53 protein-coding genes (2 of these 53 only partly in view) are annotated in these 56,695 nt (G+C 71.9%); 38 read left to right on the forward strand and 15 right to left on the reverse strand.

Going from position 1 to position 56,695, the window contains the following annotated elements; translation table 11 throughout:
- The 9 genes from HHX35_RS10580 to HHX35_RS10620 form a co-directional block, all read left to right on the forward strand.
- Positions 1-746: the 3' portion of a type II secretion system F family protein gene (locus tag HHX35_RS10580; RefSeq protein WP_182898668.1), read on the forward strand. The gene continues 190 nt to the left of window position 1, outside the view; 746 of the gene's 936 nt are visible here — the last part of the coding sequence; its start codon lies beyond the left edge, outside the window; its stop codon occupies positions 744-746.
- A complete protein-coding gene (locus tag HHX35_RS10585) occupies positions 743-1,777 on the forward strand; it encodes a type II secretion system protein (protein WP_182898669.1) in 1,035 nt (344 codons plus the stop codon). Before HHX35_RS10580 ends, HHX35_RS10585 begins: the two co-directional genes overlap by 4 nt.
- Positions 1,777-2,022, forward strand: coding sequence for a hypothetical protein (locus HHX35_RS10590; protein ID WP_139573446.1), 246 nt, complete (start codon positions 1,777-1,779; stop codon positions 2,020-2,022). Before HHX35_RS10585 ends, HHX35_RS10590 begins: the two co-directional genes overlap by 1 nt.
- Before the next feature lie 11 nt (positions 2,023-2,033).
- Positions 2,034-2,594, forward strand: coding sequence for a TadE/TadG family type IV pilus assembly protein (locus HHX35_RS10595; RefSeq protein ID WP_310739000.1), 561 nt, complete (start codon positions 2,034-2,036; stop codon positions 2,592-2,594).
- Positions 2,595-2,614: 20 nt separating this feature from the next.
- On the forward strand, positions 2,615-2,980 hold the full coding sequence (locus tag HHX35_RS10600; protein ID WP_161627931.1) for a TadE/TadG family type IV pilus assembly protein: 366 nt from the start codon (positions 2,615-2,617) through the stop codon (positions 2,978-2,980).
- A 98-nt stretch (positions 2,981-3,078) separates the two neighbouring features.
- The gene (locus HHX35_RS10605; RefSeq protein ID WP_259404953.1) at positions 3,079-3,531 is read left to right on the forward strand and encodes a pilus assembly protein TadG-related protein; all 453 of its coding nucleotides are present in this window, start codon (positions 3,079-3,081) and stop codon (positions 3,529-3,531) included.
- On the forward strand, positions 3,528-6,968 hold the full coding sequence (locus HHX35_RS10610; protein ID WP_310739001.1) for a bacterial transcriptional activator domain-containing protein: 3,441 nt from the start codon (positions 3,528-3,530) through the stop codon (positions 6,966-6,968). Before HHX35_RS10605 ends, HHX35_RS10610 begins: the two co-directional genes overlap by 4 nt.
- A gap of 127 nt (positions 6,969-7,095) precedes the next feature.
- Positions 7,096-7,755 carry a hypothetical protein gene (locus HHX35_RS10615; RefSeq protein ID WP_182898670.1) on the forward strand — a complete coding sequence of 220 codons (660 nt, stop codon included), beginning with the start codon at positions 7,096-7,098 and terminating at the stop codon, positions 7,753-7,755.
- Complete coding sequence (locus HHX35_RS10620) at positions 7,752-8,714, forward strand: hypothetical protein (RefSeq protein WP_182898671.1); 963 nt, start codon at positions 7,752-7,754, stop codon at positions 8,712-8,714. Before HHX35_RS10615 ends, HHX35_RS10620 begins: the two co-directional genes overlap by 4 nt.
- Before the next feature lie 77 nt (positions 8,715-8,791).
- Here the strand turns inward: HHX35_RS10620 and HHX35_RS10625 are convergent, their stop codons facing one another.
- From HHX35_RS10625 to HHX35_RS10645, 5 genes are all read right to left on the reverse strand, one after another.
- Positions 8,792-9,286: a methylated-DNA--[protein]-cysteine S-methyltransferase gene (locus HHX35_RS10625; protein WP_182898672.1), complete on the reverse strand. Its 495-nt coding sequence runs from the start codon at positions 9,284-9,286 to the stop codon at positions 8,792-8,794.
- On the reverse strand, positions 9,283-10,806 hold the full coding sequence (locus HHX35_RS10630; protein ID WP_182898673.1) for an Ada metal-binding domain-containing protein: 1,524 nt from the start codon (positions 10,804-10,806) through the stop codon (positions 9,283-9,285). Before HHX35_RS10630 ends, HHX35_RS10625 begins: the two co-directional genes overlap by 4 nt.
- A gap of 156 nt (positions 10,807-10,962) precedes the next feature.
- Positions 10,963-11,847: an NYN domain-containing protein gene (locus HHX35_RS10635; RefSeq protein ID WP_310739002.1), complete on the reverse strand. Its 885-nt coding sequence runs from the start codon at positions 11,845-11,847 to the stop codon at positions 10,963-10,965.
- A 197-nt stretch (positions 11,848-12,044) separates the two neighbouring features.
- A complete protein-coding gene (locus HHX35_RS10640; protein WP_182898675.1) occupies positions 12,045-12,269 on the reverse strand; it encodes an acyl-CoA carboxylase epsilon subunit in 225 nt (74 codons plus the stop codon).
- Positions 12,266-13,855: an acyl-CoA carboxylase subunit beta gene (locus tag HHX35_RS10645; RefSeq protein WP_182898676.1), complete on the reverse strand. Its 1,590-nt coding sequence runs from the start codon at positions 13,853-13,855 to the stop codon at positions 12,266-12,268. The genes HHX35_RS10640 and HHX35_RS10645 overlap by 4 nt, the downstream gene beginning before the upstream one ends.
- A gap of 223 nt (positions 13,856-14,078) precedes the next feature.
- Between HHX35_RS10645 and HHX35_RS10650 the strand changes: the two genes are divergently transcribed.
- From HHX35_RS10650 to HHX35_RS10665, 4 genes are all read left to right on the forward strand, one after another.
- Entirely contained in the window at positions 14,079-14,840 is a 762-nt protein-coding gene (locus HHX35_RS10650) for an ABC transporter ATP-binding protein (RefSeq protein WP_182898677.1), read from the forward strand.
- Entirely contained in the window at positions 14,819-16,402 is a 1,584-nt protein-coding gene (locus HHX35_RS10655; protein ID WP_310739003.1) for a hypothetical protein, read from the forward strand. The genes HHX35_RS10650 and HHX35_RS10655 overlap by 22 nt, the downstream gene beginning before the upstream one ends.
- Positions 16,403-16,533: 131 nt before the next feature.
- Complete coding sequence (locus HHX35_RS10660) at positions 16,534-17,007, forward strand: hypothetical protein (protein ID WP_182898678.1); 474 nt, start codon at positions 16,534-16,536, stop codon at positions 17,005-17,007.
- Positions 17,008-17,085: 78 nt separating this feature from the next.
- On the forward strand, positions 17,086-19,722 hold the full coding sequence (locus HHX35_RS10665) for a phosphoenolpyruvate carboxylase (protein ID WP_182898679.1): 2,637 nt from the start codon (positions 17,086-17,088) through the stop codon (positions 19,720-19,722).
- 66 nt (positions 19,723-19,788) lie between these two features.
- On the opposite strand, the gene fdhD is transcribed toward HHX35_RS10665, so the two are convergent.
- The 3 genes from fdhD to HHX35_RS10680 form a co-directional block, all read right to left on the reverse strand.
- Positions 19,789-20,679 carry a formate dehydrogenase accessory sulfurtransferase FdhD gene (gene fdhD, locus HHX35_RS10670; RefSeq protein WP_182898680.1) on the reverse strand — a complete coding sequence of 297 codons (891 nt, stop codon included), beginning with the start codon at positions 20,677-20,679 and terminating at the stop codon, positions 19,789-19,791.
- 110 nt (positions 20,680-20,789) lie between these two features.
- Entirely contained in the window at positions 20,790-21,881 is a 1,092-nt protein-coding gene (locus tag HHX35_RS10675) for a glycosyltransferase family 9 protein (RefSeq protein WP_182898681.1), read from the reverse strand.
- On the reverse strand, positions 21,874-23,085 hold the full coding sequence (locus HHX35_RS10680) for a glycosyltransferase family 4 protein (protein WP_182898682.1): 1,212 nt from the start codon (positions 23,083-23,085) through the stop codon (positions 21,874-21,876). Before HHX35_RS10680 ends, HHX35_RS10675 begins: the two co-directional genes overlap by 8 nt.
- 108 nt (positions 23,086-23,193) lie before the next feature.
- On the opposite strand from HHX35_RS10680, the gene HHX35_RS10685 reads away from it, so the two are divergent.
- The 9 genes from HHX35_RS10685 to HHX35_RS10725 all read left to right on the forward strand — a co-directional run bounded on the left by HHX35_RS10685 (position 23,194) and on the right by HHX35_RS10725 (position 31,080).
- Positions 23,194-24,342: a glycosyltransferase family 9 protein gene (locus tag HHX35_RS10685; RefSeq protein WP_182898683.1), complete on the forward strand. Its 1,149-nt coding sequence runs from the start codon at positions 23,194-23,196 to the stop codon at positions 24,340-24,342.
- A gap of 146 nt (positions 24,343-24,488) precedes the next feature.
- Positions 24,489-25,334 carry a biotin--[acetyl-CoA-carboxylase] ligase gene (locus tag HHX35_RS10690; RefSeq protein WP_182898684.1) on the forward strand — a complete coding sequence of 282 codons (846 nt, stop codon included), beginning with the start codon at positions 24,489-24,491 and terminating at the stop codon, positions 25,332-25,334.
- Positions 25,335-25,378: 44 nt separating this feature from the next.
- Complete coding sequence (locus HHX35_RS10695) at positions 25,379-25,891, forward strand: PH domain-containing protein (RefSeq protein WP_182898685.1); 513 nt, start codon at positions 25,379-25,381, stop codon at positions 25,889-25,891.
- A 38-nt stretch (positions 25,892-25,929) separates the two neighbouring features.
- The gene (locus HHX35_RS10700) at positions 25,930-26,931 is read left to right on the forward strand and encodes an adenylate cyclase regulatory domain-containing protein (RefSeq protein WP_310739004.1); all 1,002 of its coding nucleotides are present in this window, start codon (positions 25,930-25,932) and stop codon (positions 26,929-26,931) included.
- Positions 26,932-26,941: 10 nt separating this feature from the next.
- Positions 26,942-28,027, forward strand: a complete 1,086-nt coding sequence (locus HHX35_RS10705) for an S-(hydroxymethyl)mycothiol dehydrogenase (RefSeq protein WP_182898686.1) — start codon at positions 26,942-26,944, stop codon at positions 28,025-28,027.
- A gap of 133 nt (positions 28,028-28,160) precedes the next feature.
- Positions 28,161-28,340 (forward strand): bacterioferritin-associated ferredoxin, encoded by a 180-nt coding sequence (locus tag HHX35_RS10710; protein ID WP_079316362.1) that lies wholly within the window; start codon positions 28,161-28,163, stop codon positions 28,338-28,340.
- A gap of 13 nt (positions 28,341-28,353) precedes the next feature.
- The gene (gene bfr, locus HHX35_RS10715; protein ID WP_139573427.1) at positions 28,354-28,836 is read left to right on the forward strand and encodes a bacterioferritin; all 483 of its coding nucleotides are present in this window, start codon (positions 28,354-28,356) and stop codon (positions 28,834-28,836) included.
- Positions 28,837-29,107: 271 nt separating this feature from the next.
- Entirely contained in the window at positions 29,108-29,776 is a 669-nt protein-coding gene (locus HHX35_RS10720) for a response regulator transcription factor (RefSeq protein ID WP_030451323.1), read from the forward strand.
- A 35-nt stretch (positions 29,777-29,811) separates the two neighbouring features.
- Positions 29,812-31,080, forward strand: a complete 1,269-nt coding sequence (locus HHX35_RS10725) for a HAMP domain-containing histidine kinase (protein ID WP_182898687.1) — start codon at positions 29,812-29,814, stop codon at positions 31,078-31,080.
- A 16-nt stretch (positions 31,081-31,096) separates the two neighbouring features.
- On the opposite strand, the gene HHX35_RS10730 is transcribed toward HHX35_RS10725, so the two are convergent.
- Positions 31,097-31,627 (reverse strand): GtrA family protein, encoded by a 531-nt coding sequence (locus HHX35_RS10730; RefSeq protein ID WP_182898688.1) that lies wholly within the window; start codon positions 31,625-31,627, stop codon positions 31,097-31,099.
- Positions 31,628-31,869: 242 nt separating this feature from the next.
- Between HHX35_RS10730 and HHX35_RS10735 the strand changes: the two genes are divergently transcribed.
- Genes HHX35_RS10735 through purE form a run of 3 tightly spaced genes read left to right on the forward strand, consistent with a single transcriptional unit; the run spans position 31,870 to position 34,542 of the window.
- The gene (locus tag HHX35_RS10735) at positions 31,870-32,844 is read left to right on the forward strand and encodes a hypothetical protein (protein ID WP_182898689.1); all 975 of its coding nucleotides are present in this window, start codon (positions 31,870-31,872) and stop codon (positions 32,842-32,844) included.
- 35 nt (positions 32,845-32,879) lie between these two features.
- Positions 32,880-34,046 (forward strand): 5-(carboxyamino)imidazole ribonucleotide synthase, encoded by a 1,167-nt coding sequence (locus HHX35_RS10740; RefSeq protein WP_182898690.1) that lies wholly within the window; start codon positions 32,880-32,882, stop codon positions 34,044-34,046.
- Entirely contained in the window at positions 34,039-34,542 is a 504-nt protein-coding gene (gene purE / locus HHX35_RS10745) for a 5-(carboxyamino)imidazole ribonucleotide mutase (RefSeq protein ID WP_139573422.1), read from the forward strand. Before HHX35_RS10740 ends, purE begins: the two co-directional genes overlap by 8 nt.
- A gap of 29 nt (positions 34,543-34,571) precedes the next feature.
- On the opposite strand, the gene HHX35_RS10750 is transcribed toward purE, so the two are convergent.
- Positions 34,572-35,990, reverse strand: a complete 1,419-nt coding sequence (locus HHX35_RS10750; protein ID WP_220505253.1) for an MDR family MFS transporter — start codon at positions 35,988-35,990, stop codon at positions 34,572-34,574.
- Positions 35,991-36,095: 105 nt separating this feature from the next.
- On the opposite strand from HHX35_RS10750, the gene HHX35_RS10755 reads away from it, so the two are divergent.
- A complete protein-coding gene (locus tag HHX35_RS10755) occupies positions 36,096-36,695 on the forward strand; it encodes a TetR/AcrR family transcriptional regulator (RefSeq protein ID WP_182898691.1) in 600 nt (199 codons plus the stop codon).
- A gap of 108 nt (positions 36,696-36,803) precedes the next feature.
- Here the strand turns inward: HHX35_RS10755 and HHX35_RS10760 are convergent, their stop codons facing one another.
- On the reverse strand, positions 36,804-38,117 hold the full coding sequence (locus tag HHX35_RS10760) for a UDP-glucose/GDP-mannose dehydrogenase family protein (protein ID WP_182898692.1): 1,314 nt from the start codon (positions 38,115-38,117) through the stop codon (positions 36,804-36,806).
- 224 nt (positions 38,118-38,341) lie between these two features.
- Here HHX35_RS10760 and HHX35_RS10765 point away from each other — a divergent pair, with 224 nt between their 5' ends.
- On the forward strand, positions 38,342-39,505 hold the full coding sequence (locus HHX35_RS10765; RefSeq protein ID WP_182898693.1) for an acyl-CoA dehydrogenase family protein: 1,164 nt from the start codon (positions 38,342-38,344) through the stop codon (positions 39,503-39,505).
- A 760-nt stretch (positions 39,506-40,265) separates the two neighbouring features.
- Positions 40,266-41,924 carry a glycoside hydrolase family 44 protein gene (locus HHX35_RS10770; RefSeq protein WP_220505255.1) on the forward strand — a complete coding sequence of 553 codons (1,659 nt, stop codon included), beginning with the start codon at positions 40,266-40,268 and terminating at the stop codon, positions 41,922-41,924.
- Between the two features lie 298 nt (positions 41,925-42,222).
- Here HHX35_RS10770 and HHX35_RS10775 read toward each other — a convergent pair whose 3' ends face one another.
- Complete coding sequence (locus HHX35_RS10775) at positions 42,223-42,861, reverse strand: HD domain-containing protein (protein WP_182898694.1); 639 nt, start codon at positions 42,859-42,861, stop codon at positions 42,223-42,225.
- A 349-nt stretch (positions 42,862-43,210) separates the two neighbouring features.
- Between HHX35_RS10775 and HHX35_RS10780 the strand changes: the two genes are divergently transcribed.
- Positions 43,211-44,203, forward strand: a complete 993-nt coding sequence (locus tag HHX35_RS10780; RefSeq protein WP_310739005.1) for a GlxA family transcriptional regulator — start codon at positions 43,211-43,213, stop codon at positions 44,201-44,203.
- A 212-nt stretch (positions 44,204-44,415) separates the two neighbouring features.
- Positions 44,416-45,489: an FUSC family protein gene (locus tag HHX35_RS10785; RefSeq protein WP_310739006.1), complete on the forward strand. Its 1,074-nt coding sequence runs from the start codon at positions 44,416-44,418 to the stop codon at positions 45,487-45,489.
- Between the two features lie 40 nt (positions 45,490-45,529).
- On the opposite strand, the gene HHX35_RS10790 is transcribed toward HHX35_RS10785, so the two are convergent.
- Complete coding sequence (locus HHX35_RS10790) at positions 45,530-46,942, reverse strand: penicillin-binding protein (RefSeq protein ID WP_182898696.1); 1,413 nt, start codon at positions 46,940-46,942, stop codon at positions 45,530-45,532.
- A gap of 386 nt (positions 46,943-47,328) precedes the next feature.
- Between HHX35_RS10790 and HHX35_RS10795 the strand changes: the two genes are divergently transcribed.
- From HHX35_RS10795 to HHX35_RS10815, 5 genes are all read left to right on the forward strand, one after another.
- Complete coding sequence (locus tag HHX35_RS10795; RefSeq protein WP_182898697.1) at positions 47,329-47,871, forward strand: MauE/DoxX family redox-associated membrane protein; 543 nt, start codon at positions 47,329-47,331, stop codon at positions 47,869-47,871.
- A gap of 15 nt (positions 47,872-47,886) precedes the next feature.
- Positions 47,887-48,429, forward strand: coding sequence for a hypothetical protein (locus tag HHX35_RS10800; RefSeq protein ID WP_182898698.1), 543 nt, complete (start codon positions 47,887-47,889; stop codon positions 48,427-48,429).
- The gene (locus tag HHX35_RS10805) at positions 48,426-50,360 is read left to right on the forward strand and encodes an ABC transporter ATP-binding protein (protein WP_310739007.1); all 1,935 of its coding nucleotides are present in this window, start codon (positions 48,426-48,428) and stop codon (positions 50,358-50,360) included. Before HHX35_RS10800 ends, HHX35_RS10805 begins: the two co-directional genes overlap by 4 nt.
- Positions 50,357-50,794: a S26 family signal peptidase gene (locus HHX35_RS10810; protein WP_182898699.1), complete on the forward strand. Its 438-nt coding sequence runs from the start codon at positions 50,357-50,359 to the stop codon at positions 50,792-50,794. Before HHX35_RS10805 ends, HHX35_RS10810 begins: the two co-directional genes overlap by 4 nt.
- Positions 50,795-50,902: 108 nt before the next feature.
- A complete protein-coding gene (locus HHX35_RS10815; RefSeq protein WP_161627928.1) occupies positions 50,903-51,076 on the forward strand; it encodes a hypothetical protein in 174 nt (57 codons plus the stop codon).
- A 72-nt stretch (positions 51,077-51,148) separates the two neighbouring features.
- On the opposite strand, the gene HHX35_RS10820 is transcribed toward HHX35_RS10815, so the two are convergent.
- Complete coding sequence (locus HHX35_RS10820; RefSeq protein ID WP_182898700.1) at positions 51,149-53,020, reverse strand: BTAD domain-containing putative transcriptional regulator; 1,872 nt, start codon at positions 53,018-53,020, stop codon at positions 51,149-51,151.
- Between the two features lie 162 nt (positions 53,021-53,182).
- On the opposite strand from HHX35_RS10820, the gene HHX35_RS10825 reads away from it, so the two are divergent.
- The 3 genes from HHX35_RS10825 (at position 53,183) to HHX35_RS10835 (ending at position 55,600) form a co-directional block, all read left to right on the forward strand.
- Positions 53,183-53,836, forward strand: a complete 654-nt coding sequence (locus HHX35_RS10825) for a TetR/AcrR family transcriptional regulator (RefSeq protein ID WP_182898701.1) — start codon at positions 53,183-53,185, stop codon at positions 53,834-53,836.
- 163 nt (positions 53,837-53,999) lie between these two features.
- The gene (locus HHX35_RS10830) at positions 54,000-54,377 is read left to right on the forward strand and encodes a hypothetical protein (RefSeq protein WP_182898702.1); all 378 of its coding nucleotides are present in this window, start codon (positions 54,000-54,002) and stop codon (positions 54,375-54,377) included.
- Positions 54,378-54,415: 38 nt separating this feature from the next.
- Positions 54,416-55,600 (forward strand): serine hydrolase domain-containing protein, encoded by a 1,185-nt coding sequence (locus HHX35_RS10835; RefSeq protein ID WP_182898703.1) that lies wholly within the window; start codon positions 54,416-54,418, stop codon positions 55,598-55,600.
- Positions 55,601-55,876: 276 nt separating this feature from the next.
- Here the strand turns inward: HHX35_RS10835 and HHX35_RS10840 are convergent, their stop codons facing one another.
- On the reverse strand, positions 55,877-56,695 hold the 3' portion of the coding sequence (locus HHX35_RS10840; protein WP_310739008.1) for an LCP family protein. It continues 561 nt past the right edge of the window; only the last 819 of its 1,380 coding nucleotides appear in the window; its start codon lies beyond the right edge, outside the window; the stop codon is at positions 55,877-55,879.

Raw genomic sequence — 56,695 nt, forward strand, 5'->3', positions numbered from 1 at the left:
TCGCGGCCGTGACGGGTGTCGTGGTGCTGGTGGTGACCGGCTGGCCGGTCATCGCGGCGGGAGCCGTGCTGCTGGTCCTGGCCTGGCGGGGCTTCACCGGCGGCGCGGCGGAGGAGCGGGCCGCCATGCGGCGCCTTGAGGGCCTGGCGGCGTGGACGGAGTCGCTGCGCGACACGATCGCGGGGGCGGCCGGGCTCGAACAGGCCATCCCCTCCTCGATCCGGGCCGCGGCCCCCATGCTGCAACCACACCTGCGGGCCCTGGTCGACCGGCTGCACACGCGGATGCCGCTCGCCGACGCGCTGCGGATGTTCGCCGACGAGCTGGACGACACCTCGGCCGACCTCGTCGTGGCGGCGCTGATCCTCAACTCGCGGCTGCGCGGGCCGGGCCTGCGCGACGTGCTGTCGGCCCTGGCGGTCTCGGCGCGTGAGGAGCTGGACATGCGCCGGCGCGTGGAGGCCGAGCGCAGGTCCACGCGCAAGAGCGTGCAGATCGTGGTCGGCACCGCCCTCGCCTTCGCCGCCGCGCTGGTCGTCTTCAACCGCTCCTACGTCGAGGAGTACGACTCCGTGCTCGGCCAGGCCGTGCTCGTCGTGGTGGCGGGCCTGTTCGGCGCGGGGTTCGCCTGGATGCGGCGGCTCGCCCGCTTCGACAAGCCGGCCAGGATCCTCGCCCCCTACCACCGCCCGCGGTCCGCGGTGGCCGCGCAGGCGCAGCCGCCGGCGGCGGAGGTGATCAGGTGATCGCGACGGTGCTCTGCGGAGCCGTGCTCGGCCTCGGGCTCTTCCTGCTGGTGCGGGCGCTGTTCCCGCCCCGGCCCGGCCTTACCGCCCGGCTCGCCGCGCTCGACCAGGCCCGCGACGGCAAGGGCGTGCCGCTGGCGCCGCTGATCGCGCCCGAGGAGGACGTCAGCGAGTTTCGCCGCATGCTCGGCCTGCGGCTCGCCCGGTTCTACGCGGCGCGCGGGTGGGAGGCACGGTCGACGAAGGCCGACCTCGCGCTGCTCGGCAAGTCGTTCGAGGGGTTCCTCGCGACCAAGCTGCTGCTCGGGGTTTCGGGCCTGCTGGCGTTCCCGCTCCTCGTCGGCTGGCTCTCGCTGATGGGATGGGGCGTCTCGGTGCAGGTGCCGCTCTGGTCGGCTCTCGTCGTCTGCGTGATCTTCTTCCTGCTGCCCGACGCGCAGATCCGGCGGGACGCCGCCGTACGCCGCCGGGACTTCCGGCACGCCGTGGGCGCCTTCCTCGACCTCGTGTCGATGAACCTCGCAGGCGGCAGGGGCGTGCCCGAGGCGCTGATGATGGCGGTCGCCGTGGGCAGTCCCGTCACCACGCCCGGGGCGCTGAACGGTGCTGTCAACGGCGCTGCGAACGGCCCTGCGAACGGCGCCGCCTCCGCTGTCATCGCCGGGGCCGCGGACGGCGCGGGTCCCGCCCCCGGCTCCAACTGGGCGATGGAGCGCATCCGCGAGGCGCTGGCCAACGCCCGGATCGTCGGCATCACCCCCTGGCAGGCCCTCGGCCGGCTCGGCGACGAGATCAACGTGGACGAGCTGCGGGACCTGTCGGCCGCGCTCGGGCTCGTGGCCGACGACGGCGCCAAGGTCCGCGCCTCCCTCACGGCCCGCGCCGCCACCCTCCGCCGCCGCGAACTCGCGGAGGTCGAGGGCAAGGCGGGTGAGCGGTCCCAGTCGATGCTCGTCGCGCAGCTCCTGCTGTGCGCGGGGTTCGTGATCTTCCTCTCTTTTCCCGCAGCCATGAAGATGTTGGGGGCCTGATGCTCTGGTTCCACTATCTGATCGCCGTGCTCCACGTACGGCTGGACCGCGCCAGGAACGCTCCGTCCAGGGGAGCCTCCGCGGTCGAATGGGTGATCATCACCGCCATCATCGCCGGAGTCGCGCTCGGCCTGGCCACGCTGATCAAGCAATTGGTCGAGCAGAAGCAGTCCGACATCCAGAACAGCTTCAGCGGCGGCGGCTCCGGCGGCGGCGCGGGCGGCGGCGGGGGTAACGGGGAGTGACGGTGCAGGGCGTGACCGGCCCCCGCGCCCCGACCGCCGCGCGCAGCGAGCGGGGTGGGCGGGTCGAGCGCAGCGGGCGGGGTGAGCGGGTCGAGCGCAGCGAGCGAGGTGGGACGGGCGAGCGCAGCGGGCGGGCTCGGCGAATCCGGCGACGTGGGCGGGGCGGGCGTGGCGAGCGGGGTGCCACGGTGATCGAGCTCGCCATGCTCATGCCGATCGTGCTCGCCGTCGTGCTGCTGATCGTCCAGGTCACGCTCTGGTTCCACGGACGCCAGGTCGCCGACGCCGCCGCGCGGGAGGGCGCGCGGATCGCCCGTGCGGGCGGCTCCGACGGCTGGCAGGAGGCGGCCGAGGGCAAGGCGCGGCAGATCGTGCAGGCGATCGGACCGCAGTTGCTGAAGAACGCCCAGGCGCAGGCGTGGGAGCAGGGCGACCAGCGCGGCGTGGAGGTGACCGGCAGCGCCGTCCAGGTGGTGCCGCTGCTGCCCGCGATGACCTTCACGATCACGTCACGCTTCGGTGGGCCCATCGAGTGCTTCCGCCCCGACGACGGCTCGGACGGCTGCGAATGACCCGGTCGGAGCAGGGCTCGATGACGGCCGAGACGGTCATGCTGGCCCCGCTGTTCCTGCTCTTCCTGCTGTTCCTCGTCGGCGCGGGCCGGATCGTGGAAGCCCAGGGAGAGGTCAACGGGGCCGCACGGGACGCCGCCCGGGCGGCCTCCGTGCAGCGCACCGAGGCGGAGGCCGAGTCGGCCGCGAAGGAGGCCGCCGAGGCATCGCTCTCCGGCGACTGCTCGCCACAGGTGGACATGTCCGGCAGCGATTGGAAGATGGACGGCTTCGTCCGGATGACCGTGACCTGCGAGCTGAACCTCGACTTCCTCGGGTTCGGCGCCGCCAAGCAGATGTCGGGCACCTCGGTCGTGCCGCTCGAACGGTATCGGAGGGTCAAGTGACCCCGCAGCGTCCGCGTCGCGGGTGTGGTTCGCGTGTCCGTGATCGCCGGGCCGCTCCGCGTCCCGCCCGAGTCACGTCAACGGTGCCGTGCGCCCTCATGAGGGTGCCGTCGCCCGTCGGAGGCGGGCGGGTGCGGGAGCGGGGCTCCATGTCGGTGTTCGTGGTCCTCTTCTCGGGGGTGGTGTTCCTGCTGGCCGGGCTGCTGGTGGACGGCGGGGCCGCCATGAACGCCCGCCTCAAGGCCGCCGACATCGCCGAGCAGGCCGCCCGCGCCGCCGCCGACCAGATCGACGTCGAGACATTGCGGGCCACCGGCCAGGTGCGGCTGCTCGCCGACGAGGGCGCGGTGTGCGGCGAGGCCGAGAAGATCACGGCGGACCAGGGGGCCGAGGGCGTACGCATGACCGAGTGCACCGTGGGCGGCGGCCAGGCGGACGTCACGGTGGCGGTGTCGGTGCACTGGGACGCCTTCTTCCTGGCCGCGCTGGGCTTCGCCGGCTCCGACATGGAGGCCGAGGCCACGGCCGCTCCTGATCCGGGGGAGGCGTGACAGGGACACGGCCGCCGGGCGGCCGGCGGGAGGAGTTCGACCGCGAGGCCCAGCGGGGGGCCGGGCGGGGGGCCGCGCGCGGGGTCCCGGGAGGCGGCATCCCCGGCCCGGTTTCGCGGGCGGATCGCGAGGCATCGGCAGCCGGTACGCCCGGGCGGGGCCCGCGACCGCGCCCCGAGGGCATGCCGTCCGTGCTGGGGCCGCAGCGGGCGCCCGAGCACTGGCACGACGACCGGCCCGTACGGCTGCGGGCCCGGCGTACGGCCGGGGACGTCCTCGCCGGCCTCGGGGCTCTGGTCGCGCTGGTGGGCCTGGTGGGCGGCGTGCCGTACGCGCTGCTCCGGCTGGCCGGTCCGCCGATCAGCGGTGACCTGCTGAACGCGGACCTGTTCACGAGCCAGGTCGGCCCCGAGACGATCATCGCGATCCTGATCCTCCTGGTGTGGCTGGCCTGGCTGCAGCTGTTCCTGTGCGTGGTCGTCGAGGTCTACGCGGCGCTGCGGCGGGTCGGCATGCCGGCCCGGGTGCCGCTGTCGGGCGGCACCCAGGCGCTCGCGAACCGCCTGGTCTCCGCCGTGCTGCTGCTGTTCACCGCGACCGCCGTGGCGATGCCCATCGCCCGCGCGGGCGCCGCCGCCCCGATCCGGCCCCAGGTCGCGGCGCTGTCGGCGCCGGTGCCGCAGGCCGAGGCGGAGCGACCGGCCCTGCACGCCAGGGAGGTCAAGAAGGTCTACGTGGTGCAGCCCCCGCACGGGCGCCACCACGAGAGCCTGTGGGAGATCGCGGAGAAGTGCCTGGGGGACGGTCGCCGCTATCCGGAGATCTACCGGCTCAACCAGCACAAGGAGCAGCCCGACGGCAGCCGGCTGCACATGGCCGACCTCATCCGTCCCGGCTGGGTGCTCGACATGCCGGACGACGCCAGGAACGTCCACATCGTGCCGGTGGACGAGGACCGGCCGGAGACCCTGAAGGAGCACCGCCACGCACCCGCCGAACTCGACGGCGACACCCGGTACGCCGGGGGAGGGGCGACCGGCGGCGACGTCCACGCCGACCGGCACGCGACTCCGGACCGGAACCCGACGGAGGACCGGCACGTGACGGAGGACCGGCACGCGACTCCGGACCGAAACCCGACGGAGGACCGGCACGCGACGCCCGACCCGCGTCCCACCGCCGGTTCGCACACCGGAGGCACATCGGGAGGTGAAGGGGACACCACTCGCCCGGACCAGGGATCCGGCGACGGCGCTCGGCCGGGCGAAGCCGGGCGGTCCGGAGACGCGCGCCACGAGCGGGGCAGGGCGACACCCGAGCCGGGCAAGCCGGGGATCGTGCTGCCGCCGCCCGCGATGCCGCAGGACACCCCGTCGGAGCCGAAGGGCCGGACCGGCGACGCGAAGGACACGCCCGCCACCACCCGCGCGACGCCCACCCCGCGTCCGATCATCACGACCACCGTCCAGCCCGCGATCGCGCCCGCGGAAGCGGGCCACCGCACCGTCGACGAGCGGCAGGGCGGGCCGGTCCTCGCCGACTATCTGGCGGCCTCGTCGCTGGCGGCGGCCGGGCTGCTGGCCCTGCTCGGCCGCAGGCGGCGGGAACAACTGTGGCGCCGGGCCTTCGGATGGCGCATCGCCCGGCCGCGCGGAGACGCCGCCGAGGCCGAGGTCGCCATCCGCCTCGGCGCCGACGCCCCCGGCAGCCGCATGCTCGACATCGGCCTGCGCCTGCTCGGCCGCCTGCTGGCCGACGCCGGCCGGCGCCCTCCGACGATCTACGCCGTCCACCTGTCCAACCGGGGCCTCGACCTGTGGATCCACCCGGCCGAACAGGACGCGCCCGAGCCGTGGGAGTCCTGCGACGACGGGCAGGTGTGGCGCCTTCCGGCCCACGAGGGACGCCGCATCGACGAGCACGTGCTGGCCGGGGTGCCCGCGCCCTACCCCGGGCTGGTCTCGCTCGGCACCGGACAGGGCGGCCGGGTCCTGGCCGACCTGGAGGCCGCCCACGGCGTGATCGCGATCACCGGGGCGCACACCGTCGCCGCGCTGTCGGCGCTCGCCGTCGAGCTGGCCACCAACCGGTGGTCCGACCGGATGCGCATCACGCTCGTCGGCTTCGGCGAGGAGCTGACCCTGCTCGCGCCCGAGCGGATCAGGACGGCGAGCAGCCTGGCCGAGGTGCTGCCGGAGTTCGAGGAGCGTGCCCGCCACGACGGCGACGTGCTGACCGGCCGCATCCACAGCCGCGTGGCCGACCCCGCGTACACCCCGCACTACCTCCTGTCGGCCATTCGCCCCGACGAGGACGAGGCGCGTCGCCTGGCGCTGCTCGGCAAGGGAACGCGTACGGCGAGCGGCTTCGTGATCGCGGGGGAGGTGCCGCACGCCACCTGGACGTGGGAGGTCACCGACGACGGCCGGGCCCGCGTGGACGCCCTGGGCCTGGACATCGAGGCGCACCTGCTGCCGCGCCGGCACTACGACGCCGTGATCGGCCTTTTCCGCACGGCCCGGCAGCAGGAGGGCGAGCCGCTCACGCCGGTGGTGGAGCGGCTGAGCGAGGAGCCGCCCTCCATCGAGGTGCGCATCCTCGGCCAGATCGAGATCAGCCCGGTGAACCCGCTCGAAGAGGGCCGGGCGGCACTCGCCCACGAACTCGTCGTCTACCTGGCCACCCATCCTGACGGAGTGCACCCGGCCGTGCTGGCCGGCGTGCTGTGGCCGCGTGGCGTGCAGCTCGCGGTGCGCGACGCCACGATCGCCAGGGTCGCCGAGTGGCTCGGGCGCGACTCCGAGGGACGCCCTCACCTGTTCCTCGACCGGTCCGGGCGTCTGCGGCTCGGGCCGGAGATCCGTACGGACTGGCGGCTGTTCCAGGACCTCGTGCGGCAGGCCGGCGAGTGGGCCGACGCCGCCGCTCCGACTGAAGGCAAGCCCGGTGACATGGAGGCCGATCTGCTGGAGCGCGCGCTCACGCTGGTGCGCGGCCCGCTGCTGAACGGCAGGCCGCCCGACCGGTACGCCTGGCTGGCGGCCGACCCCCTGGAGTACGACGTGACGGCCTGGGTGGCGGACGCCGCCCACGCGCTGTGCGAGATACGGCTGGCCCGCCACGACCCGCACGGCGCGGTGGCGGCGGCCCGGTCCGGGCTGCTGCTCGCGGCCGACGACGAGGGGCTGTGGCGCGACCTCCTCCGGGCGGCGCACGCCACCGGGGAGCCCGTCCGGCTGCGGGCCGTCGTCGACGGCCTGCTGCGCCGCGCCACCTCCCATCCGTACGGCGGCGGGATGGCCCCGGAGACGGAGGCGCTCATCGACGAATTGCTGCCCGACTGGCGCCGGACCGTCTCCCCGGACCTCAGAAACCCGAACCCCGGAAATCCGAACCTCGGAAACCCGGCGGACCTCAGAACCTCACGTCTCGCCTGATCGGAGCCCCAATGCCAGGGAGGTCCTCCTCCGAATCATGCCGATCCGCGCATAGCGCTGGCTCGTCCCCGACGGCCGTTTCTAGGGTGACAGCGGCGGGGGATCGCGTACTGCGGAGGACCCGGTGATGCGTCCAGGACTCGCCACGGCGTCGCTCGCCTCGGCCTGCGCGCTGCTCCTGTCGGCATGTACCGCGCCGGACGCGGACCGCGGCTTCAGCCCCGGCGGCGGCGTGGCACCGGTCGCGGCGACGGCCTCAGGGACGCCGGGCCCGCAGCCGGGCACCGAGACGGTCACGGCGGCGCCCGGACTGACGATCGAGATCGAGTGGCCGCTCGAGCCCGACCCGAAGCGGTCGGCCGTGATCAAGGCGTTCGCCGACGACTTCACGGCGCAGTGGCGGGCCGTCGGGACCTCCGGCGGGGACCGCTCGTACGTGAAGGGGATCGATGCCGAGTCGTCCGCCTACATGGACGCCGTCACCTGGGTGCAGGGGTTCCTCAAGGACAGACAGTCGGCCCGGGGCGTGGCCAGGCTCTACGCCCTGCGGGTGCCCTCCGTCATGGGACGCGGGGCGGAGGCCGACGGCTGCGTCGACCTGACCGGCGTGCGGCTGACCGACCAGGACGGCACCCCGCTGGCCCGTCAGCCCGCCTGGCTCAAACGCCCGCGGGCGGTCTTCCTGCAGACCGCCGGCATGGGGCACGGCGACGACGGCGTCTGGCGGATCCGGCTCTACCGCCACGCGGACTATCCGGACGAGCGCGCGAAGGAGTGCCTGAGATGAGGGCCATTGCTGTGACGTCCCTGCTGGCGGGGGCCCTGCTCGCGGTGTGCGCGCCACCCGCCGCCGCCGATCCGGACGTCGGGGCGCACGGCGAGGCGTTCCAGGAGGGCAACACGGCCGGCGTCAGGCTGACCAACTCCAAGATCGGCCTGTCCGGCAACGGGCTCGGCGGCAAGAGCGACGGCTACCGGATGCCCCGCCCCTGCTGGTATGAGCCGAACAGTTCGGCGGACGACATGCGCAACCTCCAGGCGCAGCAGAAGAAGCAGGCGGTGGAGGCGGGGTTGAACTACGACGTCGATCTCGGCAAGTTCGGCAGCAAGATCGGCGACAAGGGTCAGTGGTGGGGCGTCGCCTACGACGCCGGCAACCCGGACGGGCCCTCGTGCGCCGCCGGGCTCGAGCCGCTCGTCTGGGTGCCCGAGGGAACCACCCCCGCCGGAGGCATCACGCTTGAGCAGCTCATGCAGATCGCCCGGGCCGCGCTGACCGTGCCGGAGCCGAAGATCAAACTGAGCCCGGACGCCAAGAGCTACGTCAACCTGGGGACCTGGGTGTGGCTGGACGGAGCCGAGGCCGCCCCCCGGTCCGTCACCGCCACGCTGCCCGGGGTCATGTCCGCCACCGTCACGGCGACGCCGGACCACCTCGAAATCAAGTCCGGCACCAGCGGCGACCGCGCCGAGGTGTACGACAAGGGATGCGGCGCCACCGGCAAGCCGTACGTGAAGGGCGCAGACAAGGACGGAGAGGGCAAGCCGGAGTGCGGCGTCGTCTACCTGCACTCCTCGATCGACCAGCCGAAGAAGGTCTACACGCTCACCGTGACGAGCGTCTGGAACGTCGCCGGCAACGGCAACCAGGGCGGCCAGGTCGTCCCGTTCGCGTACGACCCGATCCAGGTCGCCGCGACCAGGGACGTGCCCGTCGGCGAGGTCCAGAGCATCGTCAAGGATTGACCCGTCCCCGTCCCCGCCGTCCGGGGGTGGGGCGGGCGTCCGATGACCCGCCCCCGGACCTCGGCCCCGCAGGCGGGTCAGGCGCGGGACTCGTGGGCGACCAGCCACTCCTTGACCGGCGTGCCGTAGTAGTAACTGCCGTAACCGCCGGTCGAGGGCACCACGCGGTGGCACGGCACGAACGGCGCGATCAGGTTCTGCGCGCAGGCCGACCCCGCGGCCCGTGCGGCCGTCCTGGGCAGCCCCGCCTTCTCCGCGAGCTGCGCGTACGACACGGTGGTCCCGGCGGGCACGGCGCGCAGCGCCTCGTACAGGCGCTGTCGCGTGGGGGTGCCGGGCTGCTCGACGGGGATCCGGTCGAGCGCGTCGACCTTCCCGTCGAGGTACTCCCGCACGGCCTCGGCCGCGTCGCCGAGATCGTCCTCCCGCAGGGGAAGCGCCCGCAGGGACGGCGAGAGCCGGGCGAACATCTCGCGGGGGTCGGCGGTGAAACCGGCCGCGACGAGCACGCCGTCGCGGGCGAGCAGAGCGAGGGGGCCCACCGGGGTGGGCACGGTCTGCGTGATGATCATCTGTCGTGTCCTCGTGGTGTGGTGTCTGGATTGTCGGAGGCGTGGCTCCACAGGTGGAGCGCGGCGTACGCGCGCCAGGGCCGCCATCGCTCGGCCTCGCCCGCGGCGACGCCGAGCCGTTCCATCGTCCTGCGCAGCACGAGGTCGCCCTCGGGCCACGCGTCCGGGTCACGCAGCGCGCGCAGCGCGATGTAACCGGCCGTCCACGGGCCGATCCCGGGGATCTCCAGCAGCCCGGCGGTGGTGTCGGCGGGGTCGCCCGCGCCGTCGAGGTCGATCGCGCCGGAGGCCACCGCCTCGGCCAGCGCCCTGATCGTGGCGACCCTGCGGGTGGTGAGCCCGAGGCCGTCCAGGTCGGCCGCGGCGAGCCGGTCGGCCGTGGGGAACAGCAACGGCACCTGGCCGGTCACGGCCGCGTCGGGGTTCCCGTTCTCGTCGGCAGAACGGTCGGGGACGGCGGGGACGCCGGCCCGGGCGGCGATGCGGCCCAGCAGGGTGCGGGCCCCGGCCACCGAGATCTGCTGCCCGACGACCGCCCGGACCGCCAGTTCGAACCCGTCGTACGCTCCCGGCACGCGCAGCCCGGGACGGGCCGCGACCAGCGGCGCGAGCGACGTCGAACCGAGGATCTCCCGCACCGCCCCGGGGTCGGCGTCGAGGTCGAGCAGGCGGCGGCAGCGGGCCACCAGCCGGGAGAGCAGGTGCGTCTCGGTGGTCCGCACCGTGAGCCGGACATGTCCGGCGGCGGGCCGCAGCGTGATCGAGCCGCCCGGCACGGCCCGCGTGTAGGCCGTCACGTCGTCCCCCGACCGGCAGACCGCCTCCACCGAGGGGATCGCCCGGGCGGCGAGGAAGCGCAGCACCGACTGCGCGTCGTACGGCTCCCGGTGGCCGAGCCGCAGGGTCAGCCCGGTCGTGAGGGCGACCGGACCCCCCTTCTCGTGCACCGGCCCGTTGGCCCTGCGCAGCTCTCCCGGCGCGAAGCCGTACGACTCCTTCATGGCCGCGTTGAACTGGCGTACGCTGCCGAACCCGGCGGCGAACGCCACGTCGGTGATCGGCAGGGTGGTCTCGGTGAGCAGTTGCTTGGCGAGCAGCAGCCGCCGGGTGCGGGCGACGGCGAGCGGCCCGGTGCCGAGTTCGGCGGCGAACAGGCGGTGCAGGTGCCGCTCGGTCACGTGCAGGCGGCGGGCCAGCCCGGCGACGCCGGACTCGTCGGCCACCCCGTCGTCGATCAGCCGCAGCGCGCGTCCGACGAGGTCGGCGCGGACGTCCCAGCCGGGGTCGCCGGGGCTGAGCTCCGGACGGCAGCGGCGGCAGGGCCGGAACCCGGCGGCCTCGGCCGCGGCGGCGTGGCGGTAGAAGCGGACGTTGCCCCGGGCGGGGGTGCGGGCGGGGCAGATCGGGCGGCAGTAGATGCCGGTGGTGGTGACAGCCGTGTAGAAACGCCCGTCGAAGCGGGAGTCCCGCGCGGAGACGGCGAGGTAGCACGCGTCGAAGTCGAGCTGTCGTGTGGTCACGTACACGACGTTATGCGCTGGCCGCCGATGCGGACTGGCGGAAATCGGACGCGGCCGTCAGGATGCCGCGGCAACGCGGAGGGGCCCCGCGCGAGACCGGGCGGTGAGCCTGGAGTGCTCCCGCGCGAGCTGGGACGCTGGATCAGAACGCCGGCGTCACTTGCTGGAGATGCCGACCCCGAGGTCGAACTCGCGGTAGACCCGGGCCCAGAAACCGTCGCGCAGCCAGACCCGCGCCTCCGGATAGGGCCGCAGGGAGTGGCCGAGCTCCTTCTCGGCCTCGATGAGCAGCTCGGTGTCGATCACCGTGGGCAGCAGCGGACCCGGCAGCAGGTCGCGGATGTTGTCGCGGCCCCGGGTCAGTATCCATTTCTGCGCCACGTGCTCGCCGACCTCCTCCACGCGGGGCCGGCCCGGGCCCAGCTTGGCGACCTGGCCCATGGGCGTCTTCGGCGGCATCGGCTTGACCGTACGGCCCGCGAAGACCTGGGCGGGCGACGGCGTGGGCACAACGGGCACGGGCACCGGGGCGCGGGTGAAGAACGGACGCAGGAAGTCGGCACTGATGATCTCGACGGTGTCCGACTCCCAGACGAGCCGCTCGGCCTGGTTGGTCCCGAACGGCGGCTCGACCCCCCACAGGTGGATGCGCACGCCGTACGCCTGCGCGGCCTCCACGGCGGGCACCATGTCCTCGTCCCCGGCGATCAGCACGGTGTCGCTCACGGCGTGGTGGCGGGCGAGGGCCTCGAGGTCGCTGCGGATCTGCGCGTCCACCCCCTTCTGCTGGCCACGGGCGTTCAGGTTGCCGAGCCTGACCTTGACCCAGGGCAGCTGGGCGATCACACGCTGGTCCACCGTGGGCACGCGATCGCGGGCGGCGTCGTACCAGTAGACGCGCAGCAGCTCGCCCGGAATGCGCTCGAGCGCGTGCTTCTGCAGCGCCTGGATCAGCTCGTCCGCGGCGACGCGGTACTCCTTACGCTCCTTGGCGCCTAAGAGAACTTCACCGGCGGCCGCGTAAAGGTAACCGACGTCCACGAGAACGGCATACTTTGCGGCAATGCCATGTGCGCTGAAGTCCGGGATGGCCATGGTGTCCTCCTGGACTCGTCACTAGTTGATCGGCTGACTATATTCCCCCGCTTTCTAGATAGTCCCAACTCTTGAGCCAGTTGACACCCTGTTCCGGCGATGTAATCGGTCCGTAGTCGTCGCGGATGGCGTCGGAAGACGTGTCACCCGCCGGGGAAGAAGGCCCCCCGCCAGGCTCCCGGGCCGTGCGGGAGGCCCAGGCGCAGCCGATGTGCCGGATTCCTCCAGTTTGCCGGGCTCGTTTCCGGTGCCGCCGGCCGGGTGGCGCGCGCCGCCGCCCGCGCCGCCAGCGCGGCGACGAGGGCGGCGGTCTCCTCGGGGGTGGCGTCCCCCCGGACGATGCTGAGGTACGGCTCGCGACTGGTCACAGCGGAATGTTCCCGTGCTTCTTCGGGGGCAGCGTGGCCCGCTTGTTACGGAGGGCGCGCAGCGCGCGGACGACCTGGACCCGGGTGTCCGAGGGCCGGATGACCGCGTCCACGTAGCCGCGCTCGGCCGCGAGATACGGGTTGGCCAGCGTGTCCTCGTACTCGCTGATGAAGCGGGCCCTGTCGGCGTCCGGGTCGTCGGCGGCGGCCAGCTCGCGCCGATAGAGGATGTTGACCGCGCCCTGCGCTCCCATCACGGCGATCTGGGCGGTGGGCCAGGCCAGGTTGACGTCCGCGCCGAGGTGCTTGGACCCCATGACGTCGTACGCCCCGCCGTACGCCTTGCGGGTGATGACGGTGACCAGCGGCACGGTCGCCTCGGCGTAGGCGTAGAGCAGCTTGGCGCCGCGCCGGATGATGCCGTTCCACTCCTGGTCGGTGCCCGGAAGGAAGCCCGGCACGTCGACGAAGGTCAGCACCGGGATGTTGAAGGCGTCGCAGGTGCGCACGAACCGGGCGGCCTTCTCGGAGGCGGCGATGTCGAGCGTCCCGGCGAAGCTCATCGGCTGGTTGGCGACGACGCCCACAGAACGCCCCTCGACCCGGCCGAAGCCGACGACGATGTTCGGCGCGAAGCCCGCGTGGATCTCCAGGAACTCGCCGTCGTCGAGGACGTGCTCGATGACCGTGTGCATGTCGTACGGCTGGTTGGCCGAGTCGGGGATCAGCGTGTCGAGCTCGCGGTCCTCGTCGGTCGTCTCCAGGTCCGCCTCGACGTCGAAGGCGGGTGCGTCGTCCATGTTGTTGGACGGCAGATAGGACAGCAGCGCCTTGGCGAAGTCGAGGCAGTCCTGTTCGTCGGACGCCTCGTAGTGGGCGACGCCGGAGCGCGAGTTGTGCGTGTGCGCGCCGCCCAGCTCCTCGAACGTCACCTCCTCGCCGGTCACGGTCTTGATGACGTCCGGCCCGGTGATGAACATGTGCGACTTCTCCTGCACCATCAGGACGAAGTCGGTCAGCGCGGGGGAGTACACGGCGCCGCCCGCGCACGGGCCCATGATCAGCGAGATCTGCGGGACCACGCCGGAGGCGTGCACGTTGCGCTTGAAGATCTCGGCGTACAGGCCGAGGGAGACCACGCCTTCCTGGATGCGCGCGCCGCCCGAGTCGTTGATGCCGATCACCGGGCAGCCGGTCTTCAGCGCGTGGTCCATCACCTTGACGATCTTCTCGCCGAAGACCTCGCCCAGCGAGCCGCCGAACACGGTGAAGTCCTGTGCGAACACCGCGACCGGCCGGCCGTCCACCGTGCCGTACCCGGTCACGACCCCGTCGCCGTACGGACGCTCGCGGTCGAGGCCGAAGGCGGTCGCCCGGTGCCTGGCCAGCTCGTCGAACTCCACGAAGGAGCCCTCGTCCAGGAAGGCGGCCAGCCGCTCGCGGGCCGTCATCTTGCCCTTGGCGTGCTGTTTCTCCACCGCCCGCTGGGAGCCGGCGTGGGCCGCCTCGCTCCGGCGGCGCTCCAGGTCGGCGAGCTTGCCGGCGGTGGTGTGGATGTCGATCTCGGGGGCGCGTTCGGCGCTCATCGCCCGCTCACCGTTCCTCGCATGCTCAGCGGCCCTCGGGTCCCGAACGCCGCTCCGGGTCGCGTCGAATCCATGGCCGACAGGTTAACCAGGCCGGGGCCGCGCGGTCGCGCCGGGTCGCGCTCACCGGGATCGCAATCGCCCGGGTGGGAACTCTCCACAGGAACGCGGCCCGTGTGCCATTCGTTCGGCTTTACGACGGCTTTATATAAATGGGGGCTCCATGACGGACGCCGTACGCACGCAGGGGTTGTACAAGCGCTTCGGGCAGCAGGTGGCGGTCGGCGGGGTCGATCTGGTCGTGCCGAGGGGCAGCTTCGCCGGCCTGGTCGGTCCCAACGGCGCGGGCAAGACGACGACGCTGAGCATGGTCACCGGGCTGCTGCGTCCGGACGGCGGGCGGATCGAGATCGACGGCCACGACGTGTGGACCGACCCCGTCGGCGTCAAGGCGCACATCGGCGTGCTGCCCGAGGGCCTGCGGCTGTTCGAACGGCTGTCCGGCCGCGAACTGCTGATGTACGGCGGCCAGTTGCGCGGCATCCCCCTGGACGAGGTCGGCAGGCGCGCCGACGAGCTGCTCAAGGTCATGGACCTGGTCGAGGCGCAGGACAAGCTGGTGGTCGACTACTCCACCGGCATGCGCAAGAAGATCGGCCTCGCGGCGGCGCTGCTGCACAACCCGGGCGTGCTGTTCCTCGACGAGCCGTTCGAGGGCGTCGATCCCGTCTCCGCCAACACGCTGATCGAGGTGCTGCGCAGATACACCGCGTCGGGTTCCACCGTCGTCTTCTCCAGCCATGTGATGGACCTGGTCGAGCGGCTGTGCGACTGGGTGTCGGTGATGAACCGGGGCCTCGTCGTCGCGCAGGGCCCGCTCGACGACGTACGGCGGGGCCGCACGCTCAACGAGGCGTTCCTCGACCTCGTCGGCGTGCGCGGCAACGGGGAGGAGGGCCTGTCGTGGCTCGGGTCCCCGGCATGACCTGGCTGTTCGTCCGGCTGAAGCTCAGCCTGGTGCGCGGAGGCCTGCGCGGCGAGATCGGCAAGCAGGTCGGCTTCGTCTTCTCGCTGGGCGCCGCCCTCCTCGCCGCCGTCGCGGGGTTCGCGCTGCTGTCCCTCATCCGGTTCGCGCCGTCCGACGCCGCCCTCGACCTCGTGTCGGCGGCGTTCGCGATGTTCGCCGTCGGGTGGATCGCCGTGCCGCTGATGGCCTTCGGCCTGGACGAGACGCTCGACCCGGCCCGGCTGGCCCTGTTCCCGCTGACCACCCGGCAGCTCGCGACCGGCATGCTGGCCGCGTCGGCGACCGGCCCGTGGCCGATCGCCTCGCTGGCCGCGCTGTTCGGCGGCGTGGTCGCGCTCGCCCACGGGCCGGGCGGGGTGCTGCTCGGGGTGCCCGCGGTGGTCCTCCAGTTCGCCTTCTGCCTCACGGCCTCCCGCCTGGTGACCACCGCGCTGTCCGGCGTGCTGCGCACCCGCAGGGGACGCGACCTCCTCGCGGTCGCCGCCGTCTTCGGCGTGCTGCTCTTCCAACTGCCCAACCTGCTGATCAACCGGGGGCTTTCCGGCGACCCCACCCGGATCCTGGCGTCGGCGGGGGACGTCCTGCGGTGGACACCGCCGGGGCTGGCCGCGCACGCGATCGCCGACGGCGGTCTCATCGGCGTCGCCGAGCTGATCGTCGTCGCGATGGCGGTCGTCGTGCTGGGGTGGCTGTGGATCGCCGCGCTGCGGCACGCGCTGGTGCGGCCCGACGCCTCCAGCCAGGGCGGCGGCTCCGTCCGGCGGTCCGGACGGGTCCCGTTCGGCCGGTTCCTGCCGGACGGCATGCTCGGCGCCGTCGTCACCAAGGAGCTGAAGTACGCCGCAAGAGAGCCCCGGGGCCGGGTGAACTGGATCGTCGCGCTCTTCGTGAGCGTGGTCATCATGTTCTCCCTGCGGGGGCCGGACGGCACGGCCGGGCCGCAGTTCGTGGTCGGGCCCGCCTGCCTGGCGGCCGTCGTGATCGGGCTGCAGGCGGCCAACTCCTTCGGCATCGACGGCAGGTCGCTGTGGATGAACGCGGTGGTGTTCTCCACCCCGCGCGACCTGCGTACCGACCTGGCCGGCCGGCACCTGGCCATGGCGGTCATCGGGGTGCCGCTGCTGACCGCGGTGTCGTTGATCGCCGCGCTGGTGGCGGGCGACGCCGTCTGGGCCCTCGCAGCGGCGCCGGTCGCCTGGGGCGTGCTCGGCGTCGCCATGGGCGTCGGCGCGCTCACCAGCGTGACCGCGCCGTACACCTACCCCGACCGCCTGAACGCCTTCAGCGGCGCCGCTCCGGGGCAGGGCGGACAGGCGTTCGTGGCCTCCTTCGCCACGATGCTCGTCACCGGCGTGCTCACGCTGCCGGTCGTGCTGCCGGTCCTGTTCGGCCTTTCCTGGTGGGCCGTGTTCGCCGTGCCGTACGGCGTGGCGGCCGCCTGGGCGGGCCGCCGGATCGCCGCCGGCGTCGGCTTCGCCCGCCTCCCCGAACTCCTCACCGCCGTCTCCCGCCCCACCTGACCGTGGTGTTTCGCCGCAGTCCAGACACGGCCGCGCTCTCGCGTAACAGAGGAGTTGCGAAGTTCTTGCGGTGGTGGCGGGGGATACGGCCCGCCTCTATAACCGTTTTGGACCGTTCTAGGGGAGAAGTGATGGGCGAAAACAGGCGGCTGGGCCGTGCGATCTTGGCGCCGGTGGGCGCGGCGGCGCTGAGCGGACTGGTCATCGGGGGGCTGGCGCGCCTCCTGATGCGGGGCGTCGCGCTGGCCGTCGACCAATCGACCGGCCTGTCCCTGGTGGGCACGGTCGGGATCCTCGTCGCGTTCGTCGTGCTGGCCCTGCCGGCCGCGGTGACCGCGACCGCGCGTCCGGCGATCATGCATGCCGGTCGCTGGGTGACCGCCGCGCTCACGGGGCTGATGGCCGCGAGGACGGGGCTAAGCGACGCGAAGATCATCGTCCTGGCCGACGACGACCAGTTGACGCCGATCACCGTGCTGGTCGTCGCGTTCGCCGCGATCGTGGTGGCGCACGGGCAGCTCGCCCAGCACCTCACCCGCCGTTTCAGGGCGCTCCCCGAAGCCCCGGCCGAGGCGCTCCGCACCCCGGACGTGCGACCGGTCTGACCTGCGTGATCGAGTGGTCTAGTCCAATTGGTGAGACCGCCCTCAAGCTCCCGAGCGGGATTCGCTAGCCTTCCAAACATGGCCGCCATCGCTCCTGCCGAACGACACAACGCCGTAGCGGAGATGCCGGACGAACTCCGCGCTGACGTGCGCCTATTGGGTGGACTACTGGGTCAGGTGATCGCCGAGCACGGCGGCCCCGACCTCCTCGCCGACGTAGAACGGCTCCGGAAGGCGGTGATCGCGGCCCGGCGTCAGGAGACGACGGCCGACGAGGTCGCGGCCCTGGTGGCCGAATGGCCCGTGGACCGCGCCGTGCAGATCGCCCGAGCCTTCACCTGCTACTTCCATCTCGCCAACCTCGCCGAGGAGCACTACCGCATCCGCATCCTGCGGCAGCGCGACAAGGACGACGTGCCGCTGCGCGAGTCCCTCGCGGAGGCCGTGCAGCGGCTGCGCGGGGACGACCGGCTCCACGACCTGATCGACGGGCTGGAGTTCCGGCCCGTGCTGACCGCCCACCCCACGGAGGCGCGGCGGCGGGCGATCGTCACCGCCATCCAGCGGATCAGCGCCCAGCTCGACGCCTACAACACCCCCGGCCGGGGCACCGCCGAGCGGGAGGAGGCCCACCGGCGGCTGCTCGAGGAGATCGACATCCTGTGGCGGAGCGCCCAGCTCCGCCACACCAAGCTCGACCCGCTGGACGAGGTCCGTACGGCGATGGCGGCGTTCGACGAGACGCTGTTCCGCACGGTGCCGTTGATCTACCGCTCGCTCGACGCGGCGCTCGGGTCCGGCACCGGGACGCGGGAGCCGCTGGCCAAGGCATACATCCGCTACGGAAGCTGGATCGGCGGCGACCGCGACGGCAACCCCAACGTCACCGCCAAGGTGACCAGGGAGGCCATCCAGATCCAGGCCGAGCATGTGCTGATCGCACTGGAGAACGCCACCACCCGGATCGGGAGGTCGCTCACCCTCGCCAGCGTCTTCACGCCGCCGTCCGCCGAGCTGCGGGCCGCGCTCGCGCAGGCCGAGGACGACCACCCCGACATGGTGTCGGAGATGGCCACCCGGTCGCCGCGGGAGCCGCACCGCCAGTGGCTGATGTTCGTGGCGGCCAGGATCGCCGCGACCCGCCGCCGCGACCTCGACCTCGCCTACCGCGCGCCCGCCGAGCTGCTGACCGACCTGCGGCTCACGCAGGACTCCCTGCGCGGGGCCGGCGCCGTACGGCAGGCGTACGGTGAGCTGCAGCACCTGATCTGGCAGGTCGAGACGTTCGGCTTCCACCTGGCGGAGCTGGAGGTGCGCCAGCACTCGGCGGTGCACGCGGCGGCGCTCAAGGAGATCGCCTCAGGCACGCTGTCGGAGCGCACCGAGGAGGTCCTGGCCACGATCCGGGTGATCGGGTGGATCCAGGAGCGCTTCGGCGTGGCCGCCTGCTCCCGCTACGTCGTCTCGTTCACCCGCTCGTCCGACGACATCGCGGCGGTCTACGAGCTGGCCAGGCACGCCCTGGGCGACCGCGCCCCGGTGCTCGACGTGGTCCCCCTGTTCGAGTCGGGCGAGGACCTCGACAACTCCTCCGCCGTGCTGGAGGGCATGGTCAACCTGGAGCCCGTGCGCCGGCGGCTCGCCGAGAACGGGCGGCGCATGGAGGTCATGCTCGGCTACTCCGACTCGGCCAAGGAACTCGGCCCGGCGGCGGCCACCCTGCGCCTGTACGACGCGCAGGGGGCGCTCACCGCCTGGGCCGCGGCCAACGACATCAGGCTGACGCTCTTCCACGGCCGGGGCGGCGCACTCGGCCGGGGCGGCGGCCCGGCCAACCGCGCCGTGCTCGCCCAGGCCCCCGGCTCGGTCGCCGGCCGGTTCAAGGTCACCGAGCAGGGCGAGGTCATCTTCGCGCGATACGGCCACTCGGCGATCGCCAAGCGGCACATCGAGCAGGTCACCAACGCCGTGCTGCTCGCGTCCACCTCGGCGGTGGAGTCGAGCACGGCCGCCGCGGCGGCGAAGTTCCGCCGGCTTGCCGACACCGTAGCCGTGGCCTCCGAGCGCGCCTATCGGGCGCTGACCGAGGCCCCGGGCTTCCCCGAGTGGTTCGCGCTGGTGAGCCCGCTGGAGGAGCTCGGCTCCCTGCGGCTCGGTTCCCGGCCCGCGCGGCGCGGCCTCGGCGCGCCCCGCTCCCTGGACGACCTGCGGGCCATCCCGTGGGTGTTCTCGTGGGCCCAGACGCGGGTCAACCTCCCCGGCTGGTACGGCCTGGGCAGCGGCCTGGCCGCCGTGGTCACCGACGGCGGCATGGCCGAACTGCGCTCGGCCTACCAGGAGTGGCCGCTGTTCGCCGCGATGCTGGACAACGCGGAGATGTCGCTGGCCAAGACCGACCGCTCCATCGCGTCCCGCTACCTGGCCCTGGGCGGCCGGAGCGACTTCGTCGAGCAGGTCCTCGAGGAGTACGACCTCACGAGGCGGCTGGTGCTGGAGGTGACGGGCCACGCCCGCCTGCTGGAGAACCGGCGCGTGCTGTCGCGTGCCGTGCAACTGCGCGATCCTTACGTGGACGCGCTCAGCCACCTCCAGCTGCGGGCGCTGTCGGCGCTGCGGGCGGCGGGCGACCTGTCGGAGGAAGAGCGCGAGCGCCTGTCCACGCTGCTGCTGCTCAGCGTGAACGGCGTAGCGGCCGGCCTGCAGAACACCGGCTGACGACGGCGTGCGAACCGGCCGGGCGCTCGAACCCGAGCGCCCGCCCGGTTCGACCGCCGGTTCTGATCACGGCGTCTCGGCCGCCTGCTCGACGTCGATCCGCTCGGGACAGGCGTAGATGTTGAAGCGCTCCTCGCGCAGGAACCCCACGAGCGTGATGCCGAACTCGCGCGCCAGATCGACGGCGAGCGAGGAGGGCGCGGACACGGCGCACACGATCTGGATCCCGGCGCTCGCGGCCTTCTGCATGATCTCGTAGCCGACCCGGCCGCTGACCAGCAGGACGTGCCGGTCGAGGGGGGTCCCGCCGCCGAGCAGCGCCCAGCCGACCAGCTTGTCGACGGCGTTGTGCCGCCCCACGTCCTCCCGCACGGCCAGCGGTGTGCCGCCGTCGGGGGTGAACAGTCCGGCGGCGTGCAGCCCGCCCGTCCTGCCGAACACCCCCTGGGCCTCCCGCAGCCGGTCGGGCAGGCCGTACAGGGTCGTTGCGCGCACGGTGACCGGCGGGCGCGCGGCCGGCACGGCGCAGCGGTCGCGCAGGGCGTCGAGGCTCGCCGTGCCGCAGACGCCGCACGCGCTCGACGTCAGGAAGTTCCGCGCCGTGGCGGCGAGGTCGGGGAGCCGGGAGGCGGCGAGCCGCACGGTCACGGTGTTGTAGCGCGCCTCGGGCTCCAGATCCTCGTCCGTGCAGTAGCCGATGGCGGCGATGTCGCCGGGGCCGGCGATCCCCTCACCGTGCAGGAACCCCGCCGCGAGCTCGAAGTCCGCGCCCGGCGTCCGCATCGTGATCGCCACCGTACGGCTCTCGCCTCCGGCCAGGAGCCGGATCTCCAGCGGTTCCTCCGTGGCGAGGTCGTCACGCCGGTCGCGTACGGCCGATCCGGACACCCTCCGGACGCGTGACCGCGTGACGGGCCCCAAACGGGCAGTGGGCCGCGCCGCGCCGTCCCGTTCCATCTGTTTCCTCCTCGACGGCATGGCTGCCGTTCTTTCCCGTACGCAGCCTGCCACGCCACGATCAGTATGGGTCAGCAGGGGTCAGCAGGGGTCAGCAGGGGTCAGCAGGGTCAGCGGTCGTCCGCCGGGTGGCGCCCGGGGGGACCGGGGAGACCGGGGAGACCGGCGCACAGGCGGGTCACGGCGTGCACGACGGACGCCACGGGGATGTCGGCCATGCAGGCGGGGCCCGCAGCGGACAGCGGGCATTCGGCCGTCCACCAGCACGGCTGTTCGGTGATGGCCGTGGGCCTGCGGTGCGGGCAGCCCGGCAGCCCCTGCAGGTCGGCGGAGCCCGCTCCGTCCCCGGAGCCGATGCCGTACCTGCCGGCCCAGGTGGGCCCGAACAGCCCGACGGTGGCCGCTCCGGCCGCCGCGGCCAGCCGCAGCGGCCCGGTGTCGCCGCCCACGACCACGCCGCCGCGACGCGCCACGGCGGCGAAGCACGCGGCGAGCCCGCGCAGGCCGCACCGCGGCAGCACGGCCACCTCTCGGCCGAAAACGGCGGCCTCCGCGGGGCCCCGCTTGGGCGGCGCGTCGGGCGTGAGCAGGAGATGGCCGCGCCGGGCCAGCGACGCGGCGAGTTCGCGCCAGCGCCCGGCGGGCCACCGCTTCACGTCCATGCCCGCGTCCGTGATCAGCACGACCGGGGCCCGCGCCGCGTCGGCCGGAATGCGGCGGGCGAGCGTGCTCTCGCCGTACGCGATCTCGGCCGGCGTCAGGCGCACGGCCGGACGGACGAGGGCGTCCTCGGGCCGCAGCAGGCCCTCGGCGAGCAGGATGCGCAGGTAGCGCCCGCCGACCGGCTCGTCAGCGGGCGGGCGGCGCCACAGATCGGTGACGCAGCGGGCGCCCGAGGCGGCGAGGAGATCCGGAATGCCGTCGTAGCGGGTGGTGGTGATCGCGAGATCCGGGCGCCGGGCGGCCAGCGCCTCGGCCACCGCCTCACGCTCCGCGCCCGCCCCGCCGTGGCGGGGGGTGAGCACCCGCGTGACGGCGGGGTCGCCGCGCAGGAGGGCGGCGCCGGGCTCGTGGGTGAGCACGCGCAGCGACCCGCCGGGGCTCCCGCGGGCCAGGCCGTGCACGACGGGCAGGAGCATGAGCAGGTCGCCGATCCCGCCGAGCAGGTCGACGACCAGGATCTCCCGGTACGGCTCACGCATCCGGGCGGACGAGCGGGCGGCGCGGGCCGGCCAGGGTCTCGTACAGCGCGCGGTGGGCGGCGGCGACCCGGGACCAGGAGTGGCGGGTGGCGAGCCGCCGGGCCGCCCTGCCCATGCGCCGTCCCGCCTCGGGGTCGTCGAGCAGCGGCGCGACGGCGTCCGCGACGGCGGCCGGGTCGCGGCGGGCCCTGATCACGGCGACGGCCGCTCCGAGCGGGAGGGCGGGGTCGGGCTCGTCCGGCACGGTGACCGCGGTGGGCAGCCCGTGCGCCAGCATCGTGAGCAGCGCGCCGCTCTTGATCGTCACCCCGGCGGTGAAGGGCAGCACGCCCGCGTCGGCGGCGTGCAGGAACTCCGACACCCGCGCGGCGGGCAGGTGCCCGGTGAACGTCACCGCGTCCGCGACGCCGTGCCGCGCCGCCAGCGCCTCCAGTTCCGCCCGGAAGGCCCGGGCCTCGGCCTCCGGCAGCGCCTGGGAGGTGAAGCCGCCCACGACCAGCAGGCGCAGGCGGGGGCGGGTCGCGCGCAGCGCGGGCAGGGCCTCGACGAGCTGCCGCACACCCTTCACGGGATGCACGAACCCGAAGAAGGCGAGCAGCGGGTCGTCCGGGTTCATGCCGAGCCGGTCGCGCACCCGCACGCGCGCCTGCCGTCCGCCGCCGTGGTCCACGACGTTCGGGGCCAGCGGCACCTCCACGGCGGCCCTTCCGACGCGCCGCCTGACCTGCCGGGCGTGAGAGGCGTTCGTCACGACCACGAGAGCGCTTGCGGGCACCAGCCGCCCGGTCTCCCGGTCCCACAGGCGGGCCCGTTCCAGGGGCCGCCAGAGGGGGCCTGGCACCCAGCCGGGGGCCGCCCACCAGCCGTACTCGTGCAGGGTGGTCACCAGCGGCGCGCCGGGCGGCAGCAGGGGTGGCAGCAGTCCGGGGAGCCCGGAGAACCGGTAGGCCGAAGGGGCGAACTGCACGTGGACCACGTCCGGGCGCAGCCGCCGCACCCGACGGGCGGCGTCGAGCGTGGCCGGCAGCCAGTGCCAGGGGGAGCGAGCCCCCGGGGACCCCACGGGCACCCCCACCGCCTCGACTCCTGCGTCGCCGAGCGCGCCGACGAGCCGTTCGACGTAGTCGCCGACGCCGTCGCGGTCGGCGGGCCCGGGACCGTGGACCATGGCCACGCGGATCCGGCCACCCTTCGTCACGGTCACGCCTCCCCGTCCTCGGCGTCGCTGCCCCGGAGGTGCCCGAGGGAGTTTCAGGGCAAACCGTGCTTTTATGGGGCTTTATGTGCAGTTTTTGAGGGGTACGCGCAGGAGATGGAGCATCCCGCGGCGCTCGCAGGCCCACCGGTCCCGTGGTGGGGGCTCGCCCGCGTGCTCGTGATCCGCCCCGACAACCTCGGCGACGTCGTGATGGCGGGCCCGGCGCTGCGGGCGCTGCGGCGGGCCGCTCCCCGCGCCCGGCTCGATCTGCTGGCCGCCCCCGCGGGCGCCGCCGCGGCCGCGCTGCTCCCCGAGGTGGACGGCGTGCTCACCGCCTCGGTCTCGTGGCAGAAGACGGGCGGGGAGGAGGTCCCGGTCACCGACGACCTGGATCTCGTCGAGCGGATCGGGTGGGGCGGCTACGAAGCGGCGGTGATCCTGACCTCGTTCTCCCAGGCCCCCTGGCCGGCCGCGTACCTCTGCCGGCTCGCCGGGGTGCCCGTACGGGTCGGCATGTCCAAGGAGTTCGGCGGGGCGGGGCTGACCCACTGGGTGCCCTCGCCGCCGGACGAGACCCATCAGGTGGACCGCGCGCTGCACCTCCTCGAACGGGCGGGCGTCCCTCCGGTCGAGGGCAGGCTCCGCGTGCGCGTGCCCGCCGAGGCGGCCGGTGCGGCCCGCCGCCTGCTCGACGGCCGGCCAGGAGGGGACGGCCACGCCGACGGTCGCGGAAGGCGGCCCTGCGCGCTCATCCTTCCGGGAGCCTCCTGCTCCGCGCGGCGCTACCCGGCCGACCGGTTCGCCCGGGTGGCAGGGCTGCTGACGGCCGCCGGGCTGCGGGTCCTCGTGGCGGGCACGGCCAGGGAGGCGCCGCTCGTCGAGGCCACCGGCGCCGGGGTGCCCGGTGCGGTCCTGCTGCCGGGCCGGTTCGACGTACCGGTCCTGGCGGCGCTCATCGACGCCGTCGACGTGGTCGTGTGCAACAACAGCGGCGGGGCCCACCTGGCCAGCGCGCTCGGCACGCCCGTGGTCGTGCTGTTCGCCGGCACCGAGCAGGTGGAGCAGTATCGGCCGCGGTTCGGCCCGGCGTCGATCCTCACGGTGCCCACCGCCTGCTCGCCCTGCCGCCAGCTCGCCTGCCCCTTCGCCCTCGACTGCCTCGACATCCCGCCCGAGCAGGTCGCCGCCGAGGCGCTGCGCCTGGCAGACGAGCGCGGCGGCCCCTGGTGGCAGACGCCGGCGGGCACGCGGGACGCCCGATGACGACGGCCCCTCGCCGCCCGGCTCCGGCGGATGCGCGCCCTGGAGTCCGTGCCCGCGGGCCGGTCCTGCCGATGATCGGACCCGCGGGTTCCGGCTGACGGACGGCGTGGCGGCGGAGGCGGCCCGGGGGCCGATAGCCTGGGTGCGTGCCCGACTCGCCGTACGCCGATCTCGACCGGCCCCCGCTGTCCGAGACCGCGCTGACCAGGGCGCTGGTCCGCCCAGGCTCGCTGTGGTCGTCCGTACGCGTCGTCGAGCGGACCGGGTCCACCAACGCCGACCTGGCCAGGACCGTGCGCGAGAGCCCGGCGGAGGGCGCCGTGCTGGTCGCGGAGTCGCAGTTCGCCGGCCGGGGCAGGCTCGGGCGCCCGTGGACGGCGCCGCCGCGCTCGGGGCTGACGTTCTCGATGCTGCTGCGGCCGGAGGTGCCGCTCGCCCGGCAGGGCTGGCTGGCGCTGCTGGTCGGTCTCGCCGCCGCCTCGGCCGTACGGCGGATCGCGGAGGTCGACGTGCGGCTCAAGTGGCCCAACGACCTCATGGTGGGGGAGCGCAAGCTCGCCGGGATCCTGGCCGAGCGGGTGGACCGCATGGTGGTCGTCGGCATGGGGCTCAACGTCTCCCTGCCGCCGGAGGAACTGCCCGTGGAGCGGGCCACATCCCTCGCCGTCGAGAACGCCGCCTGCACCGACCGCGACCCGCTGCTGCGCGCGATCCTGCGGGAGGTCGAGTCGCACTACCGCGACTGGAAGGCCGCCGACGGCGACGCGGACGCCTCTGGCCTGCGTGCCGCCTACCTCGCCCGGTCGTCCACCGTGGGGCAGGAGGTCAGGATCGAACTGCCCGGCGAGCGGGTGCTGACCGGCCTGGCGACCGGCGTCGACGCGTCCGGCCACCTGCTCGTACGCGCCGGAGACGGAGAGCACACGCTCAGCGCGGGCGACGTCGTCCACGTCCGCCGCGACACGTCCCGGGAGAACGGCGCCGCGGGCTGAGCGAACGCATGCAATCCACCGGCGATCGTGTCACGATTTGCGCCATGGGTCTTCCCGATCAATACCTGGCCGACGGCGAGCGGGTCGTTCTATCGTTCCATCCGCACTGGAAGCGTCTGATCCTTCCGGTCCTGGCTCTCATCGTCGTGCTGGCCGCCGCCGTCGCGGCCTTCGTCCTCATCCCCGGCGACTACGAGTACGCGGGGTACGCCCGCGGCGCGGTGGCCGTGGTCGCCTTCGTTGCGCTGGTCCTGTGGACGATCGTCCCCTATCTGCGCTGGGTGACGACGTCCTACACGCTGACCTCGCACCGCTTCGCGATCAGCACGGGAGTGCTGAACAAGTCGGAGGACGACATCCCGCTGGCCAAGGTGAGCAGCGTGAGCTCCGACCAGCGGCTCTTGGAGCGCGTCCTGGGATGCGGCACGCTCCGGGTCGAGTCGGCGTCGGAGAAGGGCGACATCGACTACCGCGACATCCCCCAGATCCAGCGTGTGCGGCACGAGCTGTTCCGGCTGGTGGAGGATGCCGCTGACGGGAACATCGACGGGGACTGAACGCGGCGCGGCCCACGCGCCGTGCGGGGGAGGGGGACGTGGACATCAGCGGGCGGCCCGGTGCCGACGACATGCGGCGGCTGTTCCTGGGGCCGGCGCCGGCCTACACGCGGAGGCAGGTCGCCGAGGCGGCCGGCATCCCGCAGGACCTGGCGGCGCGGATCTGGCGGGCCCTCGGCTTCGCCACGTTCGCCGACGACGCCGTCGCGTTCACCGAGGCCGACCTGGCGGCCCTGCACCGCATCCGCGACCTGCTCGACGCGGAGATGCTCGACGAGCGGACCGTCATCCGCATGGCCAGGGCCCTCGGCCGTACGACCGCGCGGCTCGCCCAGTGGCAGGCCGAGATCATGGTCGACGCGCTGATCGAGCCCGGCGCGCGGGCGGGGGAGGACGCGCTGCGGCAGGTGATGGACACGGTCAGCCGCCTGCTGCCGGACTTCGAGCAGACGCTGGTGCACGTCTGGCGCTCCCAGCTCGCCGCGACCGCCGGCCGGCTGGTCTCCCTCGCCGAACCCGGCGAGGACGTCTCGCCGACCAGGCCGAGGCTCGGGGTCGGGTTCGCCGACCTCGTCGCCTTCACCCGCGTGTCCCGGGAGCTGGACGAGCTGGCGCTGGCCGACCTGGTCGAGGGGTTCGAGTCGCGGGCCTCCGACGTGATCGCCGCCCACGACGGCCGGCTGGTCAAGACGCTCGGCGACGAGGTGCTCTTCACCGCCGCCGACCCGAGGACCGCGGCCCTCATCGCCCTCGACCTGCTCGACGAGCTGAAACGGGACGCCGAAGGGCCCGACGTGCGGGTCGGGCTGGCGTACGGCCCGGTGCTCCCGGCGATGGGCGACGTCTTCGGCACGACCGTCAACCTGGCGGCCCGGCTGACGGCCATCGCCAGGCCCGGCACGATCCTGGCCGACAGCGAGCTGGCCGCGGGCCTCGCCGGGGCGCCCGGCGTCGACCTGGTCAAACTCCGCCGCCGTCCCGCCCGTGGGCTCGGCGTGGTGGAGCCGTATGTTCTGAGGAGATCCAGCCGAGAGAGTTGAGGTGCAGGACATGCCGTACGAAGTCCAGGGCGTGGTGGCGCGCGGCAAGGGAGAGGCGGTGACGCTGGAGACGGTCGTCGTGCCGGACCCGGGGCCCGGCGAGGCCGTCGTGAACGTGCAGGCCTGCGGGGTCTGCCACACCGACCTCCACTACCGCGAGGGCGGCATCAACGACGAGTTCCCGTTCCTGCTGGGCCACGAGGCCGCGGGCGTCGTCGAGGCGGTCGGCGAGGGCGTGACCGAGGTCGAGCCCGGCGACTACGTGATCCTCAACTGGCGGGCGGTGTGCGGGCAGTGCCGCGCGTGCCTGCGGGGACGGCCGTGGTACTGCTTCAACACCCACAACGCGGCGCAGAAGATGACCCTGGCCGACGGCACCGTGCTCAGCCCGGCGCTCGGCATCGGGGCCTTCCTGGAGAAGACCCTGGTGGCGGCCGGGCAGTGCACGAAGGTCAACCCGGCGGCCAAGCCGGCCGTCGCAGGCCTGCTCGGCTGCGGCGTGATGGCCGGCCTCGGGGCCGCGATCAACACCGGCGGCGTGACCCGGGGCGACACGGTCGCGGTGATCGGCTGCGGCGGCGTGGGCAACGCGGCCATCGCGGGCGCGCAGCTCGCCGGGGCCCGGACGATCGTCGCGGTCGACGTGGACGACCGCAAGCTCGACTGGGCTCGCGGCTTCGGCGCCACGCACACCGTCAACTCGCGCGAGACCGACCCGGTGGAGGCCATCCGCGAGCTGACCGGCGGGTTCGGCGCCGACGTCGTGATCGAGGCGGTGGGCCGTCCCGAGACGTACAAGCAGGCCTTCTACGCCCGCGACCTGGCCGGGACCGTCGTGCTCGTCGGCGTGCCGACGCCGGAGATGCAGCTCGAACTGCCGCTGCTCGACGTCTTCGGCCGCGGCGGCGCGCTCAAGTCCTCCTGGTACGGCGACTGCCTGCCCAGCCGTGACTTCCCCATGCTGATCGACCTCTACCTGCAGGGACGGCTCGACCTCGACGGGTTCGTCTCCGAGACCATCGGTCTCGACCAGGTCGAGGAGGCCTTCGGCAAGATGCACCGCGGGGAGGTGCTGAGGTCGGTCGTGATGCTCTGACGCTCAGGCGAGGGGCGGCGCTTCATTGCGGAGTGCCGCCCTTTTCTGTGCCTTGGATCACATAGGCAAGCCTTACCAAAGTGAGTTATCTTAGGTATGCCTAACCTTCCTCATGATCCCTGAGAGGCGACCCATGTACGTCTGCATCTGCCGCGCGGTCACCGAGAGCGAGGTGCACGACTGCATCGCCGAGGGGGCGAGGACGGCTCGCCAGGTGCGCGATGCCACCGGTGCAGGGGGGGACTGCGCGTCTTGCGTCCGGAAGATCTGTGCGATCCTGAAACGGTCAGAGGACCTGGTCACCAGCGCATAGATCGAGGAAGCTTATGCAGGGCGACAAAGAGATCATCGCGCTGCTCAACGAGCAGCTCACCTCCGAGCTGACCGCCATCAACCAGTACTTCCTGCACGCCAAGCTGCAGGAGAACTGGGGATATACGAAGCTCGCCGCCATCACGCGGGCGGAGTCCATCGACGAGATGCGGCACGCGGAGGAACTCACCGACCGGATCCTGTTCCTGGAGGGTCTGCCGAACTACCAGAAGCTGAACACCCTCCACATCGGCCAGACCGTCAGGGAGCAGCTTCAGGCCGACCTGGATCTGGAGCTGGGCGTGGTCAAGCGGCTGCGGCCCGGCATCGCCCTCATGCGGGAGCGGGGGGACATCACCTCGGCCACGCTCTTCGAGCGCATCCTGGCCGACGAGGAGCACCACATCGACTACCTGGAGACCGAGCTGGGCCTCCTGGAGAGCCTGGGCGAGCAGCTGTACCTCCAGCGGTACGCGGAGCCGCCGTCGTCCTCCTGAGCCGGTGCTCTCCCGGCCGTCGCTCCCGGTCGCACGGGAAATCAGATGGACAACGCCCGTCGTCATCGTTTCGGCGGGCGTTTTTCGCGCCATTATCCGCTTTCCAGCGACGAAGTTCGGAATGGTCGAGAATGAGGCGGAAGATCGCGCCGCTTGCGTGCTGACTATCCCGGATTTATCAGTGTTTGCCCAGGTCAATTGATGAGTCAACGACAAGTCAAAAGGCGCGCTGTAGCCGGGAAACGATCGCACAAGGTCCTACGATCGCACCATGACCTGCGTACTTCTCGCCGAGGATGACACCTCGATTTCCGAGCCGCTGGCGCGAGCCCTGCGCCGGGAGGGCTATCAGGTGGAGGTGAGCCCCGATGGCCCGCAGGCCCTGGAGAGGGCCTTGTCGGGGGGCGTCGACCTGATTGTTCTCGACCTCGGCCTTCCAGAGATGGACGGGCTGGAGGTCGCGCGCCGCATACGCGCGGAGGGACACGGGACTCCGGTCCTGATCCTCACCGCCCGTGTCGACGAAGTCGACACCGTCGTCGGTCTCGACGCCGGGGCCGATGACTACGTCACCAAGCCGTTCCGCCTCGCAGAACTGCTCGCCCGCGTGCGGGCCCTGCTCCGGCGCGGAACATCGGAGACCCCGGTGGTGCAAGGCGTCCGCATCGACGCCGACTCCCGCCGGGCCTGGATGGGAGACAAGGAACTGCACCTGACCACCAAGGAGTTCGATTTGCTGCGCGTGCTCGTACGGGACGCGGGCAAGGTCGTCACCCGCGAGCAGATCATGCGCGAGGTGTGGGACACGAACTGGTGGGGGTCGACGAAGACACTCGACATGCACATCTCGTGGCTGCGCCGCAAGCTCGGCGACGACGCGGCCAAGCCGCGCTACATCACGACCGTCCGAGGGGTCGGCTTCCGTTTCGAGCGCGAGTAGCCGCCGTGGGGCGGTTGCGGGGGAGGGGCTAGCACGTGCGCCGGCGCCTGCTTTCCTCCATGCTGCTCGTCGCGGTCATCGCGGTACTGCTGTTAGGCGTGCCCCTGGGTGTGGTCGTCGTGCGCTTGATCAGCGACGAGGTCGCCCAGGAGCTCAGAACGGACGCGGGCCGGCTGCTGCTCGGAGTGGAGTACTCCCTCAGCCAGGGGCAGGGGATCAGTCCTGACCAGCTCGCGCGGAACTACCCGGACCGATACCTCCAGGTGTTCGTCCGCGGGAAACCGCCGATCGTCGTGGGCTCGCCTCCGCCGGCAGGCCGTGATCTGACCGAGGAGGCGCGCTCCGAGAACGGTTACGTACGCGTCAGCCGCGACGCGGCCCAGATCCACCAGGACACCCAGGCGCGGCTGGTGCTCATCATCGCGCTCGCGGTCGTGGCCCTCGGGGCCGCGATCGGGCTGGCCACCGTCACCTCGCGTCGCCTGAACCTGCCGCTCCAAGATCTCACCAGGATCGCCGAGCGGCTGGGCTCGGGCGACGCGAGGCCGAGCAAGCACCGTTACGGGATCCCAGAGCTGGATCTCGTGGCCGAGGTGCTGGACCGCAGCGCGCTGCGGATCTCCGACCTGCTCGCGCGGGAGCGCGAGTTCGCGACCGACGCCTCCCATCAGCTGCGCACGCCGCTGACCGGCCTGAGCATGCGCCTGGAGGAGATCGTCGCGGCGGCCGACCAGCCCGAGGTGGTCCGCGAGGAGGGCGAGGCCGCGGTCGTGCAGGTCGAGCGGCTGACCGCCGTGATCGACGAACTGCTGGCCGCCGCCCGCCGCCAGCGTCATGCCCAGGCGGCGCCGATCGACGTGGACGACGTGGTGGGCCAGCAGATCACCGAGTGGGAGCCGGCGTTCCGCCGCGCCCACCGGTCGCTGGTGCTCGCGGGCGACCGGGGCCTCAGCGCGCTCGGCACGACCGGCGGGCTCAGCCAGGTGCTGTCCACCCTGCTGGAGAACTCCCTCAAGCACGGCGACGGCGTGCTGACGATCAACACATCGAGTACGGGCAGGTCTGTGGTGATCGAGGTGGCCGACGAGGGCCCGGGCATCCCGGAGGCCCTCGGCCACCGGGTGTTCGAGCGGAGCGTGAGCGGGGGAGGGGGCACCGGCCTGGGGCTCACCCTCGCCCGTGCCCTGGTGGCGGCCGACGGCGGGCGGCTTGAGCTGGTCAAGCGCCGCCCGGCGACCTTCGCCATCTTCTTACGCCACACCCGCGACAGTGGACGTCATCGTGTCGTGAGCGGCCCCGCCTGACGGTTCAGCTGAGGGTTCAGCTGGTGGTGAGGGGGTCGGCTTGTGCCTTCACGTCGGGGTGGGGCCGCGCGCCGACCCTCTCGACGGCCGCCTCGACGGGCTCCTCGGCCAGCTCAGGGGCCGCAAGGAACACCCACTTCTTGTACGACCAGAGGCGGAACAGCGTGCCGAGCCCCACGCCGACGAACTGGGCGATGTTGTAGCTCACCGCGTCGTGCAGGCCCAGCGAGTAGGTCACGAAGCCGATGATGAGCAGCGGGGGCAGCAGCCCGATGCCGTTCAGCAGGAAGAACAGGACGTACTCGCGTGCCAGGCCGCTCTGCTCCCGATGCCGGTAGGTCCAGAAGCGGTTTCCCAAGTACGCGAACGTGGCGGCGACGATCGTGGCCACGACCTTCGAGAACAGCGGGCCCATGCCGACGCCGAACCGCAGCACGTTCGTGCCGCCGAAGTCGATGACGAACGCGATCGCGCCCACCAGGCCGAACTTGATCAACTCGTGGATGAGCGCGGCGAACCGCTCGTAGGCACGTCGTAGAAACTGCACGTCCCGCACGGTCCTTCCTGATCGGCGGCCATGGCCGGCGGCGAGGTCTTCTCAGGCTACCGGTAGCAAGCACAAATCGGGGTCTTGCCGCAACCTTCGCCCGCTTCGTCCCAGGTCATCAAAGAACATTTCAAGAAAAATCCTGCTATGTGGGATGAGCGGGCGCTCTTCGCACTACGCTCTCGCCCGACCAGGATCACTTCGTTCGGGGAGGTGCGCGTTCTGGAGGGGTGGCCTTTCTCGTGTTGCGCAGACTCACGGCCCTCGGTCTCGGCCTCGTCCTGCTCGCGGGGTGTGGGACCGAGGGCGTGCGCGAGACCCCGGCCGAGCCAGGCACCACGTCCCCGGCGACGGTCGAGATCACCGCAGCCGACGCGCAGGCGGCCTTCGACGGCCTCGGCGGCCTGTCCGGCGCCTGGAAGGACCGGGACTGCGCCGAGATCGAGCAGCTCACGACCGGTGTGGAGAGCACCGTCGGGAGCCGCGTCTGCGCGGCCGCCCGCGAGGGCCGCCCGGTGCCCGCCTTCCGTGCCTATCGGGATCCGGAGTTCCTGCTGCCCGCCCGGGAGGACGGCGAGGACGGCGCCTGGTTCGCCGTGCTCGCCCGCAAGCCCGAGCCGGCCTACTTCGTCTTCGTACGGGCGGACGGCCGATGGCGGCTCGGCGCCGGGCCGATCCCGCTCGTCGGCAAGGCGCCTGAGGTGGAGGGCGGCGTGGACGGCGAGGCGATCGACGCCGCGGCCGACCCGGACGCGGCCGTCGGGGCGCGGCTCGCGCCCACCCGGCACGTCGCGTTCCTGACCGATCCCGCCGGGGTGAACGGGGACGGGGTCAGCGGGGTGCGCTTCGCCTCCGGCGATCCCATGCGCCGCCTTCTCGCGGAACTGGTCCGCGCCCCCGGCAGGGTCCGTCCCGATCACCTGTCCACCGACGTGCGCATCGAGGGACCGGCCCGCGCGCTCGCGCTGCCCGGCGGCGGATCGCTGGTGTTCCACGCGCTGCGCGTCGTCTTCACCCAGAAGCCGGGCTCGGGCCGTCACTCCCTCGTCCACCCCCGCTACCGGGCCGCCGACGTACGCGCCTTCACGGGCGGCGCGGCCACGACCGTCACCGGCAGCGAGATCCTGGTGCTGGCCACCAGGGTGGCGAAGGACAACACGATGACGACGGTCGGCATGCGCCGGGTCCTCGCCGATCTCGCCGAGGGCTCCGGCTGACGGTTTTCCTCGCGCAATAGGTAGGCTGACCTGTCGTGAACAGCTCGAACGTTCCCCCTTCCGCACCCGTGACCGCGCCCGTGGTGGGCATGGTCGGCGCGGGCCAGCTGGCGAGGATGACGCAGCAGGCCGCGATCGCGCTCGGCATCGACCTGCGCGTGCTCGCGAACACCCGTGACGAGAGCGCCGCCAAGGTGATCGTGGACACCCGGCTCGGCGACTACCGCGACCTCTCCGATCTCCGGGAGTTCGCGAAGGGGTGCGACGCCGTCACCTTCGACCACGAGCACGTGCCGACCGAGCACATCCGGGCCCTGACCGCCGACGGCCACGCCGTACATCCCGGGGCGGACGCCCTGGTCCACGCGCAGGACAAGGCGGTCATGCGGGAGCGGCTCACCGAGATCGGCGCGCCCTGCCCGGCCTGGGCCCGCGTCGAGGACCTGGCCGGTGTGGAGACGTTCGCCGAGGAGCACGGCTGGCCGGTCGTGCTGAAGGCCGTGCGCGGCGGCTACGACGGCCGGGGCGTGTGGGTCTGCGAGACCCCCGACGAGGCGCGCGAGGTGCTCGGCACCGGTGTGGCCCTGCTGGCCGAGGCGTTCGTCCCGTTCGAGCGGGAGGTCGCCGTGCTGGTGGCCCGGTCCGCGCACGGCCAGGGCGTCAGCTACCCCGTGGTCGAGACCGTGCAGAAGGACGGCATCTGCGTCGAGGTCATCGCGCCCGCGCCCGGCCTTGGTGAGGAGCAGGCGGCGGACGCCCAGCGTGTCGCGCTCACGATCGCCCGCGACCTCGGCGTGACCGGGCTCCTCGCGGTCGAGATGTTCGTCACGAAGTCCGGGCTCATGGTCAACGAGCTGGCCATGCGCCCCCACAACAGCGGCCACTGGACGATCGAGGGTGCCCGCACCTCGCAGTTCGAGCAGCACCTGCGGGCCGTGCTCAATCTGCCGCTCGGGTCGCCGTCGATGACCGCGCCGGTCGTCGTCATGGCCAACCTGCTCGGCGGGCCCGACCCCGACGTGTACTCCCGGTATGAGCACGTGATGGCCAACGACCCGGGCATCAAGATTCACTTCTACGGCAAGGACGTCCGGCCCGGCCGCAAGATCGGGCACGTCACCGCCCTCGGGACCGACCTCGACGAGGTGCGGGCCCGCGCTCACCACGCCGTCACCTGCCTGAGAGGACCTGTGGATGCCTGACGTCGGGATCGTCATGGGGAGCGACTCGGACTGGCCGGTGATGCGGCAGGCCGCCGAGGCGGTCGCGGAGTTCGGCGTGTCCTTCGAGGCCGACGTGGTGTCGGCGCACCGCATGCCCGCGGAAATGATCGAGTACGGCTCCCGCGCCGCCGGGCGCGGACTGAAGGTGATCATCGCGGGTGCGGGCGGCGCGGCCCACCTGCCGGGCATGCTGGCCTCGGTCACCCCGCTGCCCGTGATCGGCGTCCCGGTGCCGCTGAAGTATCTGGACGGCATGGACTCGCTGCTGTCGATCGTCCAGATGCCGGCCGGGGTGCCCGTGGCGACCGTCGCCGTCGGCGGGGCCCGCAACGCGGGGCTGCTCGCCGTACGGATCCTGGCGGCGTCGGACGAGGGGCTGCGGCGGCGGATGGAGGAGTTCCAGGACACCCTGCGGGACCAGGCCCACGCCAAGGGCGAGCGCCTGCGCGCAGAGGCGGCCCAACTCGGTCAGTAGGCACAGCTCGGTCGGTAGACCCGGCGCGGTCAGCGACCGGTCGCGCGGCGGGTGAGCCGGGAGGGCAGCCACGCCGACACGGCCAGTGCGAGCACCGTGAAGCCGACGGACCACCAGAACGTGTGGCCGAAGGCCGCCGCGGTGTCCGGCGGCCCGCCGGGATGACGGGCGAGTTCGCTGTCGAGGACCACGGCCAGCACGGCGGTGCCGAACGAGCCGCCGATCTGCTGCAGGGTCCTCGTGATCACGCTGGCATGCGGCACCCGGTCGCGGGCGAGTCCCTCGTACGCGCTGGTCATGATGGGAATCGTGACGGCGCCGAGGCCGATGCCGCGCACGACCAGCGCGGCGACGAGCCACCACGTCTCGATGCCCGGTCCGGCCCAGGCGAACGGCAGCGTCCCCAGCGCCGTGACCGCCAGGCCCACGGCCGTGACCGGGCGCGCGCCCAGGCGGTCGGTGAGCGTGCCGGCCGGTCCCCTGCTCAGCAGCACGCCTATGCCCTGCGGGGCGAGCAGGAGGCCGGCCGTGACCGCGTCCCGGCCGCCCACCTGCTGGAAGTAGAGAGGGATCAGCAGCATCGCGCCGTACAGGACGAAGCCCGACAGGAACATCAACGCGCTCGCCGCACTGAACGAGGAGTTCCCCAGCAGCCGCACGTCGACGAGCGGTGTGCCGTCCGTCCTGAGTGCTCGTACGGCGAAGCAGGCGACGAGCGTGGCGCCCGCGACGAGCGGCAGGAGCACCTCGGCGTGGCCGAAGCCGCCGCCGGCGCCGACCCGGGAGAGCCCGAAGATGATCGCGGCGATGCCCGGGCACAACAGGGCGAGGCCGATCCAGTCGAGCGCCGCGTCGCGGTCGCGTTCCCCTGAGGGCATGAAGCGCCAGGCCAGCGCGAGCCCGGCCAGGCAGAACGGCACGTTGACCCAGAAGATCCAGCGCCAGGTGAGGTGCTGGACGATCAGGCCGCCGAGGACCGGGCCGAGCACCGGGCCCAACAGGGCGGGCAGCGCGATGACCGCCGTGGCGCGGCCGAGTGAACGCCCGTTCGCGGCCTGGACCAGGAGCGTCTGCATGACGGGCAGCATGAGACCGCCGCCCGCTCCCTGCACCACCCGGCAGACGATCAGGGTCGTCGCGTCCGGGGCGAGGCTCGCGCCGACGGATCCGGCCAGGAAGAGCGCGAGCGCGGCCAGCCAGACCTTCTTGCCGCCGAAACGGCCGGTCAGCCAGTTCGTCGTCGGCACCGCCATGCCGAGGGCGAGCAGGTAGCCCGTGGTGATCCACTGGACGGTCGAGACCGGCACGCGCAGTTGCCGTCCCAGGGTCTCCAGTGCGATGTTGACGATCGTCGTGTCGAAGACGACGGCGAGGGCGCCGGTCAGCATGACGAGCGAGAGCCGGACGAATCCCGGGTCGAGGCGTTCCCGGGCGGGGGATGGCCGCAAGGCGCTCACGGTGACCTCCGGACGACAATTAGATGCACTCGTGTATCTAATCGGCCGGACGTCGCGTCGTCAATAAGATGCACTCATGTATCTTGAGGGGGAGTCGTGCCAGAGAAGACCGCAAGCCGGCGGCGCGGGGCCGAGTTGGAGGAGGCGTTGCTGGACGCCGCCTGGGACGAGCTGGTCAGCGTCGGCTATGGCGGCTTCACGTTCGAGGGCGTGGCCGCACGCGCCCAGACCAGCCGGCCGGTCGTCTACCGCCGTTGGGCCAGCCGGGCAGACCTGGCGATAGCCGCGATCGGCCACTACGGCCGGAAGGACCCGTTCGCGGTGCCCGACACCGGTTCTCTCCGCGACGACCTCGTGGCCCTGCTGCGCTGGATGTCGGAGCGGCGCGGCGAGTTGGCGGTGGTGATGAGCATGCAGATGAGCGAATACTTCGCGGAGACCGACTCCACCTTGGCCGACCTGCGGGAGCGGCTCCTGGCGGAGCGCGGGGGACCCCGCCTGATGGAGCAGGTCCTCGACCGCGCCGCCGCGCGCGGGGAGATCGACCCTCGGCGCATCACCGCGCGGCTGGCGGACCTGCCGGTCGACCTGATCCGTCACGAACTCCTGATGACCGGGCGACCGGTCTCCGAGGATGTCATCGCCGAGATCGTCGACGACGTCTTCCTGCCCCTCGTCCGCCTCAGGGCGGGGTGACGGCGCTCCTCGACCGCCCCGGCCGTACCTGGGCAAGCACGGTCGGCGGGGTCGGCCGGGTCGGCCGGGTCGGCGTGGTCGGCGTGGTCGGCGTGGTCGGCGGGGAGATCAGGGGCGGCCGAGGGCGCGGTAGTCCCAGCCGGCTTCGCGCCAGGTGTCCGCGTCGAGGGCGTTGCGGCCGTCGACGATCGTGCGGGCGGTGACGACCGTGCCCAGCTCCTCGGGGTCGAGGGCGACGAACTCCTGCCACTCGGTGAGCAGCAGCACGACCTCGGCCCCCTGCGCGGCCTCCAGGGCCGACCCGGCGTACCCGAGGTGGGGGTGGGCCGCCCGCGCGTTCGACAGGGCGGCCGGATCGTAGACCGTGACCTGCCCGCCCTGCTCCGCGATCTTCACGGCCACGTCGAGCGCCGGCGAGTCGCGGATGTCGTCGGAGTTAGGTTTGAACGCCGCTCCCAGCACCGCGACCCTGCGGCCGTCGAACGCCCCGCCCAGGAGGTCGCGGGTGAGGTCGACCGTCCGGACACGGCGGCGCAGGTTGATCTCGTCGACCTCGCGGAGGAAGGCGAGCGCCTGGTGGGCGCCGAGCTCGTCGGCCCTGGCTGTGAACGCCCTGATGTCCTTGGGCAGGCAGCCGCCGCCGAAGCCGAGGCCGGCGTTGAGGTATCTGCCGCCGATCCGCTCGTCGTAGGACAGTGCCTGCGACAACTGGGTGACGTCGCCGCCGGCGGCCTCGCAGACCTCGGCCATGGCGTTGATGAACGAGATCTTCGTGGCCAGGAACGCGTTCGCGGCCGACTTCACCAGCTCGGCGGTGGGGAAGTCGGTCACCACGATCGGGACCTCGCCCAGGGGCGCGTAGACGTCCCGCAGCACCTTCTCGGCCCGCTCGGAGGCGACCCCGAGCACGATCCGGTCGGGGCGGAGCGTGTCCTGCACGGCGAAACCCTCACGCAAGAACTCGGGGTTCCAGGCCAGCTCGACCTGCATCCCGGCGGGCGAGAGCCGTACGAGCTTGTCCGCGAGGCGCTCGGCGGTGCCGACCGGCACCGTGGACTTGCCCACGACCAGGCACTCGCGGTCGAGGTGGGGGGCCAGCGACTCGACGACCGCGTCGAGGTAGGAGACGTCGGCGGCGTACCCGCCCTTCGTCTGGGGCGTGCCCACACAGATGAAGTGGACGTCGCCGAACTGCGCCACCTCCTCGTAGGAGGTGGTGAAGCGCAGCCTGCCCGAGTCGAGGTTGCGTTGGAGGAGCTCCTGCAGGCCGGGCTCGTGAATCGGCAACTCGCCGCGCTGCAGTCGCTCGATCTTGCTCTGGTCCACGTCAAGACCGAGCACTTCGAAGCCCAGTTCGGCCATGCACGCCGCGTGCGTAGCACCCAGGTATCCGGTCCCCAGCACAGTGAGGCGGTACGGCACGGCATGCTCCCCTCTTACCGACTCTTTGTGATCTGGCATGGTACCGGCCTAGTCAACTGCCCTGTGAGCCACCTGGGCAAACCAGCCTTGGCCCCCACGGTACGGCTCCGGACGTGCCAGGTCGACGCCAGGCCATCACTTCCTCGCCCCTGTCAGGGCGTTGTGTCAAGGAGGGGGTCGTACTGACTGGTAACTTTCTAGTCGGACGTCCTAGTATCGGCGTTATGAGCTTCCCTCTCTACGCCCCCGCTGAGGAGCACGAGATGCTCCGCGAGACGGTCCGGGCCCTCGCCGACGAGAAGATCGCCCCGCGTGCCGCGGCGGCCGACGAGAACGAGGAGTTCCCCTGGGAGGTCTACAAGGACCTCGTCGCGGCCGACCTGCACGCCGTCCACATCCCCGAGGCGTACGGCGGGGCGGGCGCCGACGCGCTCGCGACCGTGATCGTCATCGAGGAGGTCGCCCGCGCGTGCGCCTCGTCCTCGCTGATCCCGGCCGTCAACAAGCTGGGCACCGTGCCGCTGCTGCTGTCGGCGTCCGAGGAGCTCAAGCAGCGCTACCTGACGCCGGTGGCGCGCGGGGAGGGCATGTTCTCCTACGCCCTGTCCGAGCCGGAGGCCGGCTCCGACGCCGCCTCGATGAAGACCAGGGCCGAGCGCGACGGCGACCACTACGTGCTCAACGGCACCAAGATGTGGATCACCAACGCGGGCGTGTCGGAGTACTACACGGTCATGGCCGTGACCGACCCCTCGGCCGGCGCCCGCGGCATCTCGGCGTTCGTGGTGGAGAAGGACGACGAGGGCGTCTCGTTTGGGGCCAAGGAGAAGAAGCTCGGCATCAAGGGCTCGCCCACGCGCCAGGTCATCCTGGAGAATGTCCGCATCCCGGCCTCGCGGATGATCGGCGAGCCGGGCACCGGGTTCAAGACCGCCCTGGCCACGCTCGACCACACCCGCATCACGATCGCCGCCCAGGCGCTCGGCATCGCGCAGGGCGCGCTCGACTACGCGCTCGGATACGTCAAGGAGCGCAAGCAGTTCGGCAAGCCGATCGCCGACTTCCAGGGCCTGCAGTTCATGCTCGCCGACATGGCGATGAAGCTGGAGGCCGCCCGCCAGCTCACCTACGCCGCCGCCGCCAAGTCGGAGCTGGCCATGAACGGCACTCGGGTCAAGGACCTCACGTTCTTCTCCAGCGCCGCCAAGTGCGCCGCCTCCGACGCCGCCATGGAGATCACCGTCGACGCCGTCCAGCTGCTGGGAGGGTACGGCTACACGCGGGAGTTCCCGGTCGAGCGCATGATGCGCGATGCCAAGATCACCCAGATCTACGAGGGCACCAACCAGATCCAGCGCATGGTCATGGCCCGCCAGCTCCTCAAGTAGCCCCTGACGTGCGAGAACCCCGTCTGCCGTTCAGGGCGGGCGGGGTTCGCTGTGTCCTGACAGGACTCCTAACGATCACTGTTCCGTCCCCGCTCCGTGAGAGACGGTGCGGTGCCCACCGTCGTGGGCAACACCATTGCGGTCAGGAGGGCATGCCATCACTGTTTTGATAGGCCCGGCATGACGCGTTCCCGATCGTTCTTCGGCAGCGCGTAGACGTGGTCGGCACCCAGCTTCTTGATCTGTCGGCGGACCCGGATCACCTGCTCGTCGAGTCGACGTCTTCCAGGGCGAGGCCGAAGAGTTCGCCTTGTCGGAGCCCACAGGACGCCGCAATCACCGGGACCGGACGGAAGAGATCGGGGTGAGCGTCGATCAGCGCATGGAGGCGCTCGTCCGACCAAGCGATCAGCCCTGATTGTTTTCGGTCACACCACGAGGTGGTGACGTTGTCCACTGATCGCGGTTGTCGACCAACGAGGTCAACCGAGCCCACGAAGTCGATCTGCAGGTCGCCGTGCAGCCGAGAGGCCGAATTCGTGGGCTGTGTGTGGAACTTTCAGGCTGTCCTCCTGAACCGCGGCCGGGTCGTTACGGGGCGGCCAAGGCTTGACCTGGAGACGCACCAAGTCAGGGGGGCCAAGTTTCTCCGGTTCCGCCTGGCCGCCCGCCGCCGCGCGACTGCAGCGCCTTGACTCGAGTGAAGCGTCCGGTCAGGCTCCTCGATTGTTGACCGATAGATCGATTGACGGGAGCGTCGATGATGGGTGCTCAACGGCGGCGGAAGCTGCGATCGGCCACGACGCTCGGCGTAGCGGTGTCCTTCGTGGCGGGGACTTTGACCGCCCAGGCGGCCCTGGACCCGGCTGCGGCGGCAGCGGGTCCTACGTTGTCGGTGGACCTGTCCGCCGCCCGGCACCCGATCAGTCCGGACATCTACGGCATGAACGGCGCCGACCCGGCGTTCGCCGCCGAGATCGGCCTGCCGGTGGCGCGCTGGGGCGGCAACGCGAGCACGCGTTACAACTTCAAGAACCACACCTACAACACGGGAAGCGACTGGTACTTCGAGAACATCGTCGCCGGGCCCGACAACACGGTCGAGGCGTTCGTCAAGACCAACCAGGCCCGCGGCAGCAAACAGGTCGTCACCGTGCCGATGAGCGGGTGGGTGGCCAAGGACTCGCCCGCCCAGCACCCGTTCGCCTGCGGATTCCCTGCCAGCCGGTTCCCCGCTCAGGACGGATTCGACCAGTGGGACGCCGGCTGCGGCAACGGCAGGCTCAACAACGCGAACCTCACCGGGGCGGTGCCCGAGGACACCTCGATCCCGGTGGACGCCTCATTCGACGGCGAGATGGTGTCGCATCTCGTGAGCCAGTTCGGTACGGCGGCGCGCGGCGGCGTGTCGATCTACGAGCTCGACAACGAGCCGGTGTTGTGGAACTCCACGCACCGCGACGTGCACCCCGAGGCGGTCTCGTACGACGAGCTGGGCAGCAAGAGCACCGCGACCGCCGCGGCCATCAAGGCCGCCGACCCGAGCGCCGCTGTGCTCGGCCCGTCCGGCTGGGGATACTGCGAGTGGGTCGCATCCGGGGTGGACGGATGTGCGCCGGGCGCTGACGCGGCCGCGCACGGCGGGCTCAACCTGTCGCAGTGGTTCCTGAAGAACATGAAGGACTACAGCGACGCGCACGGCGGCAAGCGCATGCTCAACTACTTCGACCAGCACTACTACCCGCAGATCAACGGCGGGAAGGACCCCGAGTCCAACGCGTGGCGGCTGCGGTCCACGCGTTCGCTGTGGGACCCGACGTACGTCGAGGAGTCCTGGATCGGCCCCACGGGCGTGAACGCGCCGCCGCTGCAGTTCATCCGCAAGATGAAGGAGTGGGTCGCGCAGTACTACCCCGGCACGAAGACCGCGATCACCGAGTACAACTGGGGCGCGCTGGACGACATCAACGGCGCCCTGGCGCAGGCCGACGTTCTCGGCATCTTCGGGCGTGAGGGTCTCGACCTCGCGACCATCTGGGGCGAACCTCAGCCGACGCAGCCCGGCGCCTACGCGTTCCGGATGTATCGCAACTATGACGGCGCGGGGAGCCGGTTCGGCGACGTGAGCGTGTCGGCGGCCAGCAGCGATCAAGGGCAGCTTGCGGTGTACGGGGCGCAGCGCTCGCGCGACAAGGCGCTGACCCTGATGGTCATCAACAAGACCGGCGGTGATCTGACCTCACCGTTGTCGATCGCCGGACTGCACGGCAACGCCAGGGCGCAGCGGTTCACCTACAGCCCGGCCGATCTCAACTCGATCGTGCGCGGTGACGATCTCATGGTGCACCAGGGCCGGGTCGCTGCGACGTACCCGGCGAATTCGATCACCCTGCTGGTCTTGCCAGGGCATCGGCGTTGATGGTTCCCGGGAGGGCGCGGCCCTGGTCGGCCGACCTCTCCCGGCCTGGACGCGTAATCACCTCGCAGGCGAGAGTTTCCAGCGGCAGGATCTCTGTGAAGACCGGACGGCGGCGCCAGTAAGATCCGACCGGCGTGGATGTTCGCGAGCTTCGGCGCCGTCGGGACGCTGATCGCCTGTCGCCGCCGACCGGCCTTCCGCTTACGAACAGCGACGATTCACCGAGGGCCGCGAACGCTGACGACAACGTCGGCCACCACGAGCACGCGTCGGCGTTGGGGCCTCGTGTGATGTGCGGTCAACTCGGCCAGGGCGAGCCGAGGATGCGCTCGACCGTCGTCGTACGCCGGAAGCCGGGGATGAAGTGCTCGAGCACGTCGGAGTTCACGGTGCCGTTCGTGGTTTCCGGGCGGTTCTTGAGCCCGTCGACGTAGGCGCGCAGAAACTCGTTCTTGAAGTCCCCTCGGGGGTGGACGGCGAGAATCTCGCCCAGCTGATCGTGTTCCAGTCCGTCCAGGCCGAAGCCGATCGCGTCGGTCAAGACGCCGAGGTGTGTGCTCGCGATCTCCGGGGCCATCCGGCCGGGGATGCCCGGCGTGGTGTGCAGCGCGATCGCCGTCCAGACGGTCTCGGCGGCGGTCGTCGAGAAACCCCGGTCCAGGAGGAACTTGCGCGCATGGTCGGCACCGTCTACCTCGAAGCGCTGCTCGACATCGGAAAAGGGAGTCAGGAGGCCGATGTCGTGGAACATGGCCGCCAAGTAGAGCAGCTCCGGATCCGGTTCCACACCGAGCTTGTGAGCGTGAATCAGGCCGAAGAAGTAGACCCGCCGGGAGTGGTGGTAGATGAGGGGGCTGGTCGTCTCCTGGATGAGCGCGGTCACTTCGGCGACCGCCGCTGTCTCAGGAATCTCCAACCCCGCGATGACCTCTGGCATGACCCCTGACCTTCCGGGAATTATGTCGGGCTATAGACCGTGTGTCCGACTTCCATGCTCCCCGCCGATCGGCGTGCGCCGCCGCCTTCGTCCGGCCAGGAATCACCTATATCCAGACAGGGCGAAATCGCAGCCGGGTGCTCCACCGCGACCACGTCGCGCAGCAGGGCCCCGCGCGTGGCCTGCGACTTCGCGTCGTCCGGTCGCGGCTGGAGGATCCCCGCGATCTCCGATGACGATGTGCTACCAATGAACGGTGTCAATGCCTCCTGCGTCGCCGGCCCGACAGCGGTCGGTGCCGGCGGGATCCGGCCGGCCATCGCGCGGATCCGGCTCCGGTGGGGCCGGAGTGGCGGACGCCGCCCCCCATCGCGTCGCGATCCTCGTCTACGACGGAGTGACGTTGCTGGACGTCGCCGGTCCCGCGGAGGTGTTCAAGGAGGCGAACCGGTTCGGTGCCGACTACCGGATCGTGCTGCTGTCGCCGACCGGTGCGGACGTCACGTCGAACCTCGGGGTCCGGATCGCGGTGGACGGCGCCGTCTCCTCGGAGACGGCTTTCGGTACGTTGCTGGTGGCCGGGTCCGATCTCTATCCGCGCGCCCGTGTCCCCGGCGACCTGGCGGACGCCGCGCGGATACCCGCGGCCGCGGCCGGCCGGGTCGCGTCGATCTGCACCGGGGCGTTCGTCCTCGCCGCCGCCGGCCTCCTCGACGGCAAGCGCGCGACCACGCACTGGAAGGTCGCGCACGAGCTCGCCGCCCGGTGCCCGGCGTGTCGTGTCGAGCCCGACGCGATCTACGTTCGTGACGGAACCACATACACGTCGGCAGGGGTGACGGCCGGCATCGATCTGGCGCTCGCCCTCGTCGAAGAGGACCACGGGCCCGACCTCGCGCGCGACGTCGCCCGAGCCTTGGTGGTGTACATGCAGCGTGCGGGTGGCCAGTCCCAGTTCTCGGCACCGCTGCAAGGACCGCCGCCCCGCTCGTCGGCTCTGCGTAAGGTCACCGACTTGGTGACGGCGAACCCCTGCGGGGACCACTCGCTCGGTGCGCTTGCGAAACACCTCAACGTGAGCACCCGGCACCTCACCCGACTTTTCCGCGACGAGCTGTCCACGACACCGGCCCGCTACGTGGAGGACATCCGATTCGACATGGCCAGGGCGCTGCTCGACCAAGGACACACCGCGACGCAGGCCGCGGCCCTCGCCGGGTTCCCCAGTTACGAAAGCATGCGGCGGGTTTTCGCCAGGAAGTTGTCGATCAGTCCCGCCGCCTACCGACGCCGGTTCAGCGCGGCCCGCCTCGTGAACGTGGATCAGGCGCAAGCCGGGTAGCGCCGCCGCATCGGTCGGCAACGACGCCCCCGGGCTGTTAGCCGCCAACCCTCTGGGCAGCCGTGCGAGGTGACGGCGACAGGGCGATCGCCACGCCTGAAGGGCCCGGCCTTCGCAGAATGGTTCGAACCAGAAGAATTCGGGGCAAATGTGATCCCTATGTCATAAAGATCCGCGATCGTAGAGGAGTGCGCACGTGGCTCGGTGATCAGGTGAGGAAACGGCTGGGTACGTTCGGCCTGATCGTGCCCTCTATCGCGCAGTGTGCCGTGGGCGCGGCGCTGGCCTGGATCGTCGCCGTTCACCTGCTCGGCCACGCCCATCCCCTCTTCGCACCCATCGCTGTGATGATCTGCGTGGGTCTGGGGCTCGGGCAGCGGCTGCGCAGGGTGGCCGAGCTGGTGGTCGGCGTCAGCCTGGGCGTGGGCATCGGCGACCTGCTGGTGTCCTGGATCGGCTCGGGCCCCTGGCAGCTGGCACTCGTGATCGCGCTGGCGATGACCATCGCGGCGCTGCTGAACAGCGGCGAGCTGTTCGTGTCGCAGGTCGGGTCGTCCGCGGTGCTGGTCGCCATGCTGGTGCCGGGCGAGGACGGCGGCGGGCTGGACCGGATGGCCGATGCGCTCGCCGGCGGCATCATCGGCATCGCCGCGGTCGCACTGCTGCCCGCCAGCCCGCTCACCATCGCGGGCAAACATCTGTCCGGCGTGCTGGACGCCTTCTCCACCGTGCTGGAACAGGCGGCGGAGGCGATCGAGAAGGGCGATATGGACCTGGCCGCCGAGGCACTGGAGTGCGGCCGCAGGACCCAGACCGCGGTCGAGGATTTCGCGGCGGCGCTGGAGAACAGCAAGGAGATCATCAGGATCTCGCCGCTGCGCTGGCATCACCGGGCCAGACTGGCCAGGTACACGACCGCCGCCCTGCCGGTGGATCTGGCGCTGCGCAACGCACGCGTTCTGGTCCGCCGCACGCTCGCGGCGATGGGGGAGGCGAGCCCGCCACCGGTCGCCCTGGCCGAGTTGCTGCGCGAAGTCTCGGAGGCGGCGCTGCTGCTCCAGCTCGAACTGGGAGCCGGACGGGAACCGATGTTGACCAGGCAGGCGTTGCTCGCCGTCGCCGCACGGGAGCGGCCCAAGAACCTGGGCTTCTCGGCGAACGTCATCATCGCGCAGCTGCGCTCCATCGCCGTCGACCTGCTCGAGGCGACCGGCATGGATCACGACGCGGCATCGGCCGCGCTGACCCCGCTGAACGAGCTGAGCGACGAGAGCATGCGCGGCTGAGATCGAACGCCTGCCCAGCGTCGCCCGGGGACGGCGGCGGTCAGTTCGGGCAGGCGTCGCGGCAGCCACCGAAGCGCTCGGCGTCCGGCGGGACGAAGCGGGTCTCCTGCGTTCCGCGCAGCGCCTCGGTCATCGCCTTCTTCCAGATCAGGCCTGGCACCGACGTGCCGTCCACGTGCGAATAGCGGCGGCCGCCGATGGTGACGTCCACCATCGGGTGCCGCACCGGGCCACGAGAGTCGCCGAGGCTGACGGCCGAGGCCAGGCCGGGGGTGTAACCGGCGTACCAGGCGGTGCGGGAGATGTCGCCCGTGCCGGGCATGCCCGCCGCCTCGCGGCCGACGCCCTTGAGTGAGCTCTTCGCCAGGACGTCCGACAGCACTCCGGTGACCGCGTCGGCGACCGCCGGGTCCAGGACCTGCACGCAGTGCGCTGGGAAGGGGCGCCCGGCGCCTGAGCCGTCGCGGATCTCCGTGATCACTCGTGGCTCGCAGAAGCGGCCGCGGGCGGCGAGACTCGCGTACGAGTTGGCCACCGAGACGGGATCGGCCTCAGTAAGGCCCAGCGCGAAGGTCTCGAACTCCTGAAGCGGCTTTCCGTTTGCGCTCCTGAGCCCGAGCCGCTCGGCCATCCTGATGGTCTCGCACAGGCCGACCTTCTCCTGCAATTGCATGTAGAAGGTGTTCACCGCGTCCTGGGTGCCCGACCGCAGGGTGACGAACCGGGTCCCGCCTTTCTCCCGGTTGTGCAGGGTGACAGATATATCCGCGACGGCCCGGCCCGCGCAGTCCTTGAACTTCGAGTAGCTCCGGGGACGGTACTCGTCCGAGACCATGAACCCGTCGTCATACCGGAAACCGGCGGCGAGCGCGGCGGCCAGGGCGTAGGGCATCGCCGTCGTGCCCTGCTGGAAACCCGGGCCGTCGGCGGGATCACGGCTGGTGACCATCGCCTTGACGGCCCCTTCGCCTGGGACGATCATGACCTGCGTGGCGACCTGCGGGTCGTCGCGGTGGACGTAGGCGTCGACGGCCTGTTGCGCCGCCCGCTGGAGCCGCTGGTCGATCGTCGTCTGGATCGTCAGGCCGTCACGGGTGAGCAGTTGGGGATCCTCGGAGAGAAGCCGCCCTTTGACATACCGGCAGAGATAGGGATATCCGCTGTTCGCGCAGTCGCCGGAGAACTCCTCGATGACGGCGCCCTCGGCATCCAGTAGCACGCTTTTCCGGGCCGCGGGGGAAGCGGAGGCCGCCGCGGTGGAAACCGAGGCCACAGGCTCCTCGTCGACGTCGCCGCCCGCCGGGTTCCGCAATAACAGGAAAACCGCGACCACCGCACCCAGCGTGGCGACGCCCAGGAAAACCAGAAATGCCTTCATCGTCGCCCTTCGGTCGCCCAAGGCCGCGTTTCCGTCACGCCCCGGTTGTCTCGCCGGGCCGAAACGTCCTTCCATGATGCAGTCCCTGCACCACACCGGCCAAATTCGCGCGGGCACCGCGGTGCCCATTCCTCGACAGGGTGATTTCGCCGATGACGGCCGCAGGCGGCGGTCATTGCCGATGGACATGCCGTTATTCAGTTTTCAGCCCAGCCGATGAACGATTCGATGGCCATCGGAAGCGTTCGCCGCCCCGCGGTCAAGAGTCCGCAAGGCGTACATCGATGAAACGTCGCTGTGGAACGGCTCACCACATGCGCCGGGGCGTGGCGGGAATCGCCAGGCGGGCGGGGCGTTCGTCCCCGATACATCGCCGCGTGTAGCCGTCGTATACCCGGCGTCCCGCGGTGGTTCCTAGCGTGGTGGGCGACCCGCCCGCCCGACCGGGGATGAGGACGCCCGTGGCCTATCTCTTCGCCTTCTTCCGGCTGCTCACGGGGATCGTCTTCCTCATGTCCGCGGTGAGCAAGCTGCGCGGGCGGGCGGCGTACGAGGAGTTCACGGTGGCCACTCGCGCCCTCACACGGCTGCCGGCCCGGCCCGTCGCGGCGCTCGTCGTCACCGTCGAGGTCGCCGTCGCGCCGCTGTTGGCCTGGCCGCCCACCATGCTCGCCGGCTTCTGCGTCGCGCTCGGGCTGCTCGTGGCCTTCACCGTGGCCATCGTCGCCGCCATGCGGCGCGGCAGGCGGGTCCCCTGCCGCTGCTTCGGCGCCTCCGCCGTTCCGGTGGGCCCCGGTCATCTCGCGCGCAACGCCGTGCTGATCGTCGCGGCGGCGGCCGGAGCGGTTCAGGCCGGAATCGGAGCGGTTCCGGCCTGGACCGGAGCCGTCCCCGCGGGTCTCGGGCCGGCCGGGCTCGCCGCGGTCGCCCTGGCGGCCGGAGCCGCGGCGGCCCTGCTGTCCGCGATCGGCGAGATCGCCGGTCTCTTCACCAGTTCACCCTGACGGAGGTAGTTCCTCATGCCGTTCCTGACAGCGCTCGTCCTGGGCGTCGGCGTCCTGTGCCTGATCGACCTGGTGCTGACGGTCGGGGTGATCCGGCGGTTGCGGGCGCACGAGGAGATGCTGTCGGCGAGGCCGGTGGTGTCCCCGTCGATCGTGCTCCCGCCCGGGGCGACGATCGGCGGCTTCTCCGCGGTGAGCACCGACGGCGTCCACGTCTCCGACGAGACGCTGACCGAGCCGGTCCTCGTCGGCGTCTTCTCGCCCGGGTGCTCGGCCTGCCACGACCGCCTGCCGCAGTTCGCCGAGCGCGCGCGATCCTTCCCTGGAGGACGCGGCAACGTGCTCGCCGTGCTCGTCGGTACGGAGGAGGAGGTGGCGGACGAGCGGCGGACGCTGGAGCCGGTCGCCCTGGTGCTGATCGAGGAGTACGGCACCGGCCTGACCAAGGCGTTGCAGGTGAACGGCTTCCCGTCCCTCGCCCTGGTCGACGTGCGCGGGAGGGTCGTCGCCAGCGGGACCACTCTCGAGGACCTCGACAAGATTCCCGTACACGCGTGACGGCGCGGGTGCGGGGCCTCGCCGGAGCGCGGGCGGTGGTCACGGCTCTCGGCATGGCCTGGCGGGCCGGCAGGGGGCTGACCATCGCCTTCGCCGTCCTCAGCGCGCTCATGGCCGGCCTGCCGGTGACGATCGCCTGGTGCACCAAGCTGGTCCTCGACGAGATCGCCGGCGGCCGGCCCGGGGCCGGTGTGACCTCGGCGCTGGGCGCCGCGCTCGCCGGGTGCGGGGTGCTGACGGCGCTCGGGCCGCAGATCGTCCAGTACGTCAGGGACGAGAGCGGGCGCAGGATCGGGCTCGTCGCCCAGGACAGCCTCTTCAGAGCCACCGAGCGGTTCGTCGGCCTCGCCAGGTTCGAGGACTCCGCGTTCCTCGACCGGATCCGCATGGCCCAGCAGTACGGCGGGGCGACCCCGGGCATGGTGGTCTCCGCCGCCCTGGGCGCCGCCAGGACGGTGATGACCGGCGCCGGGTTCCTCGTCTCCCTCGTGACGATAAGCCCGTGGATGGCCGCCCTCGTGGTCGGCGCCGCGGTGCCGTCTCTGGCCGCGGAGCTTTGGCTGTCCCGGCGGCGTGCCGCCATGCTGTGGGGCATCGGCCCGGTCGAGCGCCGCGAGTTCTTCTTCGGTGAGCTTCTCGTCAACGTCCGGGCGGCCAAGGAGCTGAGGCTCTTCGGCATCGGTGCGCATCTGCGCGGGCTGATGGCCGCCCAGCGGCGGGCCGCGAACGCCGAGCGGAGCCGCACGGACCGGCGGGAACTCGGCGTCCAGGCCCTCACAGGGACCACGGCGGCGCTGGCGACCGGGGGCGGCCTGCTGTGGGTTCTCCTCTCCGCGGCGAACGGCACGGGCGGGGTCGGCGACATCGCGCTGTTCCTCGCCGCCGTCGCCGGAGTCCAGGCGGCGGCGAGTGGTCTCGTCGTCGAACTCGTCACCGCGCATCAGCAGGTGCTGCTGTTCGGCCACTACCTCGCCGTCCTGGACGCCGAGCCGGACCTGCCTGTCCCGGCCCGGCCCCGGCGGGCCGGTCCGCTGCGCCGGGGGATCGAGCTGAAGGACGTGTGGTTCCGCTACTCGCCCGGCCATCCCTGGGCCCTGCGCGGGGTCAGCCTGACCATCCCGTACGGCAGCGCGGTGGCGATCGCCGGGAGGAACGGCGCGGGCAAGAGCACGGTGGTCAAGCTCCTGTGCCGGATGTACGACCCGGAACGCGGCTCGGTCCTCTGGGACGGGATCGATCTCAGGGAGATGGACCCGGCGGAGCTCCGGGCGCGGATCGGGGCGGTGTTCCAGGACTACATGGAGTACGACATGACCGCGGCGGAGAACATCGGCCTGGGCGATCTCGCCGCGCTGGACGACCGGGGGAGGATCGAGGCGGCGGCGCGGCGGGCGGGCGTGCACGGCGTCGTGAGCGGCCTGCCCCGGGGGTACGACACCATGCTGTCCCGTATCTTCCCCGGCCCCGCCAAGGAGGGCCCCGCGGAGGACGGTCCCGCGGCGGACGGCCTCGCGGAGGACGGTCCCGCGGCGGACGGCGGCGGCGAGGTGGGCGTCCACCTGTCGGGCGGGCAGTGGCAGCGGCTCGCCCTCGCCCGCGCCTACCTGCGGGGCGAGCGGGACCTGCTCATCCTGGACGAGCCCAGCTCGGGCCTCGACGCCGAGGCGGAGCACGAGATCCACCAGGGACTGCGGGAGCACCGCCGCGGCCGTACGAGCCTGCTGATCAGCCATCGGCTCGGTGCCGTGCGCGACGCGGACCACATCGTGGTCCTCGACGGCGGACAGGTCGCCGAGCAGGGCACGCACACCGGGCTGCTCGCGTGCGGCGGGATCTACGCCCATATGTTCGCCCTCCAGGCGGAGGGCTATCGGCAGCGGGAGGACCGGAACGCCGACGCCCCGCGCGACCGGCTCTCGGGGGCACGATGACACCCGCCCTGCTCGTCCTGCTCGCATCGGCGCTCGGGGGCGTCGTCGTGATGGCGGCCAGGCGGACGTTGCGCGTCGTCGAGGTGCAGGGGGAGAGCATGGAGCCCGGCCTGTGGCCCGGTGACCAGGTTCTCGTGCGCAGGCTGCGGCCTGGCCGGCAGGTTCGGCGCGGGGACATCGTGGTCATCTCCCGCGTGGGCCCGGGGGAGGGCGTCGCGCTCGACGGCGGCACGAACCTGGTGATCAAGCGGGCCGCGGCCGTGGCCGGGGATCCGATCCCTCCGGGATTCGAGGCGTTGGGGGAGACCCGGGTGCCGCCGGGGCGGCTGCTCGTCCTCGGGGACAACCCGTCGCGCAGCACCGACTCCCGGCAGTGGGGGCTCCTTCCGGAAAGCAGGATCACCGGTGTCGTGCTCCGGCGGTTGAACGCGTGAACCAGGTGAAGCGAATACAGGAAATCGTGTATCGGGGTAATACGTCCCTGATCGAAGCCGCTCCTAATGTCGGTCACCGAAAAGGAGTCCTTCAGAAGGAGGAACTGAATGACACGGACGATTCAGCGGCTGGCGGACCGGATGGTCGCCCGGCTGGTCCCGGCCACCCGCGCGGAGGCGGTCAATTGCTGGTATGAGGGCTCAACCTGCGTCCAGCGCTACTGCTGCAGCGGGTCGGGCATCCCCAGCGGCTACTGCACTCCGTGGCAGTACCTCTGCTAGACGAATACAGCGGAGCGCCCTGTCGCGCAAACGCCCCTTGTGTAAAGGGCGCTCCGCTCTCGCATCGTCACCCTAGACGAATGCCGCCGAATTCCCGCTCTCGTGTTTTCCGGCGGTTCTGGCGATCTCCATGGCGTACAGGCGGGTGAGGTCGTTCATCCGGTAGTGGTCGGGTGCTATCGACTTCATCAGGCGGAGATCGGCCAGCCTGCCGAGCGCCGCCCACGCCGTGCGCCGGTCGCATCCGAGGAGCCCCGCCGCGGTCGTAGACCCGCAGTCGGCCATGCCTCGCTCGCCGAGGCGGTGGAACAGGGCGAGCGCGCTGCCGTTCGCCGTTCCCCCGCACTGCCGCAGGGCCTGGTAGTCGAGGTCGAGGGCGCTCCGCACGGAAAGGTCACCGCAGGTCAGCAGGTCGAGCCGGTGCTCCTCGCAGGCCAGCATGTCGGCGAACGCCGCCAGCGTCCACTCCCGCCTGACCGCCAGTCGCTTGCCCGCGATCCGCAGCGCGAGCGGCAGGTTGTCGCAGAGCCGGGCCACTCTCCTCACCTGCTCGGGGTCGACCCGGTCCCGGCCGCAGAGCCGGACCAGCAGCTCGTACGCCGTGTCGTCCGTCAGGGGAGCGAGCGGCAGATGGTCGACATCGTCGAGCGCCGCGAGCACCCTCCGGCTGGTGATCACGAACCGGCAGTCCGGGCAGGCGCCGATCAGAGACCGCAGTTGCCCCTCGTCGGTCACGTTGTCGAGGAGGACGAGCACGCGCCTCTCGGTCGTGGCGGTCCTGAACTGGAGCACCGCGTCGTCGAGGTCCGGAGCGATCTGGTCGCCCGCCAGCCCCAGCAGGCTCAGCAGCCGCGCCGGCGTCTCGTACGCGCCGGGCCGGGGAAGGGACCGCAGATCGACGTGGAGCACGCCGCCGGGGAAATCCGGCGCCGCCATCCGGACGGCATGCAGGGCCAGGGCCGACTTGCCCACCCCCGCCGGGCCGTGGACGGCGACGGGCCGCGGGGGAGAGGCGGCGATCGCGGCCACGAGCTCATCCAGCTCCAGATCCCGGCCCACGAGATTTCCGGACCCCGCGACCGGCGTCGGCTCCGCTTTCGGCGCAGGCGCCGGGTGGTACGGGCCGGGGGCGGGGGGCGGGGGAACCGCGCAGAGCGCCGGGTCCCGGTTGAGTATGCTCCGGTGCAGCTCGGCCAGCTCCGGCCCGGGCTCGACGCCCAGCTCCTCCGCCAGGAACGCGCGCGCCTGCCCATAGGCGGACAGCGCGGCCGCGGAGTCGCCGGTGCGATACAACGCGAGCATGAGACTGCCCCACAGCCGCTCCCTGGTGGGATGGGCGGCCACCGTCTCACGGAGCTCCGGCACCGCGTCGGCGTGCTCGCCCAGCATGATGCGGGCCTCGGCCTGCGCCTCCAGGGCCAGGCAGCGCTGCTCGGCGAGCGCGTCCAGGCGGGGGCCGAGCGCCGCCGACCTGGGCACGTCCTCGGCCGGTGCGCCCCGCCACCGGGCGAGGGCCGCCGACAGGTGCCGCAGCGCCGCCTCCGGCCGCCCGGCGGACAGCGCCTTCCTGCCCTGCCGCAGGGCATCGGCGAACTCGGTCACGTCGAGCTCGCCGGCGTGCGCGGTGAGGACGTAGCCGGGCGGCCGGGCCGTCAGCCGGTCGCCTTCGCCGAGCGTGCCCCGCAGCCGGTTGACGTAGGTGCGGACGTTGGCGACGGCGGAGTGGGGCGGCTCCTCGTCCCACACGGCCGTGATCAGCCGGTCGATCGACACGACCCGGTTGGGTTCGAGCAGCAGCGCGGTCAGCAGGGCGCGCTGCTTGGGCGAGCCGAGCGGGACCGGCCTGCCGTTCCTCCTGACCTCGACCGGGCCCAGCAACCCGAACCGGAGGCTCAATCCGCCCTCCGGAAGCCCGAGGGCGCGGACGTACGCGTCCAACCGCATGATCGGTGCACGAGGGGACCTCCATAGGCGTCGGAATCCCCACGAAGATCCCTGCCCGCCGTAAACCCCCACAAGGTCGGCGAGCGTCCGGAACAGTTCCGGATCGCGCCTACCGGGGCAAGTGCGTGATTAGGGGGAGGCCAGGCGGGAACCGACTACCCCATGACGGGTACGGGCGACGGGGGCCTGTCCGACCGCGTTCTCCAGGTGGCGACCCGCTTGTTCGCCGGGTTGGGTTACGACGGCACGGACATGCGGCAGATCGCCGACGCCGCGGGCACGGATGTGGCCTACGTCAGGCGGCGGTTCGGCGACAAGCGCGAGATCTACCTCGAGGTCATGGATCGCATGAACAGCGCGCACAACGCCGTCCTGGAAAAGGGGGTCAAGGACATCGTCGGCGCTTCGCCCGAACAGAAGATCGTCGCCATGCACCGGCTCCTCGACCGATACATCGACTTCTGCCGCACGCAGCCGGAGTATCCGGCGCTCTACACCCACAGGTGGCTTTCCGACGCCACCGACATCCCCGAGCTTGAGCCGATGTACGCCGCGCCCGCGGCGCAGTTCGTGATCGACACCATCGCTCCCCTGGTGACCGCCCCGGACGTGGACGTGGACTACACCATCAACTCGGTGATCTGGTGCGTCCACAGCTTCGTGCAGAGCGGCGTGTACGACCGGTCGGGCCGGCGCTACGACCACGACCATCCAGTCGCGCTGTGGCGCTTCCGCAGCTATCTGCATCAGATGGTCCACCGTACGCTCCGCCTGCCGGGGGAGCCCCCACCGCTGGAGCGTCCCTCTCGTAGGTGAGACGGAGACCGTCGGCTTGCGGGCGGTTGACGATGTCTCGCCTCCTGCCCTAACTTCGTCTCCATAAGGGACGAAGTTAACTCGTTGTCGTTGCGGGGCTTCGTCATGGGCGTGGTAGTAATGAGACCCGCGGAGGAGGCCGTACAGACAGAGTTGGTGCACCATGACCGAGCGGTACCTCGGCGTCGTCGGCATCGGCGAGGCGCTGGGCGTGAGCCGGCACGCGGTGCACAAGTGGCGCTCCCGCTATCCCGGCGGTTCGGAGCGCCCGTTCCCCGAGCCCGATGTCGAGGTCGACGGGACTCCCGGCTGGCGGCCTGACCGGCTCGCGGAGATCATCGAGTGGCGCGACGGCCTGCCGGGCCGTGGCGCGGGCGGCGGACGTCCTACCGCCGCACGACAGGAATACCTGAAGGAAGCGGCGGCGCGAGGCATGGACCGGGACGAGGCGCTGCGCGCGCTCGTCACGTTGTCCGAAGATTTTCCCGAGATGACCGAGCCGGAAATCTGCGCCTGGCTCATCGGGCACTGGCGGAGATAGCACTTCCCCCGATCAATCCATCACGAAGGCGATGACGCATGCCCGAAATCGGCGGCGAGACCGCACCCGGATTCGAAGCGGTACGTGAGGCGTTCGCGGCCAACCTGGCCGGCGGACAGGAAGTGGGCGCCGCGGTCGCCGTCTACCTGCACGGCAGGAAAGTCGTCGACCTGTGGGGCGGAATCGCCGACCCCGGCACCGGCCGCCGCTGGGAGCGCGACACCCTGCAGGTCGTGTTCTCCACCACCAAGGGCGTCACCGCCGCCTGCGCGCATCTGCTCGCCCAGCGCGGCGAACTCGACCTGGACGCACCCGTCGCCGTCTACTGGCCGGAGTTCGCGGCATGCGGAAAAGACCGGATCCCGGTCCGCTGGCTGCTCACCCACCAGGCCGGACTGCCCGCGCTCGATCACCCGATCACCCCGGCGGAGGCGATCGCCTGGGAACCCATGGTGACCGCACTGGCCGCGCAGCGGCCGTTCTGGGAGCCGGGCACCGACCACGGCTACCACGCCCACACGTACGGCTGGCTGGTCGGCGAAGTCGTCCGCCGGGTGACCGGCCGAAGTCTCGGCACGTTCCTCGCCGAGGAGATCGCGGCGCCGCTCGGCCTGGACCTGTGGATCGGGCTGCCGGAATCCGAGCGGCACCGGGTCAGCCGGATCGTCTCCGCCCCGATCGACCTCGGCGCGCTGGCCGGGATCGACCTGGACGCCCTGCCCGAGCCCGCGCGCGAGGTGATGAGCGCGTACGCCGATCCCACGTCGCTGACGATGCGGGCGATGACCGTCGTCACGCCGATGCTGAACCACGACGACCCCGCCGAGCAACTCGCGGAGATGCCGTCCACCAACGGCATCTGCACCGCCCGCGCGCTGGCCCGCTTCTACGCCGCGCTCATCGGTGAGGTCGACGGGCATCGCCTTCTCTCACCCGCCACTCTGGCGGCGGCGACCGCCGAGCAGGTCAGCGGTGTGGACCGCGTCCTGCGCGTGCCCGTCCGTATCGCCACCGGTTTCGGCCTGCCGACACCCGGCGCCTTCTGGTACAGCCCGAGCGCCTTCGGGTTCCCCGGCTACGGCGGATCGCTCGGCTTCGCCGACCCGGCGACCGGCCTGGCCTTCGGCTACGTCATGAACCACATCCGGGAAGGCGTACCGGACCGGAGGGCCGCCACGCTCCTCGACGCGGTCCGCGGCGCGATCAGGGCCGGAGCTCGGTAGCCGCGGGGGCGCAGGCGAAGAAGTGTTCGATTCTGGCCTGCTACAGCGGTTCGGGCTTCACCACCGAGCTGCCGGCCTCGGCCGCCGGGGACCCCGGTATCCGCCTGATCGGCCTGGACGACGTCTACGCCCCGGGTGCGTTCGGCTGAAGCCCCGCCGGTCAAGCGGACCGCAGTTCGGCCTGTCGGCCGACCCGCGATCTGTCCCGGGCTCCGCACGAGGGCGGTCACTCAGCGGGGGAAAGCGGCCCCGGCCCTTACACGACGGCCGGGGCGGTCACTTCTTGCAGATGTTCTGCGTGGCGGTGCGGGCGGAGGGGGTCGCCTGCGGTGTGGGCGTCGCCGGCGTGGCGGAGCCCGCCGGCGCGGCCACCGTCACCTTCTTCACGTCGTGGTTCTTCTGGCCCACGACGACCTCGATGCCGGTTACGTCCGGTTGCTCGCGCAACTCGGCCCCCGGGATGGCGGCGGCCACCGTACGCGCCGAGTCCTCGCGGCCGGGCGGATAGCGGATGACCGTGGTGGTGAAGTCGCGGCGGGCCGTGTCGCCCGGGGGCGACGGCACCATGAACCCGGCCTCGACGAGACGGGCCTTCGTGGTCGCGCCCAGGCCGGTGATGAGCGTGCCGTTGAGCACCTTGACCGAGATGCGGCCCGGCGGGATCGTGAGTGCCGTCGGAGAGGCCGTGGGCCCTGCCGAGGGGAAGGCGCTCGCCGACGCCGCGGGGCTGCCCGAAGGAGACGCCGAGGCCTTCGCCGACGGCTTGACGAGGGGCTGGTCGGCGTCGATCCGCTGGAACAGATCGCGGGCGGCCGTCTTGTCCCACAGCACCGCGGACTCGCCCGTGGGCGCGTGGTAGTTCACGTCGGCCAGCGGCACGGTCGCGAACGACACGTCGTCGGTCGAGACGTCCTTGAACTGGTTCACCATGCCGAGCAGGTCCTTCTGCAGGGCAGGGTCCACGGTGAGCGTCTTGAACGTGGAGTCGAGGAACCCGGCGAGCTTGGCCGGGTTGGCCAGCGTGCCACCGCTGAGCGCCTTGCCCAGCAGCGCGGAGATGACCTGCTGCTGCCGGTCGATCCGGTCGAGGTCGGA

Origin of the sequence: Microbispora sp. H10830, from assembly GCF_014161375.1 — a bacterium.
Lineage (GTDB): Bacteria > Actinomycetota > Actinomycetes > Streptosporangiales > Streptosporangiaceae > Microbispora > Microbispora catharanthi.

Bases quoted from the DNA above. Each gene is read 5' to 3' on its own strand.
- HHX35_RS10775 (WP_182898694.1), bottom strand. From the start codon at position 42,861: ATGCCAGAGGTCATCGCGGGGTTGGAGATTCCTGAGACAGCGGCGGTC.
- HHX35_RS10685 (WP_182898683.1), top strand. From the start codon at position 23,194: ATGGAGCATCCCGCGGCGCTCGCAGGCCCACCGGTCCCGTGGTGGGGG.
- HHX35_RS10790 (WP_182898696.1), bottom strand. From the start codon at position 46,942: ATGGAAGGACGTTTCGGCCCGGCGAGACAACCGGGGCGTGACGGAAAC.
- HHX35_RS10660 (WP_182898678.1), top strand. From the start codon at position 16,534: ATGGGCGAAAACAGGCGGCTGGGCCGTGCGATCTTGGCGCCGGTGGGC.
- HHX35_RS10615 (WP_182898670.1), top strand. From the start codon at position 7,096: ATGCGTCCAGGACTCGCCACGGCGTCGCTCGCCTCGGCCTGCGCGCTG.
- HHX35_RS10720 (WP_030451323.1), top strand. From the start codon at position 29,108: ATGACCTGCGTACTTCTCGCCGAGGATGACACCTCGATTTCCGAGCCG.
- HHX35_RS10835 (WP_182898703.1), top strand. From the start codon at position 54,416: ATGCCCGAAATCGGCGGCGAGACCGCACCCGGATTCGAAGCGGTACGT.
- HHX35_RS10800 (WP_182898698.1), top strand. From the start codon at position 47,887: ATGCCGTTCCTGACAGCGCTCGTCCTGGGCGTCGGCGTCCTGTGCCTG.
- HHX35_RS10770 (WP_220505255.1), top strand. From the start codon at position 40,266: ATGATGGGTGCTCAACGGCGGCGGAAGCTGCGATCGGCCACGACGCTC.
- HHX35_RS10625 (WP_182898672.1), bottom strand. From the start codon at position 9,286: ATGATCATCACGCAGACCGTGCCCACCCCGGTGGGCCCCCTCGCTCTG.
- HHX35_RS10590 (WP_139573446.1), top strand. From the start codon at position 1,777: ATGCTCTGGTTCCACTATCTGATCGCCGTGCTCCACGTACGGCTGGAC.
- HHX35_RS10820 (WP_182898700.1), bottom strand. From the start codon at position 53,020: ATGCGGTTGGACGCGTACGTCCGCGCCCTCGGGCTTCCGGAGGGCGGA.
- HHX35_RS10695 (WP_182898685.1), top strand. From the start codon at position 25,379: ATGGGTCTTCCCGATCAATACCTGGCCGACGGCGAGCGGGTCGTTCTA.
- HHX35_RS10825 (WP_182898701.1), top strand. From the start codon at position 53,183: ATGACGGGTACGGGCGACGGGGGCCTGTCCGACCGCGTTCTCCAGGTG.
- HHX35_RS10645 (WP_182898676.1), bottom strand. From the start codon at position 13,855: ATGAGCGCCGAACGCGCCCCCGAGATCGACATCCACACCACCGCCGGC.
- HHX35_RS10600 (WP_161627931.1), top strand. From the start codon at position 2,615: ATGACGGCCGAGACGGTCATGCTGGCCCCGCTGTTCCTGCTCTTCCTG.
- HHX35_RS10650 (WP_182898677.1), top strand. From the start codon at position 14,079: ATGACGGACGCCGTACGCACGCAGGGGTTGTACAAGCGCTTCGGGCAG.
- HHX35_RS10765 (WP_182898693.1), top strand. From the start codon at position 38,342: ATGAGCTTCCCTCTCTACGCCCCCGCTGAGGAGCACGAGATGCTCCGC.
- purE (WP_139573422.1), top strand. From the start codon at position 34,039: ATGCCTGACGTCGGGATCGTCATGGGGAGCGACTCGGACTGGCCGGTG.
- HHX35_RS10705 (WP_182898686.1), top strand. From the start codon at position 26,942: ATGCCGTACGAAGTCCAGGGCGTGGTGGCGCGCGGCAAGGGAGAGGCG.
- HHX35_RS10830 (WP_182898702.1), top strand. From the start codon at position 54,000: ATGACCGAGCGGTACCTCGGCGTCGTCGGCATCGGCGAGGCGCTGGGC.
- fdhD (WP_182898680.1), bottom strand. From the start codon at position 20,679: ATGGAACGGGACGGCGCGGCGCGGCCCACTGCCCGTTTGGGGCCCGTC.
- HHX35_RS10810 (WP_182898699.1), top strand. From the start codon at position 50,357: ATGACACCCGCCCTGCTCGTCCTGCTCGCATCGGCGCTCGGGGGCGTC.
- HHX35_RS10620 (WP_182898671.1), top strand. From the start codon at position 7,752: ATGAGGGCCATTGCTGTGACGTCCCTGCTGGCGGGGGCCCTGCTCGCG.
- HHX35_RS10710 (WP_079316362.1), top strand. From the start codon at position 28,161: ATGTACGTCTGCATCTGCCGCGCGGTCACCGAGAGCGAGGTGCACGAC.
- HHX35_RS10605 (WP_259404953.1), top strand. From the start codon at position 3,079: ATGAGGGTGCCGTCGCCCGTCGGAGGCGGGCGGGTGCGGGAGCGGGGC.
- bfr (WP_139573427.1), top strand. From the start codon at position 28,354: ATGCAGGGCGACAAAGAGATCATCGCGCTGCTCAACGAGCAGCTCACC.
- HHX35_RS10815 (WP_161627928.1), top strand. From the start codon at position 50,903: ATGACACGGACGATTCAGCGGCTGGCGGACCGGATGGTCGCCCGGCTG.
- HHX35_RS10665 (WP_182898679.1), top strand. From the start codon at position 17,086: ATGGCCGCCATCGCTCCTGCCGAACGACACAACGCCGTAGCGGAGATG.
- HHX35_RS10675 (WP_182898681.1), bottom strand. From the start codon at position 21,881: ATGCGTGAGCCGTACCGGGAGATCCTGGTCGTCGACCTGCTCGGCGGG.